The following is a 55,991-nucleotide window of genomic DNA, read 5'->3' as shown; positions in this document are numbered from 1 at the left end:
CAGCCGGCCCTCGGCGTCGGTGTTCACATTCTCCACCGTCGTGCCGCCGTACATCGTCAGGACGTCGGACGGCCGGTAGGCCGAACCGGACGGCATGTTCTCGGCGAGGGCGCCGTACGCGGTGATCTTGATCTTGAGCCCGAGGTCGGCGATCGCCTTGACCGCGGCGAACACCGCGCCGGCGCCGGACATGTCGGACTTCATGGTGTACATCCCGGCCTGGGTCTTGATGTCCAGACCGCCGGAGTCGAAGGTGATGCCCTTGCCGACCAGGCCGAGATGGAACTTCGCACCACGCGGTGCGTAGCTCAACCGGACCAGCCGCGGCGGACGTTCCGACCCGCCGCCGACGGCGAGCAGGCCGCCGTAGCCGCCCCGAGCCAGCGCCTTGTCGTCCAGCACCTCGACGGTCACCTTGCTCCGGCCGAGATGGGCCTTGGCCTCGTCGGCGAAGGATTCCGGGTAGAGCAGATTGGCCGGCTGATTGACCCAGTCCCGGTTGGCGACGACGGCCTGGGCGACGATCGCTGCGGTGTCGACGGCGGCCAGCTGGGCCTTGCCGCTGGACTTGGACAGGACGGCGATCCCGGCGATCTTCTGCTCGGCAGCATCACCGGTGCTGATCGGCCGGAACGTGTAGCTGCCCAGCAGGGCGCCCTCGGCGATCGCCCGGACCGCGGTGGGCTCGGTCCGGTCGAAGGAGACGGCCACCGAGCCGCCGGTGGAATTCTTCAGCGCCGACAACCCGGTGGCGGTGCGTACGCCGACACCGGCGGCCGCCCGGAGTTCCTCGTCGGTGATTTCTGCAACCGGCTTGTCGCCCAACCCGACCAACACGACGGTGGTCCGGCCCGCCGCCGGCAGCACGGTGCTGGACAGTGCCTTGCCGGTCGCGCCGAAGGAGGTCGCCAGCTCCGACGGCCCCGATCCGTACTTCTTCTTCACGGCAGTGCGTACCGGGTCGGGCAGACCGATGACGTCGCCGGCGGCGAAACCGGCGATCAGCACGTCGGTGGCGCGCGGAAGAGAACGGGACAGGCTGATCTGCGGGAGCGGAGATACTGGCACGGTGGTCAAGGCTATATGAGGTGTCTGCGACCGCTGGAACGGTGCGATAGCTTTCGACCATGAGTGCCGAGCTGTTGAAGTCCCCGCTGAATGATCGTCACGTCGACCTGGGCGCGAAATTCGCCGAGTTCGGTGGCTGGTCGATGCCGTTGGAATACGCCGGCGGCGGTGTGCTCGCCGAGCATGCCGCGGTCCGGTCCGGGGTCGGCATCTTCGATGTCAGTCACCTGGGCAAGGCGACGGTCAGCGGTCCGGGCGCGGCCGCGTTCGTCAATCGCTGTCTGACCAACGACCTGACCAAGATCACCAACGGCAAGGCGCAGTACACCCTGATCTGCAACGACGACGGTGGGGCGATCGACGATCTGATCGCCTACCTGAAGAGTGACGACGAGGTCTTCCTGATCCCGAACGCCGCCAACACCGCCGCGGTCGTCGACCGGTTGCAGGGCGCGGCGCCGGACGGCATCGAGATCACCAACCAGCACAGGGATTTTGCCGTGCTGGCCGTCCAGGGACCGCACTCCGACGAGACGTTGCAGTCCGCCGGTCTCCCGGTCGGTCACGAGTACATGTCGTTCGAGATCGCCGACGCCGACGGGACACCGATCACGGTCTGCCGGACCGGCTACACCGGCGAACGGGGCTATGAGCTGGTCTGCCCGAGCGAGGTCGCCGGCGCGGTCTGGGACAAGATCATGACCGCCGGCGAGCTGTACGGGATCCAGCCGGCCGGGCTCGGCGCGCGGGACACCCTGCGTACCGAGATGGGCTACCCGCTGCACGGGCAGGACATCAGCCCGGAGATCACGCCGGTGCAGGCCCGACTCGGCTGGGCGGTCGGCTGGAAGAAGGAGACCTTCTTCGGTGCCGATGCGTTGCGCGCGGAGAAGGCTGCCGGACCGGCCCGCACGCTGCGCGGTCTGAAGGCGGCCGGACGCGGTATCCCACGGGCGCACATGACGGTTCAGGACTCCGACGGCACACCGATCGGTGAGGTCACCTCCGGTACGTTCTCTCCGACCCTGAAGACGGGTATCGCACTGGCCTTGGTCGACCCCAAGCTCAAGATCGACGATGTGGTGCAGATCGACGTCCGCGGCCGAGCGTCGGAATTCGTGATCACCAAGCCGCCGTTCGTGCAGCCGGGCGTCAAGGAGAGCTGACGAACATCCCGGCCATTCGGGCCAGCTGATTCCGGACGGCGAGCCCGGGACCGGTGGCCGGCACCAGCATCGATGCGCCGATCCGTACCTGCCGTGCTGAACTGATCAACGGGGCGTGCCGTGACTGGTAGCGCCGGAAGGCCGCCCGGTGATCATTGCTGTCGGCCAGCTCTTCGGCCAGGGTGTGGGCTCCGAGGATCGCCTTGGCCGACCCGTCGCCGAGCAGGGAGATGCTGGACGCCGCGTCGCCGACCAGCGCGACCCTGCCCTCCGACCAGCGCGGCAGGTCGATCCGGCTGACGGCATCGAAGTACAGGTCGTCGGTCTCGCGGACCAGCTCCAACAGGTCCGGTACCAACCAGCCGTCGGTGGCGTAGTGATCGCAGATGATCTGCCGGTGCTGAGCGGCATCCCGATGATCGAAGGGCAGATCGGGGGAGCGACGGAAGATGAACGCCACCCGCTGCACCCCGCGGCCCGGATGGATGGCGGTCAGTCGGCCCGGCGCGTTGTAGAGCTGGACGGCCGTGTTGTCCACAGGATCGGTGTCGACGCCGACCGTCGTGGTGCCGACGAACATGCCCAGCCGACGGACGAACTGATCTTCGCTGCCGAAGATCATCCGCCGGGTGGCCGAGTGCACCCCGTCGGCGCCGATCACCAGGTCGAACCGCTGCTCACGTCCCGACCGGAACCGCACGTCGACACCATCGGGGTCCTGCGTCAGTTCGGCGATGGAGTCGTCGAACCGGATGTCCAGGTCACGACAGGCTTCGAGCAGAACCGCGGCGAGGTCGGCGCGGGCGATCTCGACCTCCGACCGGTCGCCCTTCTTCTGCCCACCGCTGTTCGGCCCACGCAGTCGGGCAATCGGCCGCCCTTCGCGGCCGATGATGACCAGCTTGGTCGCTACCGTCGCTCGGTCTCGGAGCGCGGGCAGGATGCCCATCTCCCGCGCGATCGGCAGCACCGCAACGCGGACATCCACCGGGTTGCCACTCGATCTGACCGCCTGGTCCTGCTCGACGACGGTGGGCTGAAGGCCACGTCGGTCGAGCCAGTAGGCCAGTGTCGCGCCAGCGACACCGGCACCCGAGATCAGGACTGTGCGCACCCGACCAGTCTGCGCGCCGCCGGGTCAGCGCACGAAGTCCGGGCCACCCTCCAACGGCAAAGCCTGGCTGATGACGTCCCGGTCGCGTTGCGGCAGCTCCTCGGGAAGTTGATCAAGGTCGTACCAGCCGACGGCCAGCGACTCGTCGTCGGCGACGTGAGCGTCGCCAGACACGTAGTGGGCCCGGAAGGTGCAGCTCAGGAACTGCACCTTGTCGCCGTTGGGGTATTCGGCCGGCGGCAGGGTGATCACGCTGACCAAGCGGTCGATCTCGACCGTCACCCCGGTCTCCTCGAAGACCTCCCGGGCCATCCCCGGTGCCGGCTGCTCGCCGGGCTCCAGGATGCCGCCCAGCAGTCGCCACCGGCCGTTGTCGGCGCGCTGCCCGAGCAGCACCCGGCCTGGGTCCTCCCGGCGATCGAAGACCACCGCCGTGACGCCGTTCAGGAAGAGCAGTGCATGACCGACCTGTTCGCGCAGGTCGAGGATGAATTGCGGTGTCGGCACGTCCGGGAGCCTACCCAGGCATCGTTGTCAGCCGGTCGTCTCCTGCTGCACCCGCAGCCCGGTGAACTCCTGCACCGTGGACGTGATCGCCGTCTCGGTCGGCAACCGTTCCATCGAGGACGCGCCGTAGAAGCCGTCGGTCTCGGTGCGGGCCAGCACGTAGGAGGCGTCGGACGGGGTCGCGATCGGGCCGCCGTGGCAGAGCACCAGGACGTCGTCGCGGACCGACCGGGCCGCGGCGGTCCAGTCGTTGATCAATTCCACGCACTGGTCGAGGGTCCGGGCGGTGTCGGCACCGATGCTGCCGCCGACCGTCAGACCGAGGTGGGCGACGATCACGTCGGCACCGGCCTCGGTCATCGCCCGTGCTTGGTCGGCATCGAACACGTACGGGGTGGTCAACAGGTCCTGATCATGAGCGACCTTGATCATCTCGATCTCGTGACCGAAGCCCATCCCGGTCTCTTCCAGGTTCTGCCGGAAAACACCGTCGATCAGACCCACGGTGGGGAAGTTCTGCACCCCGGAGAAGCCGAGCCGCGCCAGCTCCGGCAGCAGCACCTGCGGATCGTAGAAGGGGTCGGTGCCGTTCACCCCGGCCAGCACCGGGGTGTCGGTGACGACCGGGAGAACCTCGCGGCTCATCTCGACCACGACGTCGTTGGCGTTGCCGTAGGCGAGCAGGCCGGACAACGAGCCGCGTCCGGCCATCCGGTAGCGGCCGGAGTTGTAGATCACGATCAGGTCGATGCCGCCGGCCTCCTCACATTTGGCCGACAGGCCGGTGCCGGCGCCGCCACCGATGATCGGGAGTCCGCGGGAGCGCTTGCTGCGGAGCCGATCGAGGATCTCGGCGCGGGGAATGCGTGCCATGGTTACCTTTCTGAGTGGATGGTTGTCTGCTGATCAGTGGTGGACCGGTGCTGAGGCGGCAGGTAGCCGGACAGGATGTCGGTCATCAGTCGGGCGACCGTCGGGTCGTTGATGTCGGTGTCGACCTCGACCAGGTCGACCCGGTCACGGTCGAGTCCGGTTCGGATGCTGTCGAACAGCGCCCGGTCGGCCTCGGGATCATGGAACGGGCCGCCCTCGACCGAGACCGCGGAGATGCCGCGCAGCGGCAGCACCACGGTGGCCGGTGCGGACGTCGACGAGACCCGTTCGGCCAGCCGGCGACCCAACTCAGCGCACTCCTCGGGCGTGGTCCGCATCAGTGTGACGGTCGGGTTGTGCACCAACAGTCGGCGATCGGCGAACTGTGCCGGGACGGTGTCCATTGCTCCGAAGTTGACCATGTCCAGGGCGCCGACCGAGACCACCTGCGGAATCCGCGCCCGGGCAGCCGCGGTCAGCCGCTCCGGCCCCGCGGAGAAGACCCCGCCGACCAGTTCGTCGGCGAGCTCGGTGGTCGTCGCGTCCAGCACACCGCCGATCATGCCCTCGTCGATCAACCGTTCCATGGTCCGTCCGCCGATGCCGGTCATGTGGAAGACCAGGACCTCGTAGCCGGCGTCGTCGAGCAGCCGGCGGGCCTGGTCCAGGCACGGTGTCGTGACACCGAACATGCTGGCCGCGATCGCCTGACGGTTGCCGGTGCCAGCATTCCCGCTGCCAGCATTCCCCGGCGCGCCGGTCCCGGTTGCCGGTGCGGCCTGCATCATTCCGGTCAGGGCGTCCGCGGCGTTGGCCAGGATCAGCGACGACACCCGGTTCAACCCGGCGATGTCCACCACACTGGGGAACAGCACCAGGTCGCTGTTGCCGACGTACGGTGTGGTGTTGCCGACGGCGACCGTGCTGACGATGATCTTGGGCACTCCGATCGGGATCGGCTGCAGGGCACGGGCCGCGATCGACGTGCCGCCCGTCCCACCGAGCGCGAGAGCGCCGGCGAACCGGCCCGCGCGCAGCAGCTCCATGATCACCTCGGCTGCGCCCTCGGCCATCCGGGCAACGGCCCGGCCGCGATCATGATCGGCGACCAGCTCGGCCAGTGTCGTACCGGCCGCGATCGCGACCTGCTCCCGGGTGATGTCGACCTCGATGCCCGGCTCGCCCAGCACACCGGTGTCGATCACGACCGTGGACAAGCCGTTGGACCGCAGCCGGTCCCGGACGAAACCGTACTCGGCCGCCTTGGTGTCCATCGTGCCGAGCAGCACCACGGTGCTGTCGGAGCGTGCAGCTTCCATGATCGACTACTCGCCCTCGGTCTGCCGGTCCGCGGAGTTGTAGCAGATCACGAACTCGGCGACCTCGTCGCCGACATTGCGGGCGTTGTGCATGGTGCCGCAGGGGATCGAAACGATGTCGCCGGCCTGCATCGGAAAGGTGTCGTCGCCGAGACTGTGTTCGATCGAACCGGTGAGCACGTAGAGCACCTCGTCACAGTTGGCATGCCGATGCCGGGGATTGGCCTTGCCGGGATCGATGTAGCAGCGGCCGACGGTCATCGTCTCGGAGATGCCCAGCGATCGGTTCGCCATCCACACCAACCGGCCCCACTCATGTTGTTCGACGGGATAGGAATCCGGGCGACCCACGGTCCGTCGGATGTCGGTCGATTCGCTCATGCTGCTCCTTCGGTTGCCTGTCCTGCGGTTGCCTGTCCTGCAGTGGTCCGGTCCAACCGACCGACGACGCCGGCCGGCAGTTGTTGATAAGCCTCGTACAACGCCATGATCTGGTCCACCTGGTGCAGGGTTCCCAGCGTCAGATCCTGCTCGCCCCGGACCGCGGCGCAGAAGTGCAGGATCTCCGGCACGTAGCCGAGGTAGAAGAGGTTCTTGTTGTACAGCTGGCCGAGGGAGAATTCCGGCTCCCAGGTGAGCGGGGCGACCTCGTCCGGCACGATGTAGGACCCCGAACGGCCGTAGCCGAGCTCGGCGCCGCGCCGGTAGTAGGTCAGTCGGACGCCGTTGTCGATCACCAGATTGGCTCCGTGACCGACGATCTCGACATGCTCCAGCGGCGCGTTCGTCGCCTGACCGGCGGTCAGGTGCAGACTGCCGATCACACCGCTGGCGAAGAGTAGCGAGGAGATGCTGCCGCCACTGGTCGGCTCCCATTCGTAGCTCAGCCGGGTGACCGGACCGCCGAGATAGCTCAGGACCGCGCCCGGGTGGTAGATGTGATCAAGGAAACCGCGCATGATCACGCCGTCCCGCCGGTCGGCTTCGGCCGGCAGCGACTGCGGATAGCGCACCGAGATCGACGACACCGGCCCGAAATCGTCGGATTCCATGATCGACTTCGCCTTCTGGATCGCCGGCGTGAAGATCTTCTTGAGGCCGGTCATCACCAGTCGGCCGGTGGACGCGCTCAGCCGTTCCAGTTCGCGGACCTGATCCCGGGTGGATGCGGTCGGCTTCTCCATCCAGACATGGCTGCCGGCCCGCAGGCAGTCCGCCGCCAGCCGGGTCGCCTGGACCTGTCCGTCGTCGTCGTAGGCGGTGACGATGAAGACCACGTCGGAGTGCTCGGCGGTCAGCAGCTGATGATGATCGCTGTAGGAGCGGGCTGCCCCGAACGATCGGGCGTACTGGGCCGCCCGATCCTGATCAAGATCACAGACCGCGACCAGATCCACCGGCGCGTAGTGCAGCGCCGGGTAGATGTTGCGGAAGGAGTGGCCGCCGGCGCCGATGAAGGCGGCGGTCAGTCGATCGGTGTACTCGAACTGGTAGCTGATGTCGTGCATGCGGCCTCATTTCATCGATCCGGCGAGCAGACCTTGGGTGAACGAACGTTGCAGGACGAGGTAGACGAGAATGGACGGGATCATCGCCATCGTGATGCCGGCGAAGAGTGCGCCGTAGTCGGAGTTGTACTGATCTTGGAATTGGGTGAGCCCCAGTGGGATGGTCATCTTCTCGTTGCTGAACAGCAACAGCAAGGCCAGGATGTATTCGTTCCAGGACCCGAGGAAGGCGAACACCGCGACCGCGAGGATGGCCGGCCGGGCCAGCGGCGCCATCACCTGGGTGAACGTGCGCCAGGTCGAGGCGCCGTCGATCTCGGCTGCTTCGGCGAGTGTCCCGGGCAGATCCTTGAAGAAGTTGCGCATGATGAAGACGCCGAGTGGCAGTCCGCCGGCGACGATCACCAGGATCAGCCCGACCCGGCTGTCCAGCAGGCCGAGCGACCGCATCTGATAGAAGATCGGGATCACGATCGCCTCCGCGGGCACCGTCATCGTCAGCAGCAGCAGATAGAACAACAGGTTGACCCGCGGCCCGGCGAGCTTGGCGAAGACGTAGCCGGCCGGCAGGCAGACCGCCAGCGTCAGCAGCGTTGCCGCGACCGAGACGATCAGACTGTTCGCCGAGTACTGGGCGAAGCCGCCGGTGGTCCAGGCGGTGACGAAATTGCCGATGATCCAGTGCCTGGGCAGCCCGACCGGATCGCCGAAGATCTCGGTATCGCTCTTGAACGCGTTCAGCACGACCCAGCCGAACGGCACCAGGATGCCGCCGATCACGATCGCCAGCACGACGGTGAGGGTCAGGTCGACCCGGGTCCGGGTGCGCATCGGTCAGCGCTCCTCGGCGACGCGGTCGCGCCACCGGGTGAGCAGGGTGACGCCGATGATCGTCAGCACGGCGATGGTGAGTCCGGCGGCCGCAGCGAGCCCGATCCGTCCGGACTGGAACGCCGACCGCCAGACGTAGACCGCGGCGAGTTCGGTGGCGTTCGACGGGCCACCCTGGGTCATCGACCAGACGGTGCCGAATCCCTTCAGCGCATTGGAGAACGCCAGCACCAGCACCAGGCTCATCGTGTTGTAGAGCCCGGGCAGCGTGACGTGGCCGAAACGCTGCCACCCGGTTGCGCCGTCGATCATGGCCGCCTCGTAGAGCGTCGGGTCGATGGTCTGCATGCCGGCCAGGAAGAGCACCAGGTAGAAGCCGAAACCCTGCCAGGCGCTCGCGACGCCGACCGAGAACAATGCCAGATGATCTTCGCCGAGCCAGGCATGTCCGAGGTGACCGAGACCGATCCGTTGCAGGCCCGAATTCAGTAGGCCGATCGACGGATTGTAGATCTGTGCCCAGACCACACCGACCACCGAGAGCGCCAGCACGTTGGGCAGGAACGCCAGACTCCGGAAGACGGTACGGACCCGGCGCCAGCCGATCTCGTTGATCAAGGTCGCCAGCAGCAGCGCGCCACCGACGGCGAGCACCAGGTGCATCACCGCCCAGATCGCTGTCCGCCCCAACGACGCGACGAAGCGTGGATCCAGCCAGATCCGCACGTAGTTGGATACCCCGGCCGGTGTCATCCGGGCCGCGACTCCGTCCCAGGAGAAGAAGCTCAGCTTGACCCCCAGTCCGAGCGGGACCAGAACGAAGACCGACAGCAGCCCGAAACAGGGCAGCAACATGGCGATCATCAGCGGCATATCCCGCAGAGACCTGCTGTTCGCCCGTCGCGCCCGGCCGCCCCAGCGGGGGGCGGACGGCGGTGACGACTGCGCCGGGACCGCCGGCCCCGATCGCCCGGAGCGCCGGCTGATCGTGGAGGACATCACGGTCACTCCCCGCCGTCGGCCCTGCTGGTGTCGATCGCCTGCAGCAACGGCTTCGGATCGCGCCCCGCCAGCAGTCCCTGGACGGCGGCGTACCAGGCGTCCTTGCCATCGGCGGACAGATAGACGCTCGGGTTGAAGCCGGTCTCGGTGTTGGCGTCCTTGACTGCTTTGGCGATGGCGGGATCGAGCTGGACCGAGTCGGGGACCAGGTGGGTCGGACCGAACGTGTACCCGTTCTGCGCGGCGATGGTCAGGTACTTCTCGCTGGACACCCAACGGATCCATTCCTTGGCGGCCGGCAGCGATCTGCTGTTGGCGTTCACGATCCAGCTCACCGCCAGCCCGGAGGTCGGATGCGCGTTGGCCGGATCGTCCGACGGCATCGGGATCGCATGCAACGCCGACGTGTCGACCTTGTCCTGTTGCAGATCGGCGTCCAGCGCCTGGGTCGCGACGATCATCGCCGCCTTGCCGCGGGCGAAGGTCGCGGTTGCCTGATCACCGTCGAAGGCCAGTCCCTTCTTGCCGTCCAGGCAGCCGTTCTTGATCAACTGGCCGATCTTGGCCGCCCCGTCCAGCACCGGTTGCTGGGCGAACGACCCGTTGTCGAAGAGGACATCGCGCATCGTCGCCGTCCCGGCCGACGACTGCAGCAGGGTGCCGGTCAGCCAGCCGCCGGCGAAGTTGTCCCGGGCGCCCACCACGAGAGGTTGCACACCGGCCTCGGCCAGTGGCTTGCAGCTGGCGATCAGATCCGACCAGGTCTTCGGCGGCTGCACGCCGGCCCGGTCGAGGATCTTCTGGTTGTAGTGCAGTTCGAAGATGTCCCGACCCTCCACGACCTCGTAGATCTTCTTGTCGGTGGTGATCTGATCGAGGACATCCTTCGGATACTGCTGCCGCGCCCCACCGTCGTAGACGTCGGTCAGATCGGCGATCAGCCCGGCACGAGCCAGCGGTGCGACCCGGCCGGGACCGGAGTTCACCAGCAGCACGTCGGCGCCGTGACCGGAGCGCAGGTTGGTCTGCACACTGCCGTCCTCGAACGTCACCGCGGCATGGGTCACCTCGACCTTGATGTCAGGATGCTCCTGCTGGAACGCCTTCAGCACCGCGGCCGCGTACTGCGATTCGCCGTAGTTGAGCCGGAGCACTGTGGAGTCCTGCTTGCTGCCGTCGCCTGCTGCCGGAGCGCCACCCGGCGCGGCCCCGGAACATCCGGTGACCGCAGCCAGTGCGGTCACCAAGACGGAACTGATGATCAATTTGTGGATTCTCATCTGGCCCCCTTCCAACACCGTTGTTGAGCTACCAGGACAGAATGGTCTTGGAAGTGGCCCTGAATGTAGAGCCACTGGGGGAGAATTGGCACTAATCTCGTCGCATGAGGATCGGTGCGGAGGAGTTGGCTGTCGCCCTGTTGGGGGCCGGTGCGGCGACCGGGCCGCTGTACCTGCGACTGGCATCGGGGATCGTCGATCTGGTCGGCCGTGGCGAGTTGCTGCCGGGCTGCCGACTGCCGTCGGAACGGCTGTTGGCCGAGCAGGCGCTGGTCAGTCGGACGACGGTGGTGGCGGCCTATCGACACCTGCAGGACGCCGGTGTCGTCGAACGACGAGAGGGCAGTGGGACCCGGATCGCGGCACCGGAGGTCGGCCCGGGACGGGAGACGGTGACGGCCAGTCGGCCGGGTGCTGGACGGGCCGCGGCGTATCTGTTCGGCCCGCCGTCGACGATCGACCTGGCGACGGCGGCGCTGCCCGGGCTGCCGATGGTCGCCGAGGAGGCGGCGCGGACCGATCAGGACGAATATCGGATGTTGATCGCGGAGAACCATGCCTACGACCCGCGCGGTCTGCTGGCGCTGCGGCGGCGGCTGGCGGAGTTGTACTCCTCGCGGGGGATGCCGACCGACGAGCATCAGATCCTGATCACCGCCGGCGCCCAGCAGGCCATCGAGGTGGTCACCAGCGGCTGCGTCCAGCCGGGCGATCCGGTGATCCTCGAGCAGCCGGCGTACCGCGGTGCGCTGGAGGCGTTCGCCCGGGCCGGTTGCAAGGTCGACGCGGTGCGCTGCGACGCCGACGGGATGGTGATGGCCGATCTCGATGCGGCGCTGCGCAATCGGCCGGCGCGAATGATCTACCTGCAGTCCGAGGTGCAGAATCCGACCGGGGTCCGGCTGTCTCCGGGGCGCCGCGCCCGACTGCTGCAGTTGGCGGCACAGCACGGCTCGATCGTCGTCGACGACACGTCGCTGGCCGAGACCACGTTCGTCTCCGACGGGTTGCCCGCGCTGTCCTCGGATCGGGTTCCGCTGATCTCGATCGGATCGCTGAACAAGCTGTTCTGGAGCGGGCTGCGGATCGGATGGATCCGCGCCTCGGCCGACGTCATCTCCCAGCTCGCCCGGTTGAAGGGGCTCGCCGACTTCGGTACCTCGGTGATCAGCCAGCAGGTTGCGGTGCGGCTGTTGGACCGGATCGATCAGGCGCGCGTCGAGCGGCAGCAGGGGCTGCGGGAGTCGTTGGAGATCGCCACCGGTCTGCTCGGCCGGCTGCTGCCCGGGTGGAGTTGGTGGGAGCCGAAGGGAGGTCCGTCGCTCTGGGTGGAGATTCCGCGTGGCGACTCCTCGCAGTTCGCCTCGGCGGCGATGCGATTCGGTGTGGCGGTGCTCCCGGCCGCGGCGTTCTCCGCGCGCGGGCTGGTCAGTCGGCACCTGCGGTTGCCGTTCGCCCTCCCGGAGGGCCGGCTGATCCCCGGCATCGAACGGCTTGCCCGCGCCTGGACCGATTACGAGGAGCACGGGCCGGTCGATCTGCCGTTGCATTCGATCTCGACCTGACCAGGCCCGGCGGCATGCCGAGTGCGGCGTACCGAATCGACAAATGTGAGCACTGCTCTTGTTTTGTGCATGGCGCCGTGCCATCATCGTCCATATAGAGAGCAGTGCTCACATTTGCGACGAGGGGTAACTGAAATGGGTAAGCATGTGATCGTCGGAGCGGGTCCGGTCGGGACCGAGACCGCACGGCTGTTGGTGGCCGCCGGCGAGGAAGTGATCAGCGTGACCCGTAGCGGGCGTGGTCCGGCGGTGGCGGGCGTCAGCAGAGTCGCGGCCGATGCCTCCGACGCCGATCGGCTGATCGAGATCAGCACCGGAGCGGACGCGTTGTACAACTGCGCCAACCCGAGCCACTACGGCAACTGGGAGGAGGTCTGGCCGCCGCTGTGGGCGAGCATGTTGGCCACCGCGGAGCAGACCGGTGCGCTGTTCGTGATCACCTCCAGCCTGTACGGCTACGGTCCGGTCGCCGGTTCGATGACCGAGGCGTTGCCGGATCTGGCGACGGAGAAGAACGGTCGGATCCGGGCGAGCATGTGGGCCGAGGCGAAGGCGTTGCACGATCAGGGGCGGATCCGTGCGGTCGAGGTGCGCGCGTCGGACTACGCCGGTGCCGGGGTCGGTGCCAACGGGCATCTGAGCCGCAACCTGCCGGCGGCGCTGCGCGGTAAGGCCGGGATGGTGATCGGCAATCCGGATCTGCCGCACTCCTGGACCGATGTGCTGGACGTTGCGCGGACGCTGGTCGCGGTGGCGGATCGGCCGGACAGCTGGGGCCGGGTCTGGATCGCCCCGACAAATCCGCCGCGCAGTCTGCGGCAGGCGATGACCGATCTGCTGGAGTTGGCCGGCAAACCGATGGTGGCGCTGCGGCCGTACCCGAAATTGATCATGAAGGTCGGTGGGTGGTTCAACGCCGATCTGCGGGAGCTGGCGGCGATGAGCTACATCTTCAACCGGTCCTACGTGGTCGACTCGACCGATGCCGAGACCAAGCTCGGGCTGGCTCCGACACCGTGGGACGAGGTGTGCCGGCGGATGCTCGGCTCGGCGACCGAGGCGCCGGCCAGGGGGTAGTCCCCGGCCCGGCGACTGACCAGGACCGGGACCTCGACCGGCCCGGCCGGCAGGACGGATGCCGGTGCTTCGATCGGCTGAACGGCAGCGGTCCGTGCGCCGGACTCCCGGTCGATGGTCGCGGCCAGCAGAAACAGGTAGCCGATCATGATCACGAAGCCGGCTCGTTCGATGAATCCGAAGGCGGCGATCCCGGAGCCGGCGAAGGCCAGCGGCAGATGGATGGACAGGAACAGCGCGACCAAACCGGCCAGCCCGTACGCCGATCGGCACAACATCCGCGGCATCCGCGACACCGGCCGGTCGATCGTCCTGGCCAATGACAGCCCGATCACCGGCAGCGTAGCGAACGCCGAGCCGGCGCAGATCCGGTGGATCGTCGCTGCCAGGGTGCCGTCGGAGATCGACGCACCGGCTGTCGGCGGGTCGGTCGGGCAGACGCCGACCAACACCAGCGAGATGCTGAAGATGATCATGGCGACGGCCGGCACCGGCCCGGTCGCCACACCGGTCCGGTACATCCGCACCATCAGCAGCAGCCCCAGCAGGGCGAGCAGTGAACCACCGGCGATGATCATCAGGCCGCCGCCCGGGACGAACGCGTACCAGCTGATCGGATCGATCAGCGGATTGACCGTTGCCGCTCCGATCACGTGCGCGGTGATCATCGGCACCAGGGCCAAGGCGGAGAAGGCGGTGACAAGACGGATGTTTTCGGACACATCACAACGGTCTCGAAATCGCGCTCCGGACGACATCACGCTGACCGGCGAATGCGCGGTGGGGTCAGCCCTACCAGGGGCGTTCCGGATGCCCCCTGACCGGCGATCGGCCACCGGTGGGAATAGCCGTGCGGACGCGCTTGTTGTGCCCGGACGTGACTTCTCCTGATCATGGACCCGGTTCGTCTGCTCTCGGCCTGTCGGTGCTGGACCTGATCCCGGTCCGTACCGGTCAGACGACCGCGGAGGCGCTCCGGGCGTCGACCGCGCTGGCACGGGTCGCCGACGAGGCCGGTTATCAGCGCTTCTGGGTCGCCGAGCATCACAACATGCCGGCCGTCGCGTCGACCAACCCTCCGGTGCTGATCGCGCTACTCGCCTCGGCGACGCAACGGATCCGGGTCGGCTCCGGCGGAGTCATGTTGCCCAACCACGCGCCGCTGGTGGTGGCCGAACAGTTCAGCCTGCTGGAGTCAGCCTTCCCCGGCCGGATCGACCTCGGGATCGGCCGCGCCCCGGGCTCGGACCCGGTGACCAACTGGGCGCTGCGGTTGGGCGGTGGCGGTACCGAGGACGGCGTCGACCAGTTCGCCACCAATGTGCAGAACCTGATCAAGATGATGAGTCCGGCGGGTGTCGGGCTCCAGGTTTCCGGTCAGACCTACGAACTGCATGCCACCCCGAACGCGGTCAGCGAGCCGACGATCTGGCTGCTCGGTTCCTCCGATTACTCCGCTCGGCTGGCTGCCGAGCAGGGGCTGCCGTACGTCTTCGCCCATCACTTCTCCGGCGAGGGCACCGCCGCGGCACTGCAGCTCTACCGGGACAGCTTCCGGCCGTCGGAGACGCTGGACAGTCCGCGCACCTTCCTGACGTTGAACGCCTCGGTGGCGCCGACCGCCGCCGAAGCCGAACGGCTGGCGCTGCCGCAGCTGATCCAGATGGCCGGGATGCGCAGCGGCCGGCCGCTCACCCCGCAGCTGACCGTCGAGCAGGCCGAGGCCGACGACTTCCTGTCCAGCAAGGCACCGTTGGTCGATGCGATGCGTGCCAAGTGGGTGATCGGCGATCCCGACACCGCTGCCGAACGCGTTGCCAAGCTGGCGGCCGAGTTCGGAGTGGACGAGGTGATGATCAGCCCGGTCGGTGGCGCCTTCGACAACACCACCATGGACGCCTCACCGGCCCGAGAGCAGACCCTCCGGTTGCTCGCCGCCGCCCTGGCCTGACCCCTCAAAACCCCACCGCCGCACCGGTTCCGTACTTCCGCACCCTGTACACACGGTGCGGAAGTACGGAACCGGTGCGGCGGTGGGGTTTCGGAGGTTCCAGACAGAGTGCGCGACTGACCGGGAGCGGTGAGTTCAGTCGCCGAACAGTTCGGGTGGCAGTCGGTCGGCGCCGACCACGCCGGTGAGCAGTCGGGGGTCGATCGACTCTCCGCGCCGCAGCACGCTGATCGTTCCGGTCGGTTCGAAGATCGCCGCGGCGACCTCGTTCGGATGCCGGATGCCGGCGGTCCGCAGCCGGGACCAGAGCTCGGTGGTGGAGACGTGGCAGGACCGCAGTCGATCATCCAGGATCTGCGAGCCGGCCATCAGCAGTACGGCACGGGCGGCGATCGTCCGCTCGCCGAACGGTCGCAGCCGCAGCAGCCCGGCGACGGCCTGCAGGACGACCAGCGTGCCCAGCGCAAGCAGCCCGCCGGCCAGCCGCGGCGCCTCTCCCAGCGCCGACCGGCCGATGATCGCGCCGAACGCGATCACCGCGGCCAGGTCGAAGCTGGACAGCGAGGACAACACGCGCTGGCCGAGCAGCCGGATCGCCAGCACCATCGCCACGTACATCCCGATGGTGGCGATGACCACGGCCAGCGCTTCACCCGGGGTGACGCCGAGTAGCCGTCCGAGTCCGAGATGGTGCACGTCGATCAGCCGACCTCAGGCTCCAGCCGCATCGGGCCGTAGACCAGGCGGTCGGCCTCATACAGGCTGACCGCCTCGACGCCGGCCTGCAGTAGATCGGGATACACCTCACCGAGCCAGGACTCGGCGTCGCCCTGGGTGGGGAAACGCTGGTCGAGCCCGAGCTCGGCGGTGTCAACAGGGCCGGCACCGGATCGGAGGTGGGACTGCCAATGCCAGCTCATGATCTCGTTCCTCAGGCCAGCCGCGACTTCGGCGAGGTCTGCGCCGTACGAGCAGGGTCGGACTCGACCGCATCGCCGAGGATCTCGTCGATGGTGGACAGCGTCTCCGGCGACAGCTTCTTGCCCGCCGCGGCGGCGTTGTCGGTGACCTGTTCGGGCTTGGAGCCACCGGTGATCGCGGTCGCGACGTTGTCGTTGGTGAGCACCCAGGCGACCGCCAGCTGGGCCATCGACAGACCCTCGTCGGCGGCAACCGGAGCCAGCTTCTGGATCCGTTCCAGCAGATCGTCCTTCAGCAGCCGCTTGATGAAGTCGGAGCCACCGTTCGGATCGGTCGCCCGCGAACCCGCCGGCGGTTCCTGACCCGGCTTGTACTTGCCGGTCAGAACGCCCTGCGCGATCGGGGAGAACACCACCTGGCTGATCCCGAGTTCCTTCGACGTCGGGACGACCTCGCCCTCGATCACCCGATAGAGCATCGAATACTGCGGCTGGTTGCTGACCAGCTGGAAGCCCAGCTCGGTCGCCAGCTTGTGTCCGCGGCGGAGCTGGTCGGAGGTCCACTCGCTGACGCCGATGTAGAGCGCCTTGCCCTGCCGCACGATGTCGGCGAAGGCCTGCATCGTCTCTTCCAACGGCGTCTCGTAGTCGAACCGGTGGCACTGGTACAGATCGACGTAGTCGGTCTGCAGCCGGGACAGCGAGCCGTTGATCGACTCCATGATGTGCTTGCGCGACAGACCGGTGTCGTTGTGGCCCTTCGGGCCGGTCGGGAAGTAGACCTTGGTGAAGATCTCCAGGCTCTCCCGCCGCTGACCGGCCAGCGCGTCGCCGAGGATCTTCTCCGCAGCGGTGTTGGCGTACACGTCGGCGGTGTCGAACGTGGTGATGCCGGCATCCAGTGCGGCGTTCACGCAGACCTTGGCCGCGTCGGCCTCGACCTGGGATCCGTGGGTCACCCAGTTGCCGTAGCTGACCTCGGAGATCTTCAGGCCACTGTTGCCGAGATAACGAAACTCCATGTGCTTCCTTCGTTCGTGGATGAACACCGGGCTCGAGGCAGCAGCCTACTCAGCACCCGCCGGGCAAGTTCAGGGCGGGCGGCATCCGGTCGGGCGGCTTCCGGTCGGGTGGTTCAGTAGGCTTCGCCGCGCTTGATCCGCGGCGCCGGCATCCGGAACCGGCGGATCTGGATGCTGCGGTTGATGCCGTAGAACAGCAGCCCGCGGGTGCTCGACTTCGGCAGTCGCTGCGCCAGCACCTTCTTGAAGCCACGCCACATCAGGAACGAGTCCAGCAGCACGACCAGGATGAACACGTACATCAGCACGGTGCTGACCAGGGTGATGTTCGGCAGCAGCGTGTAGAGGAAGCTGGCGCCGAGGATGACCACCAGGCCGGGCAGCAGGAATTCGCCGATGTTGCGTCGGGCGTCGATGTAATCGCGCAGCAACGCCTTCTCCGGCGTGTTGTCCCGGGCCTGGATCGCCTTCATCCGCTCGGCCCGCTGCGCCCTGGCCGCGTCCTTCTTGCTGACCTGCTTGGTCAGCCGCTCACGACGCGCCGCCTCGGCCTGCTTGCGGGTCGGCGTCGGGGCGTCCTTCTTCCGCGGCCCCGACCCGGACTCGGTCACCAGACCGGGGTCGGATGCCTGCTCCTCCTGTGGAGCCTGGTTCTTGCGACCGAACAATGCCACGGGTGCCTTCCCCTGTCGTTCCCTGGGCTCGCGGACGCCTGGAGGTCCGCTGCGACCCCCGGATTCTGTCAGGGTCACACCCCAATTACGAAACTACCTCGTCGGTCCGATGCCTGCGTTACCCCGCCGGGCATAAGCTGGACAGCAATCGTGTCTGGCCGGCGAAGCCCGGGCCGGCCTCGCAGGTACGTAATCGGAAGGATCAGCGGAGAGCAGATGAGCGGAATATTCCAGCGGATGTCGATGATCTTCCGCGCCAAGGCGGACAAGGCGCTGGACAAGGCAGAAGACCCCCGCGAGACCCTTGACTACTCCTACCAACGCCAGCTCGAGCTGTTGCAGAAGGTACGCCGCGGCGTCGCCGACGTCGCGACCAGCCGCAAGCGGGTCGAGCTGCAGGCCAACGGGCTGAACACTCAGATCGACAAGCTCAGTCAACAGGCGAAGAAGGCGCTCGAGGTCGGCCGGGAGGACCTGGCCCGGGAGGCGCTGACCCGCAAGTCCGGTCTGCAACAGCAGCTCGGCGACCTGCAGACCCAGCACGCCCAGCTGCAGGGCGAGGAAGAGAAGCTGGTCCGCGCGTCCCAGCGGCTGCAGGCCAAGGTGGACGCGTTCCGGACCCGCAAGGAAACCATCAAGGCGACCTACTCCGCGGCCGAGGCACAGACCCGGATCAACGAGGCCTTCACCGGCATCGGCGAGGAGATGGGCGACGTCGGCATGGCGATCCAGCGGGCCGAGGACAAGACCGCCGAGATGCAGGCCCGGGCCGGTGCCGTCGACGAGTTGATCGCGACCGGTGTGCTGGAGGATGCGACCGGCCAGAACAAGGACGACATCACCCTGGAGTTGGAGCAGCTGGCGTCCGGGTCCGATGTGGAGAACGAGCTGGCCCAGATGAAGGCCCAGCTCAGCGGCGGGTCGACCTCCACGCCGGCGATCGAGGGTGACCAGGCCACGCCTGCCGCCGAACCGACTCAACAGACCCAGAGCACTGCGCCGAGCAACGCCGCCCAGACCAACGGAAGCGGTGAGGTCCGATGATCATCCGCATCCTGGGCGAGGGGCAGTACCGCGTCGACGAGTCCGCGGTCGCCGATCTGAACACCATCGACGCCAAGATCGAGCAGGCAGTCGAGGGCGGCGACCAAGAGGCCTTGACGGCGCAGCTGACCGCGTTGCACAACGAGATCATCGCCGCCGGCAAGCCGGTTGCCGATGACGAGCTGGAGGATTCCGACCTGATCCTGCCGTCGGCCGACGCCACCCTGGACGAGGTCCGGGAGCTGTTGGAGGAGTCCCAGGAGGGCCTGCTTCCCGGCTGATCGAACAGACTGATCACCCCATTGCAGCAGCCGTACCGCTCGGGGTCGTCCGCATCAGTGCGGGCCGACCGTCGCGGTGCGGCTGTTGTTGGTCGTACGGCTGTTGTGTCGTTCCACGGGACCGCCGGCAGCCTTGGACGGCGGCGTGACTCCGGCCGGAAGGAAACATGACAACACACCTGAGCCATTCCTTCAGCGGCGCGCTGCGGACCTTCTCGTTCTGGATTGCGAACGGGACGCTCGGCCAGCCGATCCTGGAGGGGATCGACTACCGGTTCGTGCTGTCGGAGGAGCCGAGCGTGCTGGAGCAGCTCTATGCCGTCTTCGCCAACGTCATCGAACTCGACGAGGACGGACGGGTGCTGAACGCCAAGTACGCCGAGCGTCGAGCAGCCGCCTGGCTGCGCAGCTATCTTGACCGCGACTACACCGTCGAGCCGGCGTTGCAGGACTGGGAACTCGCGCTGCACGAACCGCCGCCGAGGATCGATCCGATCGATCGCTGAACCGACCCGATCAGGGACGAGAATCAACCCGTGGAACCGATGCAGATGGCAGCGGCCGAACGCTCGGAGCTCGCCGACTTCCTGACGACGCTCACCGATGATCAGTGGAACGCACAGTCCTTGTGCAGCCGATGGCGGGTGCGAGACGTGGTCACCCACATGATCAGCTACGAGGAACACAGCACCCGAGACCTGCTGCGCCGGTTCCGGACGGCACGGTTCCGATTCGGTGATCTCAATGACGTGGCGCGAGCCGAATACGACCACCTGGAGCCGGCGCAGCTGATCAAATTCCTGCGCGATCATCCGACACCGCAGGGCAGCACGGCTCGGCTCAACGGACGGGTCGGCCTGGTGGACGCGATGATCCATCAGCAGGACATCCGCCGACCGCTGGGACTGCCGCGCGAGATCCCGGTCGAGCGACTTCGCTGCGCGCTGCCGTTCGCGGTCACGGCGCCGCCGTTGCGCGGCTTCTGGCATGCCCGCGGAGTGCGGCTGGTCGCCACCGATCTGGGGTGGAGCCGCGGACGCGGTCCCGAGGCCGACGGGACAGCCGAAGCGATCCTGATGATCCTTGCCGGTCGGCCGACCGTTGCCGAGGAGCTCACCGGGCCGGGGGCAGCGATCCTGCGACAGCGGCTGGGGTGAACGTTGTCGCGGTCGGTGCGGACGCCGGTCAGTCGCCGGTGCGGAGTCGCCAGGCGTCGACCAGCCCCCACGACGCCATCGACCGGACGTAGTGGTAGCCGCACTCGGCCTCGTCGAACGGGTTGCGGCGGCGGCCCGAATGCCGGTCCCGGACGTCGGTCACGGTGCGTACCGCCAATTCGTCCTCGCCGATCAGCAGCAGCCCGACCGCAGCGGAGTACTCGAAACCCGGCCAGACTTCGGCGGCGTACGGGAACGGGTAGGCCAGCTCCTGGCCACGCGGGTAGCTGGCGTTCAGCAGCCCGTGCTCGCGGCCCAGCGCGTACGAGCGGCGCGGGTTGACGTGGAAGGCGAAGTCCTCGATGTGGTTGTGCTCGGCGATGCTCAGCAGTGCCGTCCGGACATGGTCGGGATCCAGCGGGATCTGCAGTCCGCTGATCTGAGCCAGGCTGACGCCGGCCAGTTGATCACTGGTACAACCCGACCCGATCTGATAGTCGGGATCGGTCAGGTCGCGGCTGCCGCCCTCACCGATGTTCTCCAGCCGCAACCCGTGGGCGATCTGGTCCGCGCTGCCCGGCGGCCGGATCTGCTGGGCGTAGTAGTCGCCGTTGAACAGGTGTTCGTCGCACCAGTCGCAGCCTTGCCGAAGGATCCGCCGGCAGTCGGCGGCGAAGTCGGACTCGCCGACGTGCTCGGCGATCTCCGCCGCGGCAGCGAGTGCTCCGAGATACCAGGACTGCACCTCCATCGACGGCCCGTAGTACTCCACATCGGTGGTGTTGTGCTGGCAGCCCTCCATCACGCCGTCCCGGTCGGCGTCCCAGCCGCCCGGGATCCAGGCGAATTCCACCGCCTTGCGGACGTACGGCCACAGGCTCCGCATCCGATCCTCGTCGCCGGTCCGTCGCCAGGTCCGGTAGAACCGGATCACCGACCCCATCTGACCGTCGGCGGCGGCGAAATCCCAGGCCGGGCCCTCCGGATCCCGGGGCAGCCCGGTCCGGAAGCCGAGCATCCCGCGGTCGTCGCACATCGAGTCGACGAATTCGGTCTCCCGCATCGACCAGGCGAGCTCGGGAAACAGCGAGACGGTGGCGTACTCGTAGTTCCAGACGTGGGTGCAGCTGCCGTGGCAGCTGCCGTGATCGTCCATGCAGCCCTCCCAGCCGTAGAACCGGCCGTCGGCCGTCCGGAACACGGTCGGGGACTTCAGGATCGCCAGGTTGGACAGCGCCGCATCGGCCAGCACCGTCGGCAGGTCGGAGTCGATGATCGACCGGACGAACGCCGCCGACGCCGCGACGGTCCGGTCCAGCGTGCGACCGAAGGCGACCGCGGCTTCGCCGGCATCGGCGGTCAGCGTCGTGTAGTGGTTGCCGACGACATGCCGACTGGGCCGATAGCTTCCCGGCCAGTGGTTCCAGGCCAGCCGGTACGGGAAGTGCCAGCCGATCACGAAGTCGAAGGTCGCCTCCGCGCCGCTGGGTAACTCGTCAGCGAGTACCAGCGAGCAGGTGGCGTCGTTGTCGTGCGCCGGATGATCACCCAATCGACCGTCGTCGGAGAAGTCGGCCCAGAACTCCGACAGCGCATCGCCCCAGGGCCGGTCGATCCAACTGGTCCGTACCGAATCGGCGGTCCGGCCGGGGGAGTGCAGCGCGATCGTTCCGTCGGCGACGGAGCCGTCCCGGTTGGGATGTCGGCCGGTGATCACGGTGCCGTCCGGACCGTCGACCGCGGTGAAGCGGGCGCCGCGCCAGGCCGGTTCGGAAGCGGTCGCGCCGATCACGCTGGGCAGGCTGGCGGCGATGCTGACCTGCTGGCCGACCGCCGACGTGTTCCGCACCCGGACCCGGTAGAGCAGGGCCGGATGTCCGGACGCCTCCAGGTCCCCGGGCACCAGCGGATTGACCGCCTCCAGCCGGACCTGCAGCGGAACGGCGGGATCGGCCAGATCGACCGTGGCAAACGGATAGGCGGCGCCGAAGGTGCAGTCCCGGAACCGAGGAAACCCGTGCTGCGGGCTGGTGCTGCCCTCGGCCCCCTCGTACTCGTGGTCGAACAGGTCGCCTTCCAATACTCGGGTGTCGACGTGGCCGTCGGCACCGGCGCAGCGCAGGGTGAAGAACATCCGGCGCGGCGTCAGACCCTTGGCCGGGTTGTTGGCGACCTCGACGTCGACCAATCGGCCGCGGCCGTCGATACTGATGCAACCGGTGCCCAGACCGCCCAGTGGCAGCCGGATCCGTTGTCGATCGGCGCCGGTGTAATGGGTCAGGATCGGCCAGTCCCCGCTGTCCGGACGGTGTGCGGTCTCGGGCTGGTGGGATCGTGGGCGGTCAGCGGCCGTTGCTGCGGGCACGTGTCGTTTCTCCTGAGTGCTGGTGGTTGTGCGGAGTTCGCCGGGCGGTCACCGAACCCGGTCCATCCCATACGGCGGTGTGTTCCATGTCAATGCCGATGATCACTTTCCAGGGCCGAAGATCACTTTCTCGCCGATGATCACTTTCCAGGGCCGAAGATCACTTTCTCGGGCCGATGATCACCTTCCACAGGCCGTTGATCGTTTCTCGGGGCAGTGTCCGACAGCGGCGATAGATTGGCGACCATCGTTCGGCCGGCCCGATGATCATCGAGCAACGGTGCCCGATGGGTGCCGGTCAGGGAGGGGAATGATGGCTACCTTCGGTGGATCCGATGATCTCCGCGGCGCACGGTTCGTCGGTGCCGATCTGCGGGCTGCCCGGTTCGTCGAGTCCGACCTGTCCGGTGTGGTGATGCGCGGGGTCGAGATACAGCAGACCGAGATCGATGCGCCGTGGCTGCCGGCGGACGGAGGTCTGCGGGTCAACGACGTCGATGTCGGCGGGTATGTCGAGGCCGAGTTGAACCGGCGGTTCCCGGGTCGGTCCGAGCGCCGCGCGGCCGATCCCGAAGGACTGCGGTCCGCCTGGGCGACACTGCAGCAGACCTGGGCGACGACAGTGGACCGGGCCGCCTCCATGCCGGCCGGCACGGTCGACATCTCGGTCGCCGGTGAGTGGTCCTTCGCCCAGACCCTGCGGCATCTGGTGCTCGCCACCGACACCTGGTTGGGGCGCGGTGTCCTGGAGATCGAGCAGCCGTTCCACCCGATCGGACAACAGGACGCCGGCACAGCCGGTGACGGCGCGGACACCTCGGTGTTCCGCACCGACAAACCGTCCTACGACGAGGTGCTGCAGGTCCGTGCCGAGCGGGTCGCGATGGTCACCGATTTCCTGACCGGCGTCACCGTCGAGGAGTTGGCCGCCGAACGCAAGAACCCGCATGCCCCGCAATATCCGGAGACGGTCCGGTCCTGCCTGCACGTGATCTTGGAGGAGGAATGGGAGCACCTCCGCTTCGCCGTACGCGATCTGGACGCGATCGCGAAGGGTGCAACGACCGACGGCTGACGAGGTGTCAGACGGCTCGACCCCCAACGCTGACCCGTCAGTTTCTCCCCGACACGCCCGGCGTGTCGGGGAGAAACTGACGGGTCAGCGTGGAGGTTCAACCGGCGTAGGCGTACGGGGTGGTGCCGGTGAAGCCCGGCTCAGCGACGAAGACGGCGCCCGCCTCGGGCTGTTCGCCGTCGGCCAGGCCCTGCCGTGAGGTGGTGATGTAGAGGGTGCGCAGGTCCGGGCCGCCGAAGGTGCAGGCGGTGACGTTGCTGACCGGCAGGTCGATCACCGCGGTCAGCCGGCCGTCGGAGGAGTAACGGCGCACCGCAGAGCCGCCCCACAGAGCGACCCAGATGCCGTCCTCGGTGTCGATCGCCATCCCGTCCGGTGCTCCGGGCCCGTCGACGGCGACGAAGCGACGCGGATCGCCGAAGGTTCCATGATCATCGTCGAAGTCGAAGACGGTGACCTGGCCGGTCGGGGTGTCGTTGTACAGCGCCCGTCGACCGTCCGCAGTCCACTGCAGCCCGTTGGAGATCGTCACGTCGTCGAGTACCGGCGCCACGGAGCCGTCGGTGTCCAGCCGATACAGCGAACCGGCACCGGTCGTCTCGTCGTAGGCCATGCTGCCGCAGTAGAAACGCCCCTGCGGGTCGCAGCCGCCGTCGTTCATCCTGATCTTGGTGTCGGTGAACGCCGCGATCTCCGGTCCGGTCGGTCGAAGTTGATCATCGAGGGTGACGAAACCTCGTTCGGTGGCAAGGATGTAGCCGCCGCGACTCCGGTGCCGCAGGCAGGCGGCGACGTCGGCGACGTGGGTGCGATTGTGGTGCCCGGCCCGATCGACGGTGACGATGTCGCCGACGATCATGTCGACCAGCAACAGTCGGTCACCGGCCGGATCCCAGAGCGGGCCTTCCCCGTGCGCGGTGCACGGAGCGCTCAGCTGTTCGGCGGTGATCTTCGCGACCGGGTCGTTCATGATCACATCCAGCCGCCGTCGACGACCCACTTCTGTCCGGTGCAGTTGCGCGAGTCGTCGGCGGCCAGCCAGAGCACCATCCGGGCGATGTCCTCGCCGTACAACTTGTTGGGGATCTTCTGACTCTGTTCGGTCAGCCGCTCGATGTCTCCGGGCTTGGCCACCACCTCGAGCTGCTTCTCGGTCAGGATCCAGCCCGGGATGATGCAGTTCACCCGGATGTTCCACTTGCCGTATTCGCGACCCTGCGTCCGGGTCAGGCCCTCGATCCCTGCCTTGGAAGCGATGTAGCCGGTCAGATTGGGGAAGTCCAGATGTGCGGTGATCGAGCCCATGTTGATGATCGAGCCGCCGCCGGCCTCCCGCATCATCGGCGCGACCGCCTGGGCGGCGAAGAAGTGGTGCCGGATGTTGACCGCGATCTCGGAGTCCCACTGGTCGACGGTGACGTCGGCGAACGGGGTGCGCTTGTCGTTGGCAGCGTTGTTGACCAAGACCGTGATCGGGCCGTGCTGCTCGGCGGCGGTGTTGATCTTGGCCAGATAGTCCTCGACGTCGGTCACGTCGGCGCGCTGGAAGAAGGCCGTGGCGCCGCCGTCGGTCAGCTCCTGGGCGAGCTTCTCGCCGCGGTCGGTGTCGAGGTCGACGAAGCTCACCGTCGCGCCCTGACCGGCAAGGTGGCGGACGTCGGCCTCACCGATTCCGGACGCGCCGCCGCTGATGAAGGCGTGCTTGCCGGACAGGCTCGGGTAGCTGGCGTACTGCGGTGTCGACTCAGGCATGGGGCAAACGCTACTGGTGCCCGATCCGCCCCGGACGCGCGACCCGGATCTTGGTCCGCCGCGCAGCCGTTCCTCACCCTGCCGTCGTCGGGCTTGCCCTGCTTGGGAGGATGGCGGACATGCGGGTGATCATCGCCACCGATGCGATCGGTGCGCTGCGTTCGGCACGGGCGGGTGCGGTGTTGGCCGATGCGTGGTCCGGTGCCGAGACGACCGTCGTCCCGATCGGGGAGGCCGGAGCAGGTTTTGCCCGCGCGGTCGCCGACCAGGTCGAGGTCGAACCGTCCGACGGTGTGTCCGGCGGCGGACTGACCACGGTCGTCGACACCCCGGAACGGCTGCTGGTCAGCGTGGAGCCGCCGACCGGCGAGCCCCAACTCGGCATCGACCGGGACGCCTCCTCCGCCGCACTCGGGATCGCGTTGGCCGAAGCCCTCGCAGCCAGCCCGTACCACGCGCCGGAGGTGGTGCTGGACGTCTCGGCCAATCGGGCACACGACGCCGGGGCCGGGCTGCTCGGCGCCCTCGGGGCGACCGCCAATGTCGCGCTGGATGCCGGCGTCGCCGGGCTGCACGGGGTCTCCCGGGTCGATCTGCGGTCGGTCCGGCAGTTGCTCGGAGGCCGCCGGGTGACCCTCGTGGTGCCACCCGGTCAGCAGGGCCTGCCGCTGCTCGGGCTGCGCGGGATCACCTCCAGGTTCGGCCGCGACCAGGGCTGGCACCCGGAGCTGCTGCTGGCCACCGACGCCAGCCTGCAGGCCTTCACCGTCGCTGCGGCGCCGGGGGAGCGGGAGACCGAGGACTGGGGTGCGGCCGGCGGCCTCGGGTTCGTCGCCGACCTGCTCGGCGGCCGGGTGGTCACCGGCTCGGCCTACTGCGCCGAGCTCGCCGGGCTGCCGCGGGTGATTCGCGGCGCCGACCTGTTGGTGACCGGCTGCAGCGTCTTCGACTTCGCCGAGCGTGGCGGTGGCGTCGTCGCACGGATCGCCCGGCTCGGCGAGAGCAGCAACGTCCCGGTGATCCTGATCGCCGGTGAAGTGGTGATCGGATCGCGGGAGATGCGGTCGATGGGCATCGAATCGGCCTACGGCGTACGGGAGTCCCGGGTCGACCAGCCGGTCGGTGACGTTGCGCCGGTCGAGCTGGCGGCGACGGTGAATCGCGTCGCCCGCAGCTGGACCTGGTGACCGCTGCGACATAGGGCGGGTCGGTTGTCGCAGCGTCTCGCAGGGTGAGTCTGGTTGGTCCGTGGCGAGGCCGTGCTTACACTGAATTCATCAGCGTGCACGCTCCATTCGCTCAGCGGAGGAAAGATATGACCGAACAAGCCACCATCGAGGCTCCCGTTTCCGACGGCATCGTGCTCACCGGCGAGGCCGCGTCCAAGGTCAAGGCGCTGCTGGACAGCGAGGGCCGCGACGACCTGGCATTGCGGGTGGCGGTCCAACCCGGTGGTTGCTCCGGACTGCGCTACCAGCTGTTCTTCGACGAGCGCAGCCTCGACGGCGACGTGGTGCAGACCTTCGGCGGCGTCAACGTGGTCACCGATCGGATGAGCGCCCCCTACCTGATGGGTGCCACGATCGACTTCGTCGACACCATCGAGAAGCAGGGCTTCACCATCGACAACCCGAACGCGACCAGCTCCTGCGCCTGCGGCGACAGCTTCAACTGAGTCGCACCGCTCGACAGCCTCGCTGCCGGGCTCCCCATCTGCCGACCGTGGCAGGGGGAGCCCGGCAGTCTGCTTTGTCGGCCCCGTTTCGTCGGGTTTTTCGGCCCGGAATCGGCGGTCCCGGGGTCCGTGGCGGTGCCGATCGAACGGCGGTAGCACCCGGATCAGGCAGGAGGACGCCCCATCCCGGAGCAACAAGGCCAAGTTGGGCAGGACACGAAGAACGGCCGAAACCGGTGCCGACTTTCCCCCGAAGTATCGGCACGCACGAACGTCGAGACGTCCCGCGGTGCGTCGACCCCAAGTCGGTATTGCTGCCCTCGAGATGGGGCGGTAGGTCGGGCGTCGCAGGCGACGACCGGCCGACCAACATCCTTGTCGTGCTCACCGGTCGACGACAGGGCCTAAGGTCCCGAACATCGGCTCCCCGCGGCCGGCAGACCGGATCCGGGCGGGGGCGGTTGCGATCAGGACGGGTTGCGATCGGGACGGGCGCGATCAGGAAGGGGAATCGTCGTGCTGGCGCAGTTGGGCCCCGAACACCGCGATCTGGGTGCGGCGCTGCATGCCCAGCTTGCTGAGCAGCCCGGACACGTAGTTCTTGATCGTCTTCTCCGCCAGGTACATCCGGGCACCGATCTGCCGATTGGTCAGGCCCTCGGCGACCAGGTCGAGGATCTCCCGTTCCCGCTCGGTCAACTGCTCGGCGCGGTTGTCGGGGGTCGGTCTGCGGAGTCGGGAAAGCAGCTTGCCGCTGATCACCGGGTCGATCAGCGAACGCCCGGTGGCGGCCGTCCGGATCGCGTCGGTCAACGACGCTCCGCCGATCTGCTTGAGCAGGTATCCCGACGCCCCGGCCATCACCGCGGCGAACAGCGCCTCGTCATCGTCGTAGGAGGTCAGGATCAGGCAGTGCAGACCGGGCATCGCCGACCTGACGTCCCGACAGACATCGATCCCGGAGCCGTCCGGCAGCCGACCGTCCAGCAGAGCGACATCCGGCGCGACCTGCGGGATCATCCGCCGCGCTTCCTCGGCGGTCGCGGCCTCGCCGACGACGCGCAGGTCGGGCGTGGTGCCCAGCAGTGACACCAGGCCGCGGCGGACCAATTCATGATCATCGACGATGAACACGCCGATCGTCGGCGTCGTCGGGTCGGTTTTCGGCCCGGCTGGCATATCCGGTGCCGCCGTCATATCCGGTCTCCTTCGGGCAAGGCGTCCCCCAACGCTCATGGCCGCAGCGGGACGATCCAGGACAGGGTCGTACCGCCACCGGGTGGAGTACTGATGGTCAACGTACCGCCATGCTGCTCGGCGCGCCGACGAAGATTGGCAAGTCCGCTGCGACGGCCCGAATCGGCGATCCCCAAGCCGTCGTCGCCGAGGTAGATCTCGAGTTCGCCCGCGGCGATCTCGATCCGCAGCGTGACCCGCTTGGCGTCGGCGTGCCGCACGACATTGGTCAGTCCCTCCCGGACGACCGCCTCGACGTCGGAGATCAGATCGGCCTCAGCGACAGTGTCCAGCGGTCCGACGAACACGACCTCGGGTGTCCGGGGCAGCCCGGTGGTCAGGTCGGCGACGACCGACAACACGATGCCGCGCAGTCCGCTGGGGGAGTCGAGGCTCTGCTGTCGGAGAGCGAAGATCGTGGTTCGGATCTCCCGGATCGTGTCGTCCAGGTCGGCAACGGCGTCAACCAACCGTGCCCCCGGTCCGGCCGCGGTGACCGTCGCGATGCTCTGCAGTTCGAGCCCGGTCGCGAACAGCCGCTGGATCACCCGGTCGTGCAGGTCGCGGGCGATTCGGTCCCGATCCCGGAGCAGACGCAGCCGATCCTGGTCGGCACGGGCCTCGGCCAATTCCAGGGCGAGGGCGGCCTGACCGGCGAAGTTGGCAGCCACCTCCAGGTCGGATCGGCTGAACGGACGTTGACCGCCGCGGCCCACCACGACCGCGCCGCTGGTGCCGTGCTCGGCGTCCAGGGGAACCGCCATCACCGACCCCAACGAATCGGCATACCGCGGGCACAGGGTCGGTTCGACGTAGCGCTGCGCATTGTCGAACAGCACGCCGCGCCGCCGCCGCATCACCTCGCCGGCCAGTGAGCCGGCTCGGAGGTAGCGGACGCCGGTCAGGTCCTCGGCGCCGACACCGATCGCGGCCACCACCTCCACGTCGTCGGCACCATCCGGCCGGACGACCGAGACGACATCGGCGTCGGCCAGGTCGCGGACCCGTTCGGCGATCCGCTCCAAGGTCCCGGCACGCTGGCTACTGATCAGACTGCGGCTCACCTCGGCCACCGCGCGCAGCCATTCCTGGGTCCGCCCGGACTCCTCGTACCGTTGGGCGTTGCGGATCGCCGTACCCGCCGTCTCGACCAGCGCGCCGATCAGCACTTCCTGGTCCGGTGCGAGATCGGCACCGTCGGCCGGCAGCACGAACAGCCGGCCGTACTCCCGATCGCCGGTCCGGATCGGGAACGGTCGACCGGCGAGCTCCCGATCCGCAGGATCCCAGGTCCCGCCGATCCGTTCGGTGAGAGCACCGTCATCGGAGTCAGCGCTGACCGGCCATCCGCCGGCCCGGACCAGCCGGCGTTCGTTGTCGACTCCGTCGGCGAAGATCTCCAGCGTCACCTGTCGGGCATCGATCAGATCCCGGGCCGCTCGAACGACGCGCCGCACCGTGCCGCGCAGCGACAGGTCGCTGATGATCGACCGATCGGCCGCCAGCAGGCGTTCGGGCCACGGCTGCTCGGCTGCGGCCGGGAAGGGGCTTCCGCTCGCCCCCCGTGTCGGGGTGGCCATGGTTGCAGAGCGTACGACGCATCGCCGCTGCGCGCAGCCGATCGGGCTCGGTCTGCGCTACCCCCGGACCGGCCGCCGGCCCCGGCGCGGCCGCTCCCTGAGCTGGAACCGGGCGAAGCCGACCTGTCCGGGGCCCCGTCGGTGGGCGCGCTGGGTTATGGTGCTGATAGGTTTGACGCGCTGTAGTAGTACGCATCAGAAAGGGTCGACGTGGCACCTGTTTCTCGCCCGCGAGTCCCGCTCACCAAGCGGTCGGTTCCGCGCACGGTCTCCCGACTGCTGCTGGTGTCGCTGGGAGTGGGCGCGCTCAGCCTCGCGGGGTGTAGCGCGGAGCAGACGGCGCAACTCGGACGACTCGGGTTGCCGGTCGCTGCCAGTGACCGCACTCCGTACACCCATAACCTGTGGATCGGTTCCTGGATCGCCGCCTTCGGTGTCGGCGTTCTGGTCTGGGGCATGATCGTCTGGTGCGTCGTCCGGTATCGCCGGCGCAAGCCCGGCGTCCCGCGGCAGAACCGGTACAACCTGCCGATCGAGATCCTCTACACGGTGACCCCGTTCATCATGATCGGCGTGCTCTTCTACTTCACCGTGATCACCCAGGACAAGGTGCAGGCCAAGGTGGCCAAGCCCGATCATGTGGTGACCGTGGTCGGACAGAAGTGGAACTGGTCGTTCAACTACCAGGAAGCCGGTAACCCCGCCGTCGGTAAGGACGTCTGGGAGTCCGGGACGATCGAGGATCCCGCCGACCTCTATCTGCCGGTCGGGGAGAGCGTCCGCTTCGACCTCAAGTCGGTCGACGTCATCCACTCCTTCTGGGTGCCGGCGTTCTACGAGAAGCTCGATGTGCTGCCGGGCCGCAACGCCACCATCGATCTGACGCCGACCAAGGAAGGTGTCTTCGCCGGCAAGTGTGCCGAGCTGTGCGGCACCTACCACTCGGCGATGCTGTTCAACGTGCACATCGTTTCGCAGGATGAGTATGTCGCTCACCTGAAGTCCTTGGCGGCCAAGGGACAGACCGGCAAACTGAAGTCGCTGGAGCACCCGAGTGCGGTGCCGCAGCGTCCGGAAGAAGCCGGCACCGAAGAGACGAAGCAGGGAGAGGGCTGAGGTGACCACCTTCGAGGGAACCGCGGAGCGGACGGCCTCCGCGCCGGTCACGGTCCGGCGACCGATGGGCAAGGTCGCCTGGAAGTGGCTGACCACGACCGATCACAAGATGATCGGGCAGTTGTACATCATCACGTCGTTGGCCTTCTTCGCTTTCGGCGGTCTGCTGGCGTTGGCGATGCGCGCCGAGTTGGCCTTCCCGGGGCTGCAGTTCCTCAGCTACGAGACGTTCAACCAGTTCTTCACCATGCACGGCACGATCATGCTGTTGCTGTTCGCGACGCCGTTGTTCTCCGCGTTCGCCAACGCGATCATGCCGTTGCAGATCGGCGCACCGGACGTCGCCTTCCCGCGGCTGAACATGCTGTCCTACTGGTTCTTCCTGTTCGGCGGCCTGATCACGGTCTCCGGCTTCCTCAGCCCGGACGGCGCCGCGAGTTTCGGTTGGTTCGCCTACTCGCCGCTGAGCAACGAGGTGAACAGCCCCGGTGTGGGTGGTGACCTGTGGATCGTCGGCCTCTACCTGGTCGGTCTGTCCTCGATCCTGGGCTCGGTCAACTTCATCACCACCATCCTGACCATGCGGGCGCCTGGCATGACCATGTTCCGGATGCCGATCTTCACCTGGAACACGCTGATCACCTCGTTGCTGGTGCTGATCGCGTTCCCGATCCTGGCCGCGGCGCTGTTGATGTTGGAGGCCGACCGGAAGTTCGGCGCGCACGTCTTCGACGCCGCCAACGGCGGCGCGATGCTGTGGCAGCACCTGTTCTGGTTCTTCGGCCACCCCGAGGTCTACATCATCGCGCTGCCGTTCTTCGGGATCATCACCGAGATCCTGCCGGTGTTCAGCCGCAAGCCGCTCTTCGGCTACATGACGCTGGTCGCGGCGACGCTGTCGATCGCCGCCCTGTCGGTGGCGGTCTGGGCCCACCACATGTACGTCACCGGTGCGGTCAACCTGCCGTTCTTCTCGTTCATGACGTTCCTGATCGCGGTCCCGACCGGGGTCAAGTTCTTCGACTGGATCGGCACCATGTGGGGCGGCAGTCTCACCTTCGACACCCCGATGCTCTGGTGCATCGGCTTCCTCACCACCTTCCTGTTCGGTGGTCTGACCGGAGTCATCCTGGCCAGCCCGCCGCTGGACTTCCAGCTGTCGGACTCCTACTTCGTGGTGGCGCACTTCCATTACGTGGTGTTCGGCACCGTGGTGTTCGCGATGTTCGCCGGCTTCTACTTCTGGTGGCCGAAGTGGACCGGCCGGATGCTGGACGAGAAGTGGGGCAAGATCCACTTCTGGCTGCTGTTCCTCGGCTTCCACACCACCTTCCTGGTGCAGCACTGGCTGGGCGTGGAGGGTATGCCGCGGCGCTATGCCGACTACCTGCCCAACGAGGGCTTCACCGTCCTCAACCAGGTCTCCTCGGCCGGCGCCTTCCTGCTCGGTGCCTCGATGCTGCCGTTCATCTACAACGTGTGGAAGTCGCGTAAGGCGCCGCTGGTGCAGACCGACGACCCGTGGGGTTGGGGACGGTCCCTGGAGTGGGCCACCTCCTGCCCGCCGCCGCGGCACAACTTCGACTCGCTGCCGCGGATCCGTTCGGAGTCGCCGGCCTTCGACCTGCACCACCCGGAGATCGCGCTGGAGGAGTACGCCGAAGCCGACGAAGGTGAGCTGATCGACGCACCCGCCGACACCGGACGTGTCGGGACCTTGACCGATCGCGGCGGACAGTCGGGAGAGGAGCTCCGATGAAGGTCGAAGCCTGGATCTTCACGATCCTGACGGTGTTCTTCCTGATCGTCACGCCGTCCTACTGGCTGGTGACGCACGAGACCACCGGTACGGCGGCCCTGACCCTGACGTTCTTCCTGTCGCTGATGATCACCGGGTATCTCACCCTGATCTCGCGCCGGATCGACGCCCGGCCCGAGGACAAGCAGGAAGGCGAGATCGTCGAGGGGGCCGGCGAGGTCGGCTTCTTCTCCCCGCACAGCATCTGGCCGCTGCTCTGCGCCCTCACCCTGGCGTTGGTGATGGTGGGGCTCGTGCTCGGCTGGTGGATGGTGATCATCGCCGGTGCGCTCGGGATGGCCTCGCTGACCGGTCTGATCTACGAGTACTACCGCGGCGACTACGCCCACTGAGGTTCACTGAGCTCGACCTGAGACATTGAACGGCCCCGGACGCGATGTCCGGGGCCGTTCTGTCTGTCCGGCTTGTCTTCGGGTTTGCCCCGTGCGTAATATTCCACGTGGAGTATTTGGTGGAGGGGCACGGATCGGGGGTCGGGGTGACGTCAGCGGCACGGGTGAAATTGGCGGCACGAGTGACGCCCTTGGGCGCGGCGGTGCTGGCATTGCTCGCCGAGCGCCCCATGCATCCGTACCAGATGTTCTCGGTGTTGATGGAACGACGCCAGGATCGGCTGGTCAAGATCCGCGCCGGCTCGCTGTATCACACCGTCGAACGGCTGGCCCGGGACGGACTGCTCGAGGTCACCGGCACCGAGCGAGCCGGTGCCCGTCCGGAAAGAACGATGTACGCCCTCGCCGATGCGGGTACCGTCGCTCTGGAGGATTGGGTGCGGCGCACGATGTCCGAGCCCGAGCCGGAGTTTCCTCGCTTTCCGCTCGCGTTGGCCGAGGCCCACAACCTGTCGGTCGACACCGTCGTCGGGCTGCTGACCGAATACCTGCAGATCGTCGAGACCGACATCGATGCCTACCGGACGGCGATCGAGCAGCTGCAGAAGTTGCCGCTTCCGGAGGCGCACTGGCTGGAGATCGACTACCTGCTGGCGCAGCGCAGCGCCGAACGCGACTGGATCGCGACAACGCTGAAGAGACTGCAATCGAAGGACTTGCCATGGCCCAAGTGACAGAACCGGCGATGAGGCCTGCGTCCGAACCCGCCAACCCGTGGCCGGCGATGTGGGCGCTGGTGCTCGGATTCTTCATGATCCTGGTCGATTCGACCATCGTCTCGGTCGCCACTCCGGCGATCATGACCTCGCTGGACGCCGACGTGAACTCGGTGGTCTGGGTGACCAGCTCCTATCTGCTGGCCTACGCGGTCCCGCTGTTGATCACCGGCCGGCTCGGCGATCGGGTCGGTCCGAAATGGATCTACCTGATCGGACTGGTGCTGTTCACCGGCTCGTCCTTGTGGTGCGGGCTGTCCGACGGCATCGAGATGTTGATCATCGCCCGGGTCTTCCAGGGCCTCGGGGCCTCGATGATGACGCCACAGACGATGGCAGTGATCACCCGCACCTTCCCGCCGGACAAGCGGGGCCGGGCGATGGCGCTGTGGGGTGCGGTGGCCGGCGTCGCCTCCCTGGTCGGCCCGATCGTCGGCGGTCTGCTGATCGACGGCCCGGGCTGGGAGTGGATCTTCTTCGTCAACATCCCGGTCGGTGTGGTCGCGTTCGCGCTGGCCCTGCGACTGGTGCCGAGACTGCAGACCCACAGTCACCGGTTCGACATTCCCGGGGTGCTGCTCAGCGGTATCGGCATGTTCCTGATCGTGTTCGGCATCCAGGAGGGTGAGAGCTACGACTGGGCCGGCTGGATCTGGTTGCTGATCGGTGCCGGCGTGGTCGTGATGGTGGGCTTCGTGATCTGGCAGCGGGTCAACTCCGCCGAACCGCTGCTGCCGTTGGGGCTGTTCACCGATCGCAACTTCAGCCTGTCCAACATTGCCATCACCGCCGTCGGCTTCATGATCATCTCGTTGTCGCTGCCGTTGATGATCTACGCCCAGTCGGTCCGCGGGCTGACTCCGACCAGGGCAGCGCTGCTGATGGTGCCGATGGCGGTCGTCGGGATCATCCTGGCGCCGTTCGTCGGTCGGCTGGTGGACCGCTATCACCCGCGGTACCTGGCCGGGTTCGGTCTGCTGGCCGACTCGGTGTCGCTGTTCTGGCTGAGCTCGGTGCTGCGGGCCGACACCCCGATCTGGCAGCTGTTGTTGCCGATCACGCTGCTCGGCATCGGTACCGCGTTCACCTTCGGTCCGCTCGGTGTCTCGGCCAACCGCAACCTGCCGATGGCGCAGGCCGGGGCGGGCTCCGGGGTCTACAACGCCACCCGGCAGGTCGGTTCGGTGCTCGGCAGCGCAGCGATCGCAGCGCTGATGGAATCCCGGTTGGCCGCCAATCTGCCGGCGATGCCCGGCGGTGCCGCTCCGACCGAGGCCGGCGCCGGTGACCTGCCGCCGCAACTGTTGGACGGCTTCAGTACGGCGATGGGCCAGTCCCTGATGCTGCCCGCCATCGTGATCGGCGTCGGCTTCCTGGTGGTGTTGTTCCTGGAGGCGCCCAAGCATCTTGCCGCCCGCCGCCCGTAGGAGGGTGCCTGTGCCCGTCGCGAGCGGTGCGCTGTGCGTGCGCACGGCTTGCGCGCGACGGAGGGCGTACGTCAGCACCTCGAAGGAGGGCGACGTCGCCGTGTTGACGCAGCGCGTCGTCTCGCAACGACAGGTGCGTGCAGCGCAACGCGGCGTCGCGAAGGCATACCGGGCGAATGTCGAGCGATCGCCAACGCCGCGATCTGCGTGCCCGGGCGCCGCGAGACAGGAACAATCTCGGCAAGGCGCCACGAGGGACGTACTGATCTCTTCGAGCCCCGCGCTGCAGATCCGGTCGCAGGGCGAACGTGTCACGGCCAGCCGGGACCCGTCGAAACGAGTGCAACGCAGCGAGCAGGCGTGCAGCCCGGAGCAGCCGAATCCTGCTTCCCGGCGGCGCAGCGATCACGGCCCGGGTTCGGTGCCGGCTGCCGGTGCCGTGCGCCGCTCACACTGCCCGACGGCTCCCGGCAGGGGGCAGTTGCGTGGCGGCTCGTCGGACCGATCGGCTGAGACGGTGCACCGCTGTCAGTGGCGTGGGGTAGGAATGAACCTGTCCGGCCGGTGGTTGAGCCCACCGCGGAGACCGCCGGATCCGACCGACCCGCTCGCGACTCGGCCGCCGGCTGTGGGCGACGAAGCGTCAGCATCCACCCGATGACGAACATATGAAGGAGATCGATGGCCCCGCGACGTGATCCCGAGTTGCGCCCGACCCAGCTCGGTGCGACCGGACCTGCCGGCCCATTGGCGACGGCCGGGCCGCAGCCGGGGGAGCCGTCCAACCCCTGGCCGGCGATGTTCGCCTTGGTGCTCGGCTTCTTCGTGATCATGATCGACACCACCATCGTCTCGGTGGCGACCCCGGCGCTGATGGCCGACCTCGATGCCGGCGTCACCGATGTCGTCTGGGTGACCAGCGCCTATCTGCTGGCCTACGCCGTACCGTTGCTGATCACCGGCCGGTTGGGTGACCGGGTCGGTCCGAAGTGGATGTATCTGTCCGGGCTGGCCGTCTTCACGCTGTCGTCACTGTGGTGCGGGCTGTCGGCCGACATCCAGATGCTCATCGTCGCCCGGATCTTCCAGGGGCTCGGTGCGGCGATGATGGTTCCGCAGACGATGGCGATCATCACCCGGACGTTCCCGCCGGAACGCCGCGGCAAGGCCACCAGCCTGTGGGGTGCGGTCGCCGGTATCGCCGGGCTGATCGGGCCGATCCTCGGCGGCGTCCTGATCGACAGCGTCGGCTGGCAGTGGATCTTCTTCGTCAACCTGCCGATCGGTGTGGTCGGCCTGGTGTTGGCCTGGTTGCTGGTGCCGTCGCTGGAGACCCACAGCCATCGCTTCGACGTGGTCGGGGTGGTGCTCAGCGCGATCGGCATGTTCGCGCTGGTCTTCGGCATCCAGGAGGGCAGCAACCTCGACTGGGATTACCGCGCGTGGCTGTTGATCATCGGCGGGCTGGTCGTGATGGCCGCCTTCGTCGGCTGGCAGGCCAAGGGCGCAGCCGAGCCGCTGATGCCGCTGAAACTGTTCACCGATCGCAACTTCAGCCTGGCCAATATCGCGATCACCGCCGTCGGTGTGGTGATGGTCGGCTTCCAGCTGCCGTTCATGCTGTACGCCCAGACCGTTCGTGGACTGGGGCCGACCGAGGCCGCGCTGCTGACCGCGCCGATGGCGATCACCAGCATGGTGTTCGCGCCGATCGTCGGCCGACTGGTCGACACCCGGCACCCGCGGTATCTGGCCGGCTTCGGGATGCTGACCAGCGCCATCGGACTGTTCTGGATGGCGGCGGCGATGCGGCCGGATGCGCCGGTCTGGCAGATCCTGCTGCCGGTGACGGTGTACGGGCTGGGCAACTCGTTCATCTTCGCCCCGATCGGCGTGAGTGCCAATCGCAACCTGCCGATGGCGCTGGCCGGCGCCGGATCCGGGGTCTTCAACAATTCCCGCCAGGTCGGTGCGGTATTGGGTAGTGCGGGGATCGCCGCGCTGATGACCGCCCGGCTCGGCGCCGATCTGCCGCAGTTGGCCGGCCATGCCGGTGCCGACCCGATGGCGTTGGGTGGTGCCGGCCGTCTGCCGACCCAGCTGCTCGACGGCTTCAGCTCGGCGATGGCGCAATCGCTGGTGCTGCCCGCCGTGGTGATGCTGGCCGGCTTCGTCAGTGTGCTGTTCCTGACCACGCCGCGCCATCTGCGCAGTCGCTGAGTCACTCCCGTACGGCGCGGGCGACAACTAGACTCCGACGGCATGTGCCGAAACATCCGCCAGCTGCACAACTTCGATCCGCCGGCGACCTCCCAGGAAGTGCAGGACGCCGCGCTGCAGTACGTCCGCAAGATCGCGGGCACCACGAAGCCGTCCAAGGCCAACCAGGAAGCCTTCGACCGCGCCGTGCACGAGATCGCCCACGTCACCCAGCATCTGCTGGACGATCTGGTCACCTCTGCGCCGCCGAAGAACCGTGAGGAAGAGGCCGAGAAGCGCCGCGCCCGGTCCGCTGAGCGGTACGCCTCCGCCGGCTGATCCTGGTCATCGGGCACTGAGCCCGTCGAAGGGCCAGGAACCTTGCCGTTGGACCGTGAGTCTTTCGAAGCGTCCTGAGTCGTTCGAAGGGTCCTGAGTTGTCGAAGGACCGGTCCTGGCCGAACGCGGTCATCTACCTAGCCACCGCGGCCTTGAGCGCCGCACGTCCAGGTGCTTGGAGCATCACCGAGGACTCTTCGCAGCACGCGTGGGTGTCCGTCCCTGTGCGTTCCTGTCGGCGGGGGGCGATTTCGTATCAGGTGTGGGCATCTGTCCCCGGGGGTCCCGGCGCACGGGGCGATTTCGTATCAGGTGTGGGCATCTGTCCCCGGGGGTCCCGGCGCACAGGGCGATTTCGTAACAGGTGTGGACATCTGTCCCCGGGGGTCCCGGCGCACGGGGCGATTTCGTATCAGGTGTGGGCATCTGTCCCCGGGGGTCCCGGCGCACAGGGCGATTTCGTAACAGGTGTGGACATTCGTCCCCGGAGTGGTCGGTCGGAGGGTGACCCACCACCGACTCCACCGACCCACCAACCAACTCCACCGACGCCCGGCCCGACGGTGCCTCCTGAGCCAAGGGGCGACCCGGTGCCTCCCGAGCCAGGGGCGACCCGCCGGTTCCTCCCGGGCGACCCGGTTCCTCCCAGCCCGACCCGTCGAATTCTCACCGACACGCCGCAAATACGCGGGACAAACTGACGGGTCGGCGGGAAGGTTCCTCAACTTATTGGTTGACAAAGACCGGTTGCCGTGGTTGAGTTGTACTCAACCAATTAGTTGAGGAAGGTTCCAGGATGACTGAGGATCGGTTGTCGAGGATCTTCGCGGCGTTGTCCGAGCCCACTCGGCGCGACATGGTCGCCCGGTTGGCGGTCGGTGATGCGACGGTCGGTCAGCTCGCGGCTCCGTACGAAATGTCCATGCAGGCGGTGTCCAAGCACATCAAGGTGCTGCAGGATGCCGGGCTGGTCACTCGTTCGCGGGACGCGCAGCGCCGGCCGGTGCATCTGGAAGCGGAGGTGTTCGACCTGATGACGAAGTGGATCGAGCGTTACCAGCGGCAGGCTGAGGAGCGCTATCGACGTCTGGATGCAGTCCTCTCCAGCCAGAAGGAGAAGCACGATGAGCACGAACGTGAGCAACAGCCGCGAAGCAGTGATCAGCGCTGACAAGGACCTCCCCAAGGTCACCATCACCCGCGAGTTCGATGCGCCGCCGGAGCAGGTCTTCGCCGCACACATCGACCCGGAGATCTTCGCCCAGTGGATCGGGCCGGACCGCTACCAGGTCACCATCGACCGGTGGGACGGCAAGACCGGCGGCAGCTACCGCTACAGCACTGGCGACCAGTGGTTCTTCGGCTCCTTCCATGAGGTGCTGGCCGAGGACTGCACACTGGTCCAGACCTGGAGCTGGGAGGGGATGCCCGGTGCGGTCAGCCTGGAGACGATGACCTTCACCGAGCTGCCCGGCGGACGGTCGCTGTTGACCTCGGTTGCCCTGGTCGACTCGATGGAGGCCCAGGCCGGGATGTTGGCCAGCGGCATGGAGACCGGGATCAATCAGGGCTACGCCAAGCTCGACGCGATCCTGGCGGAGGGGCAGTGACGCAGACGCCGGCCGACGAGCATCGCCTGGTCGCCGGCGCGTTCACCGAGCGGGTCGACGGTGTCGATCCGGACGGCTGGGACGCGCCGGCGCCGGTCGAGGGCTGGACCGCGCGGGACGTGGTCGGTCATCTCGTCGAATGGCTGCCCGCGTTGCTCGGCTTCTCCCTCGGCGACATCGCTTCGGTCCGGTCCGATCCGGTCGCAGCCTGGCACGACCACGCCGACGCCGTGCAACGCCTCCTCGAGGATCCCGCCAGCCACCGCCGGACATTGAGCAACCCACACATCGGCGAGTTGCCGATCGATGAGGCGATCAACAACTTCTACACCTCCGATGTGTTCCTGCACACCTGGGATCTGGCCCGGGCGACCGGGCAGGACGATCGGTTGGACCCCGACCGGTGTGCCGCGATCCTCGCCGGGTCGGCAGCTGTCGAGGAAGCGATGCGCGCGTCCGGACAGTTCGGTCCGGCGGTCTCGGTGCCGGCCGACGCCCCGGTGCAGGACCGGTTGATCGGCTTCATCGGCCGCGATCCGTCCTGGCAGCGGCCCGCTCGCTGACGGCCGCGTACGACGGTCCGCCGGTCGACTTGTTCCGACGGGCGGACTGCACAACGGGCGGACTGCTCAACGGGCCGACTGCTCCGACGATCGGCGCCCGATCATGATCGCGCCGACGGATCGAACGAGCACGATCGGCGTTCTGCTAAAAAGTTCGCGGACCGGTTGTCGATTCGCCGTCGACGGTCCGACAGCAGGGTGAGAGGCAGGTCGGGAAATGCCCGCCCCCTCGCACCGAGAGGAAATGATCATGGCCCAGTACGCGATTCTGTTGTACGCCGATGCCGTCGCCGGAACCGGTGAAGAGCACGACCAGCATGCGCGAGATCTGCAACAGGCCGGCGTGATGGTCGCGGCGTTCGCGCTGCAGTCGGCCGAGACGGCGACCACGGTCAGTGGTGACACCGTGACCGACGGACCATTCGTCGATGCCAAGGAGGTCATCGCCGGGATCTGCATCGTCGAGGCCGCCGACCTGGACGCCGCCCTGGAGATCGCGCGCAACAACCCGTCGGCCCGGTACGGAGGTTCGGTCGAGGTCCGTCCGGTCGAGGGTGGCGTCGTCGTGGACCGTTCGGTCTGATGCCACCGGCAGGCGCCCCCGGCGGTCGACCTGGTCGGTCGGCCGTCGAGGACGCGATCAGTGAGGCGCATCGTCGCGACTGGGGCACCGTCCTGGCAGCGACGGTGCGCGTCGCGCGAGATCTGGACCTGGCCGAGGACTGTGTCCAGGAGGCGTTCGCTGCCGCCGTCGAACGGTGGCAGCGGGACGGGATTCCCGACCGGCCAGCCGGTTGGCTGGTCACCACCGCGCGGCGTCGAGCGGTCGATGCGATCCGCCGGGAGTCGACCCTGCGCACCAAGCTGCCGTTGCTGGTCGAGCCGGAGGAGGGCCAGGACATGGATCTACAGGCGCTGCTGGAGCCCGAGCCCGAGCAACCGTCCGCGGTGGTCGCCGACGAACGGCTCCGGCTGATCTTCCTGTGCTGTCACCCCGCCCTGGCCCAGGACGCCCAACTGGCGCTGACCCTGCGGCTGGTCTGCGGCCTGTCGACCCCGGACATCGCGCGGCTGCTGCTGGTGTCGGAATCGACGATGGCGGCCCGGATCACCCGGGCCAAGAAGAAGATCACGCTGGCTCGGATCCCGTTCCGGATGCCGCGGGCGGCGGAGTTGCCGGATCGGCTGCGGGCCGTGCTCGGGGTGATCCATCTGGTCTTCACCAGCGGCCACGTCGCACCGTCCGGGCCGGCCCTGGTCCGAGCCGACCTGACCGATCATGCGCTGCACCTGGCCAGGGTGCTCCGGCAGCTGATGCCGGACGAACCGGAGGCAGCCGGACTGCTGGCACTGCTGCTGGTCACCGATGCCCGTCGGGAGACCCGGGTGGACTCCGCTGGCCGGCTGCTGCGCCTGGAGGAGCAGGATCGGACCCGTTGGGATCGGGTGGCGATCGCCGAGGCCGACACGCTGATCGTGCAGAGTCTGCGCAGTGGCCGGGCCGGCCGGTACGCGCTGCAGGCGGCGATCGCCGCGTTGTACGCCGATGCGCCGAGCTATCAGCAGACCGACTGGACCCAGATCGTCACCCTGTACGACCGGCTGCTCGCAGTCTGGCCGTCGCCGGTGGTCGCCTTGAACCGTACGGTTCCGCTGTCGATGGCGGCCGGCCCGGCGGCAGCGCTGACCGAGGTCGAGCGGCTCGAGGCGGCCGGGGGACTGGAACGTTACGGCTACCTGCCGGCGGTGAAGGCCGACCTGCTGCGACGTCTGGGCAGATCGGGCGCCGCGGCCGAGGCCTACCGGCAGGCGATCGCGCTGACCGACAACGACACCGAACGGGACTATCTCCGAGGGCGGCTCGCCGAGGTCGCCGCCGGCTGAGTGGTCGGCCCGGCGTTACCAGCCGGCGGGCAGTGGACGCCCTTCCTCGTAGCCGGAGTTGGACTGGATGCCGACCTGGGCGAACCGGTGGAACTCCTCCAGGCTCGCGGCACCGGCGTAGGTGCAGGCACTCCGCACACCGGAGATGATCTGGTCGATCAGATCCTCGACGCTGGGCCGCTCAGGATCCAGATACATCCGGGACGAGGAGATGCCTTCCTCGAAGAGGCCGGCCCGGGCCCGTTCAAATCCGGAGGAGCTTCGGGTCCGCATCTTGACCGCCCGGGCCGACGCCATCCCGAACGACTCCTTGTACGCCCGTCCTTCGGCGTCGGTGAGCAGATTGCCGGTGCTTTCGTACGTGCCGGCGAACCAGGAGCCGATCATCACGCTGCCCGCGCCAGCCGCCAGTGCCAGGGCGACATCGCGGGGGTAGCGGACACCGCCGTCGGCCCAGATCGCCTTACCCAGTTCACGAGCCGCGGCGGCGCACTCCAGCACGGCGCTGAACTGCGGCCGGCCGACCCCGGTCATCATCCGGGTGGTGCACATCGCGCCCGGTCCGACGCCGACCTTGATCACATCGGCGCCGGCGTCGACCAATTCCCGTACGCCGTCGGCCGAGACCACGTTGCCGGCGGCCACCGAGATCCGCCGGCCGGTCTGCTCGGCGAACCGGTCGCGGGCCTCGCCGACGGCCTTCAGGCCGGAGATCATCTTGTCCTGGTGGCCGTGCGCGGTGTCGACCACGAGCACGTCGACGCCGGCGGTCAGCAGCGCCTCGGCCCGTCCGGCGACATCGCCGTTGATGCCGACGGCAGCGCCCACGATCAGCCGGCCGTCGGGATCGACGGCCGGTCGGTAGAGCGTCGAACGCAGGGCGTGCTTGCGGGTCATCACACCGAGCAGCCGGTCGCCCTCGCAGACCAGGGCCACCGTGAGGTGCTTCTCGCTGAGCCGCGAGAAGATGTCCTCCGGTGCGGTGTCGGGGGAGACGATGACCAGGTCGTCGCTCATCACCTCGTGCACCTGCGCGAAACGGTCGACGCCGGTCAGATCGGCCTCACTGACCAGTCCGAGCGGCTTGCCGTCCTGGACCACGACGACTGCTCCGTGGGCACGCTTGGCCAGCAGCGAGATCGCCTGCCCGACGGTGTCGTGCGGGGTGACCGAGATCGGGGTGTCGAAGACGGTGTGGCTGTTCTTCACCTTGGCCACCGTGCTGGCGACGACGTCGGTCGGGATGTCCTGCGGGATGATCGCGACGCCGCCGCGACGGGCCACCGTCTCGGCCATCCGGCGGCCGGACACCGCCGTCATGTTGGCCACCACCAACGGGATCGTGGTGCCGATGCCGTCGGTGCTGGTCAGGTCGACGTCGAGCCGCGAGGCGACCGACGACCGGCGGGGGACCATGAACACATCGGAGTAGGTCAGGTCGTATGCGGGCGGGGTGGCGATGAACTTCACCGCACCATTATCCCCGCCCGCGTTGCGTTATCACGAACTCGTCGTGACGCCCTGTCGTTGGGTCAGCGGCCGTCGGTCGTTGGGTCAGCGACCGTCGCCCGGGGCGGCCGGCGGCGGCCACTGTTGCTGCCCCCGCTCCGACTGCGGGGGCGCCTCGAACTGCTGGCGCTGATCGAAGGGCTGCTGCGGCGCCTGCGGACGGGCCGGTCGTTGCTGTTGCCCGCCCGACTGCTGCCCGCCCGACTGCTGCTGGACCTGCTGCTCGATCTGCTCGGCGACCCGGGCCTCGACGGCCCTGGCCTCGGCGGCCGCCCGCTCCGAAGACTGCCGTGCCGACTCACGGGCGGCCTGTTTTGCCGCCTCCTCGGCGGAGCGCCGGTCGGCCGCCCGGTTTGCGTCGTTTGCCCGGTCGGCTTCCTCGGCTCGCTCGGCTTGCTCGGTTCGGGCGGCTTCCTGGTTCCGGTCGGATTGCTCGGTCCTGCTGCCGTCGGCGGCGGAGTCGCGATCCGGGTCGGCCCCGATCGCAGGACGGCTGTTGTTGTTGCTGCCGTCGGACCCCGACCGGCTGGAGACGCCGTCGACCAGCTTGCGCAGATCGACCCCGGTCATCCGCTCGACCAGCGTGATCGTCTCGTTGAAGTTGCCGGCGATGTTCTGGGACAGTTTGCTGGCGCCGTCGGTGGAGATCACCGTCAGATCGTCGATGTTGGCGTACGGCTCGGACAGCTCGTGGGCGATCTTGGGTAGCACGTCGGCGAGTCGATCGATGATCGCCGCCTGGTTGAACTGGCTGTACGCCCGGGCCTTCGCCTCGATCGCTTCGGCCTCGGCCCGACCGGCCGCGCCGATCGCTTCGGCCTCGGCCAGACCGTCGGCCTTGCGGGCCTCGGCCTCGGCCCGACGTCGGGCCAGCTCGGACGCGGCTTCCTGCTCTGCCTTGTACTTGGCGGCGTCGGCCGGGCGGCGGACCTGGGTGTCCAGCTGCTTCTCGGTCAGCTCGGCCTGCCGGATCGCGACCTGCTCCTCGCGCTGGATGATCAACTCGCGCTGCTTGGCCTGGGCCAGCGGGCCGGCCGCGTCCGCCGCGGCCTGCCGGGCGTCGGTCTCCTCCTTGATCTCGGCCCGCCGGATCGCCAACCGCTGCTCGGCTACGGCCACCCCCTCGTCGGCGACGGCCTGCTTCTCCGAGGATTCCTGACGGGCGCTCGCCTCGGCGATCGCAGCCAGTTTCTCCACCTGTGCCGATTCCGGGCGGCCGAGATTCTTCAGGTAGCCGGTGTCGTCCTCGACGCTGGAGATCTGCAGGGTGTCGATGATCAAGCCCTGGTTGTTCAGCGAGTCCAGCGCAACCTCCTGGACCGAATGTGCCAGCGCCGCTCGCTCGTGGATGATCTGCTCCACGCTCAGGGTGCCGACGACCGCGCGCAGCGAACCGGCCAGGATGTCTTGGGTGTAGGCCTCGATCTGGTCCTGTTGTTCGAGGAATCGCTGTGAGGCAAGGCGGACGTTCTCCTCGTCGCCGCCGACCTTGACCTGCGCGACACCCTCCAAGAAGAGCTTGATGCCGTTGCGGGAGATGCCTTCGACCTTCACCTTCACCGATCGCGACGCCAGGCTGAGGGTGTACGCCCGCTCGCGGATCGGCAACACCAGGGCTCGGGTGCCGATCGCCACCCGGGCCGGCTTGCCGCTGGAGCGACCGGTGATGATCAATGCCTCGTCCGGTCGCGCGACCCGGAAGCTGCGGAGCAGCACGATCAGAATGATCAAGATGACGATGACGGCAGCGATGATGCCGATGACGGTGGACACCAGTCCGGTGATCATGAACCCCTTCTTTCCCCTCTGGACTGTTCCCCTCAGTCCCAGGGCGCCATTGTCGCAGGTCCGGGTGTCACGGCTGATCGGGTGGGCGGTGGCCGGAAGATGATCATGCTCACGCCGGCGCAGATTCAGTGTTCGGACTTCCGCAATTCCTTGATCGCCCAGTCGGCCCACTCGATCGTCGCGCGGTAGGCATGCACGCCGTACTGGGCGGCCAGGCCGGATCCGGTGGGGGAGCCGCCCGATTCGGTGCGGAGACTCTGGTACTCCCGGGTCAGATCGTCGACCTGTTCGGCGGCGAAGGCTCGGGTCTGCTTGAGGATCTTGATCGCGTCGGCGGGTTCCAGCGCCGACAGCAGGAAGAGTCGCAGGACGTACTCGTTGCGAACGCCGCCGGTGGATGACGGGCCGGCGAGCAGCCATTCCCGGAGCGCGTCTCGGCCCGGGTCGGTGATCGCGTAGGTCTTGCGGCCGCGGGCGCCCTCGTCGCTGATCTCGATCAGCCCATCGGTCAGCAACTTGCGCAGCTCGGGATAGATCTGACTGTGCTTGGCGTCCCAGGCGTAGGTCCCGATGCCGGCCGCGAAGCGTCGGCTGAGGTCGTACCCACTGGACGGTCGATCGTTGAGCAGCCCGAGCAGGGCGAAACGCAGTGCCATGAAACGAACCTTAATAGGTCAGCATTGACATGTCGAAATTGACATGTCAAGGTCAACCTATGGCGACTCGAGAAGCGCGTCCGGTCCGTTCACCGGCCGACTACGCAGACGGCGGCATCATCGCCCCGGTGCCGGACGAGATCGATGCCCGCGACCTGGAGGTGATCGGCTCGATCCCACCCGAACTCGACGGGCGCTACCTGCGCAATGGACCCAACCCGCTGCCCGGCGACAGGGCTGGGCACTGGTTCGTCGGACGCGGCATGCTGCACGGCGTCCGGATCGCCGGTGGACGCGCGCAGTGGTATCGCAACCGGTGGGTCGACACCGATCCCGCCTCGGACGATCCGACGGCAGCGCCGATGCTGGACGCGAACGGCCGTGATCTTCGCCGCAATGCAGCCAACACGCACGTGATCGAACACGGCGGATCGCTGCTCGTGCTGTGCGAGGGAGGGGTGCCGTACCGCGTGACACCCGAACTGGGGACCGTCGGTGCCTTCGACTTCTCCGGACGACTGCGGACCGCGATGACCGCGCATCCGAAGACCGATCCGTCGACCGGCGAGCTGTATTTCTACGGCTACTCCGCCACCAGTCCTTATCTCACCTTCCACGTCGCCGATGCAGCGGGGAACCTGATCGCCTCGACGCCGGTCGACGTGCCCGGCCCGACGATGATGCACGACTTCGCGATCACCGAGCACTACGTCGTGTGGCTGGACCTGCCGGTGGTCTTCCGGCCCGGTCCGCGGGCCGGAATGCCGTTTGTCTGGGACGAGTCCTATGGGGCCCGGATCGGCATCATGTCCCGCCGAGCGGGCCGAGGCGGGTCTGCCGCCGTGCGATGGGTCGACGTCGACCCCTGCTACGTCTTCCATGTCGGCAACGCCCGCGAAGATGATCACGGCCGAGTGATCCTCGATGCGGTCCGTTACGGCGCTGAGGCCTTCACCGCCGCCTGGGGAGCCATCGGAGGATCGGTCCGATCCTCCGGCGGGCACGGCAGCCTGGTCGCCGATGCCGGGCTGACCAGCGTCCTGCACCGGTGGGTGATCCACCCGACGACCGGTGCCTTCGATGAGGAGCAGCTGGACGATCGGGAGATCGAATTCCCCAGCATCAACGAGCAGCGGGTCGGTCGATCCAACAGATTCCTGTATGCCGTCTCCGGCAGCCGGAACGGCGGGCTGATCAAGTACGACACGGCCGCGGGGTCGGCCACCGTGCTCGACTTCGACACCCGGCAGCACATCGGAGAGGCGGTGTTCGTCCCGGCCGTCGCTGCCAGCAACGAGGACGACGGCTGGTTGATCAGCATCGTGACACCGATCGCCGGCTCCCGCTCGGAGTTGCACGTCATGGACGCCACCGACGTCGGCGCCGGGCCGGTCGCCCGCGTCCTGTTGCCGCGCCGGGTGCCGGCCGGCTTCCACGGCTCCTGGATCCCGGAAAGAGGTTGACCATGAACCAACGCAGAATGATTCTCACCATCGTCTGGACCCTGTTCCTGGATGCCGGGTTGGCGGTCGGCGCCTATCTGATCGCGCGCGGGTTCGGCACCAGCATGTTCGCCGCGCTTCTGATCGGCACCGTCGTCGCCGGGTTGCGCGCGGCGTACGTGATCATCCGCCGCCGCGAAGTCGACGCCTTCGCGATCTTCATGATCATCACCTTCGGGATCGGGCTGCTGCTCAGTCTGGTCACCGGAAGTGCCCGCTTCCTGCTCGCCAAGGACGCAATCTCCAGTGCGATCTCCGGATTGATCTTCCTGCTCACCTTGGCCGTCGGCAAGCCGATGATGTTCCATCTCGCGCAACGATTCGGGGCCACCGATGAGGGCGAGCGGAGCCGATGGAGCGGGCTGTGGCAGAGCCATCGAGGATTCCGCTCCCTGTTCCGCTTCCTGACCGTGATCTGGGCGGTCGGCTTCTTGGTCGAGGCAGCCGTCAAGCTGATCTTGGTTGCGTTGCTCCCGGTCGACACGATGGCGCCGATCCTGCCGTTCTTCACCCCGGTACTGCTGACCGGCCTGGTGATCTGGACCGTCCGGACCAGCGCCCTGGCGCAACAACGGCTGCGGCAGTCCGCCACGGTGTCCACCGCCGGCTGACCTGTCGCCGCCATCCGGACCCGACGTAAGGTGTCCCACATGGGCGAAGTCGACCAACAAGCGGGTCCCGGTTACGTCACCGGCGGCAAGGAATTCAACCGGGACATGAACTACATCGCGGATCGGATCACCGCCGACGGCCGGGACGGCTGGCCGGTCGAGGACGGCCGCTATCGGCTGATCGCGGCCCGCGCCTGCCCGTGGGCCAACCGGACCTTGATCGTCCGCCGGCTGCTCGGGCTGGAGGACGCGATCTCACTCGGGCTCTGCGGGCCCACCCATGATCAGCGCAGCTGGACCTTCGACCTGGACCCGGGTGGCGTCGACCCGGTGCTCGGATACGAGCGACTGCAGCAGGCCTACTTCGCCCGTTATCCCGACTACCCGAGAGGCATCACGGTCCCGGCGATCGTCGACGTTCCGTCCAAGGCGGTCGTCACCAACGACTTCCCGTCGATCACCATCGACTTCTCGTTGGAGTGGACGAAGTTCCATCGCGACGGCGCGCCCGAGCTGTATCCGGAGGCGCTGCGCGACGAGATCGACACGGTGAACAAGCGGGTCTTCACCGAGATCAACAACGGCGTCTACCGCTGCGGTTTCGCCGGCTCGCAACGGGCCTACGACGCCGCCTACGATCGGCTCTTCACCGCACTGGACTGGCTGGAGGAGCGGCTGACCGATCGGCGTTACCTGGTGGGCGATTCGATCACCGAGGCCGACGTCCGGCTGTTCACCACGTTGGCGCGCTTCGACGCCGTCTATCACGGGCACTTCAAGTGCAACCGGAACAAACTGGCCGAGTTCGACGCGCTCTGGGCCTATGCCCGCGATCTCTTCCAGACGCCGGGCTTCGGGGACACCACCGACTTCGTGCAGATCAAGCAGCACTACTACATCGTGCACACCGACGTGAACCCGACGCAGATCGTGCCGAAGGGGCCGGACCTGTCCAACTGGCTCACCCCGCACCACCGCGAACAGCTCGGCGGCCGGCCGTTCGGAGAGGGTACGCCGCCGGGCCCACCGAAACCGGCCGAGGTCGTACCGGACGGACACGGAGCTGTCGCGGCCTGACGGCTCGCCGCTCGTGTCCACCGCGAAGGTCACCGCGCAGTGCTGGGCCGGGTCGGTCGGAAAGACGGCGTCGGGGCAGCCAGCGTCGGGGCCGGCGGCGTCCGGCGGCGCTGATTGTCAGGGGTCGGTGGCAGGCTGTCGCCATGACATTGACACTGGGGGCCATCACCGTCGACACGACCGATCCGGAACCGATCGCTGCGTGGTGGGCCGAACGCTTCGGCGCCGAGATCGTGGCCACCAACGACGGCTGGTTCGTCACCCTCAAGGGCGGCGGACTACCCGGCTTCCTGTCCTTCCAGAAGGTGGCGGCACCCACGCCGGGAAAGAACAAGATCCATCTGGACGTGATGACCGACGGTGACCTCGATGCCGCCGCTCAGGAACTCGTCGCGGCCGGCGCAACGCTGATCGAGAAACGATCGGCCGGGGACTTCGGCTGGGTGACGTTGACCGACCCCCAAGGCAACGAGTTCTGCGTGGCTTCCGGGCATTGATCAGGAGCGGTTCGTCCCGCCGTCGTCGCCGGCCAACTGCTCGATCGCCGCGGCCAGCATCTTCGGCATCACGCTGGTGTGCAGGGGAGTGAGCACCGTCCAGATCGGTCGCGTCACCGCACTCCGGTAGCGGATCAGTGTCGCCATCGACACCCGGCCGTCGACGGTCCGGACGATGATATTTGCGGCCAGCAGGCCGGAGCTGGCCTCGAGCCGGATCCATTGCGGGTCGCGGCCGGTGATCCGCCAGCCGGCGACCCGCTCGGGGGAGGGCTCTCGGCTCAGGCCCAATCGCAGGATGCCGTTCCAGACCACCCGTTCGATGGTGTTCGGCACGTCGCCCACCATCGTCCGTGCCCAGATCTCCGGCGCGACGGCAAGATCGGTCGGCGTGCTGACCAGGTTGGCGTAGTCGAGGCTCGGCAGAGTAGCGATGGCGAGCAGGTCGGCGGGCATGGCATCGACGCCGACCGCAGCATCGACGGCGGTGGTTGTTTCGGAAACAGACATCGGACCGACTCCTTGATATACGGTTGCGTATAACAAGACCGTACGCCTTTTGTACGGCTCCGTATAGATAGCTCGGCAGTGAGGTGGGGCACATCGTGGCCGTCGCGCGAACACCACGACAGAAATGGGTGGATGAAGGACTCCGGGTGCTCGCCGTGGGCGGCCCCGATGCCGTCCGTGTCGAGGTGCTCGCGAAGGCGCTCGGGGTCACCAAGGGTGGCTTTTACGGCTACTTCGCCGATCGGAGCGCCCTGCTGGAGGCGATGTTGGACACCTGGGAGCGGGAGAGTGTCGACGACGTGCTGACCCAGGTCGAGAACGAGGACGGAGCTCCGGTCGAGGTGGCGCAACGGGCCCGTCGGTTGACTTTCTCCGAGGATCGGCTGTTGCCGATCGATCTCGCGATCCGGGACTGGGCGCGTCGGGATGAAGCCGTCGCGACGCGACTGGCACGGGTGGACAACCGACGGATTGCGTTGCTGCGCACGGTGATCGGCAGCTTCTGCGACGATCCGGTTGAGGTCGAGGCGCGCAGCATGCTGGCGTTCTGCGCCGCGATCGGCAGTCAGTTCATCCATGTTGATCATGGAGAGTTGGCCGTACAGGAGGTCTTCGCTCGAGCGGCAGAGCTGTTGCTGACGCCGCCTGCGCACTAGGTGTCCCGCAACCTCGCGGCTACTGCGCCGCGCCCAGTACGCACGCTGACGACGTTGTCGTCAGTCGAACGGGGGTCACCTCACTCACTCCCTCCTCCGCCGGTCAGCGCACGCACCGGACACCGCTCGCTACGCAGTGAGGTTGCGGGACGCGCCCTAGCCGTTACAGTGCGGTCGTGCGTGCGCCCGTAGATCCCGAACTGCTCCGACTCGCCGACGATGTGGACCGGGCCTGCCGGCTGCGCGGGACGTTCACGCTGCGGTCCGGTCGGCAGGCTGAGGAGTACTTCGACAAGTTCCTGTTCGAGTCCGACCCGGCACTGTTGCGTCGGGTCGTCGAGCCGATGGTGGCACTCATCCCATCCGGGACCGAGGTACTCGGCGGGATCGAGTTGGGTGGCGTCCCGATCGCCGCGGTGCTCGGTCAGATGAGCGGGCTGCCGACCGCCTACATCCGCAAGCAGGTCAAGGCCTACGGCACCTGCAAGCTGGCCGAGGGCCCGGATCTCTCGGGGCGACGGGTGCTGTTGGTCGAGGACGCGATCACCACCGGCGGGGCGGTCCGCGACGCCGCGCTGGCGATCCGCGAACTCGGTGCTGTCGTCGACACGGTCGTCTGCGCCATCGACCGGCAGGAGCCGGGTGGCAACGTGCTGGGTGCCATCGGCATCGAGGTCCGGTCGGTGCTCAACCGGGAGCTGCTGGACGCCCGCTCGGTCTGAGCTGGTGGAGGTCAGGTGCCGGACGACCGTCCGGACCGCTCGCGCTGCCGCCAGCGTTCGTTCAGGCCCTCGATCTCGGCGGCGATGAAGGCGAAGTAGTCCCGGATCTCGGCAATCCGGTCGGCTGCCGGTGACTGATCGTCCAGGGCCTGCTGCCCGCTCTCGGCCAATGTTGCCAGTCATCGCCGGATTCTCTTCCCTGCTGCCGATGTTGATCATGCTCCGGCTGCGAAGCGAGGAGGTCTCCGGTCGGGGCGAACTCCTGCTCAGTCATCCGGTGTCCCGGCTGGGGTGGGCGGCAGCGCAGATCGGGATCGCGCTGGTCGGGTCGGCCACGGTGATGATCATCGGGGGAGCGGCGGCCGGACTGGGCTTCGGTCTTGGCACGCCGACGCCGGGGAGGACCTGGCTCGCCGTGCTGACGGCGGCATTGGTGCTGATTCCGCCGATCTGGCTGACCGCCTCGGTCACGATGCTTGCGGTCGGTCTGTTGCCACGTCTGGCGACGGTCATCGTCTGGGTCGTCTTCGTGCTGGTCAACCTGTTCGGCGAATCCATCGGTCCGGCGATCGGCATCGACTACGCCGTCGCCGATCTGATCGTGCCGTTCCACCACGCGCCCAAGGTGTTGACCGGGGCATCGTTCACACCGGTGCCGACCATGATCATGATCGGCGCAGCGTTCGCCATCCTGGCCGTCGGCCTGCTCAGCCTGCGGCGCCGCGACCTCGGCTGATCCCGACAACACCGGCTCGCCCCGGCCGGGGCGAGCCGGTTGTTGATCACGCAGCAGCTTGTTCCACGGCGCCGTACTCCTCGGCGAGGAAGTCTTCCCAGCTGCGGCTTCCGACGGCCTGATCGGGGGCCAGGTTGGCACCTTCTCGGAACGCGGCCGCGGCCTTGCCGGGCGTCTGCAGGTTGACGATCAGCCGGTGCTTGCCGGTGGCGCGCAGGTAGTCGCGGGCCAGCCGCTCCATCGAGTAGATCCGCGGCCCGGCCATGTCCGCCACCAGCCCGGCGGGCTCACCGTGGGCGAGCTCGGCCAGCCGAGTGGCGACGTCGCGCCGGTCGATCGGCTGGAAGCTGACACCACGCCACAGCGCCAATACCGGAGGTTTGGCCAGCTGATCCAGCGTCGTGGTCACGAAGTCGTGGAACTGGGTCGCCCGCAGCGTCGTCCAGCCCAGGCTGGAGCCGGAGATGATCTGTTCGGCGATCCGCTTCTGCTCGAAGTAGCCGAACATCGCCCGGTCGAGGCGGCTCTGCACCGGTATCCGGTCGGCGCCGACGACGGAGATGTACACCAAGTGCCGCACGCCGGCGTTCTCGGCGGCGTCCACCACGTGCCGCGCTCGCGCGGCGTCACCCTTGGCGCTGCCGGCGCAGTGCACGACCACGTCGACGCCGGCGAACGCAGCGTCCAGGCCGGCACCGCTGGAGACGTCGCCGACGGCGTACTCGATGCTCTCGGATGAGGGATGCAGACTGCGGCTCAACACCCGGATGGTCGAGTCGTCGGTCGTCAGCAGGGGGACCAAGGCACTGCCCAGCGAGCCGGTGCCACCGGTGATCAAGATCGTCATACCTGCTTGACGTTCGTCAGCAGTGGGATGTGACAGCAGACCAAGAGTTGTACCCGCGAGTCGGCCGTTTCCGAGACGAGGAGTCTGTCGCGTAGGTCGCCCCGCTTCCGGGCGTGGCAGCCCGAACTTGACCGAGAAGGATGCTGTCGAACGGGGCGGATCACAGCACTTCTCTCGGTCAACTTGATGGCTGGGTCGGTTTGCCGTGCAGTCAGACAACCGGTGGGACACGAGGCGTTCCTGCGCGAACGTGTCCGCGCCGTCGCGCCGACTGCCCGCTGCGCGATCGTCCGCGAGTTGCCCGGTGACGGGGATCCTGCCGCGTGATCACCGGCGCCAAGACCCGGTGCGCAGCCCTGCCCGGCCCGATCCGTCCGTCACGCGCTGCCGGCGGATCGCGGGAGAGCATTCATGGCGGCGAGCAGACCCGCAGTCTGGCAGGTCCGGCACAACGGTGAGTCGTGTTGGCGCGACGGGCTTCGCTGGATTTCAGTGACGTCTGGTCGGACCTCGACCCCGCAGTAACTGGTGGTTGTTCCGGCAGTCGTTGCCGCACCGTGCGTGAGGCCGTCCGCGGCGAACCAGAATCGCCTCGATCCGGACGAAAACTCCATGACTTCACGTTATCGGGCCGTTCGTTGCCTGCCCGGTGAAGGATTCCTGGGGCAACTCGGCCGGTCATCCGAATCAACTGGCTGGCCGGCCTGAGAACGGGCTCGGCGCTTGGATCAGCTTCTGCTCGGCCAGCGTCACGACGGCTTCGGCCAGTTCCGCGATCGCATCGGCACGGTCGGGATCGGACGGAGCGGACCAGTAGTCGTCCTCGAGTCGACGCAGCGTGGTGTTCATGTTCAGTCGGTCGAACCACTGTGGCAGGTACTTGGGGAACGGCGGGTAGTGGCCCTCGGCCAGGAACCAGGCTAGGTAAATCGTCCTGTGGAGCTGGCTTGCCAGGCTCGTGTAGAGCCATCGATGGCGTTGCGCTGCGGCCTCGCGCAGCTCGCGGACATATCCCGGGAGGGAGGATCGAAGCTGGTCTGTGACTGCCTCAACGAGTGCCGACGAGGGGCGTTGGACCTGCAGTTGGTGGGCCGCACCGTCACCTCTGTCGTCGAGGAGCATCACTGCTTCCGCGCGGCCGGCGGCAACATGAATGGGTTGCGGCCAGGCGTGTCCGGTCCAGCCGTCACCACGGCGGACCTGCTCGAGCCAGTTTTCGAACTCCGGTCGCGGGACGTGCATCAGATCCACGTCGCAAGCATCAATCGTGGCCTTCTCCAGGGACATGTTGCCGTGCGGGATCCAGCGACTCGTCAACTGGTGGGGCAGCGTGGCGGTGGTTGGCATCTGCTCCCAGACCAAGATCAAATCGAGATCGGAGTCGTCCCGTAGTCCGGAGAACACCGATCCCTGGCCATACATCCAGCCCAGTTCCGGTCGGCGGCGGTAGTGGTCAGCCAGCTGTGTAACGACGGGTACTGCTCGGTCCGGAACAGAGAGTTCGTTGCGCTGCGCCATTGGGCGATTCTGCCTCGCCACAGACAACGGGTCTGAGCGGACCTGCCGGGGCGGTCGCGTTGCTCCTCGGAGCTATCTCGAAGACGTCGCGCGAGAGCATGAGGCGCAGCGCGAGCATGTGAGCCAACCGCCTGGTCGGCGATCCCTCGCGGACACGCCGGCCGCCGGGCGACCGGAATGACGACCGGCTCGATTTGGGGCATCGATTTCAGGTCCCGTGGAGCGAGCCGCGCGCAAAAGTCGTCGTGCGCCCGACGAACATCGGGCTGCGGCGCACTCCACGAAGACGTCGTCATCACCAGGTCTGGCCATGAACCTGGAGTGCGGTCAGCTGATGGTGCTGGTGAGTTCGGCCCAGGCGGTGAGTAGTCGGCTTGCCGCGCCGCTGTCGACGGCGTCGGCGGCACGGGCCAACTGGCCGCGCAGGGTGTCGACCAGGTCGGCTGCGGCGCCCGGACCGTCGAAGGCCGCCAACGCCGCGGCGGCGTTCAACAGCACGATGTCGCGGACCGGGCCGGTGCTGCCGGACAGCACCTCGCGGGCGATCTGTGCATTCAGGGCCGGATCGCCGCCGACCAGGTCGGGGAGCACGGACCGCTCGATGCCGAGATCGCGCGGGTCGAGCTCGGTCTGCTCGACGCTGCCGTGGTCGAACAGCCAGACCGCCGACGTTGTCGTCGTCGTGAGCTCGTCCAGTCCGTCGGTGCCGTGGAACACCACGCCGCGATCACCGCGGTCGGCCAACACGCCGGCCGTCAGCGCGGCCATCTCCTCGACGGCGACCCCGACCGCGTGGGCGACCGGCCGTCCCGGATTGGTCAACGGCCCGAGGAAGTTGAACGGGGTCAGCACACCGAGCTGGCTGCGGGCACTGGCGGCATTGCGCAAGGACGGATGGTAGTGCGGAGCGAACAGGAACCCGATCCCGAGCTCGTCGATCACCCGCCGTTGCAGACCGGGGGAGAGATCAAGCCGGACGCCGAGCGCTTCCAGCACATCGGCGGCACCGCAGGCCGACGACGCCGACCGGCTGCCGTGTTTCACCACTCGCGCGCCGGCCGCGGCGGCGACGATGGCCGCCATCGTGGAGATGTTGACCGTGTTGGACCGATCGCCGCCGGAACCGACGATGTCGACCGCCGGAGACGGAGCCTGGATCGGGGTGGCGAAAGCGAGCATCGCATCGGCCAGCCCGCTGATCTCCTCGACCGTTTCGCCCTTGCTGCGCAGTGCGACCGCGAAGCCCGCGATCTGG

58 protein-coding genes (2 of these 58 cut by a window edge) are annotated in these 55,991 nt (G+C 67.7%); 30 read left to right on the top strand and 28 right to left on the bottom strand.

Going from position 1 to position 55,991, the window contains the following annotated elements; genetic code table 11:
- Positions 1-1,077 carry the 5' portion of a leucyl aminopeptidase gene (locus BLU38_RS05090; RefSeq protein ID WP_407939649.1) on the bottom strand. The gene continues 444 nt to the left of window position 1, outside the view, so 1,077 of the gene's 1,521 nt are visible here — the first part of the coding sequence; its start codon is at positions 1,075-1,077; its stop codon lies off the left edge, out of view.
- Between the two features lie 50 nt (positions 1,078-1,127).
- On the opposite strand from BLU38_RS05090, the gene gcvT reads away from it, so the two are divergent.
- A complete protein-coding gene (gcvT, locus tag BLU38_RS05085; protein WP_091520856.1) occupies positions 1,128-2,234 on the top strand; it encodes a glycine cleavage system aminomethyltransferase GcvT in 1,107 nt (368 codons plus the stop codon).
- On the opposite strand, the gene BLU38_RS05080 is transcribed toward gcvT, so the two are convergent.
- From BLU38_RS05080 to BLU38_RS05040, 9 genes are all read right to left on the bottom strand, one after another.
- Positions 2,221-3,348, bottom strand: a complete 1,128-nt coding sequence (locus tag BLU38_RS05080) for an FAD-dependent monooxygenase (RefSeq protein WP_091520852.1) — start codon at positions 3,346-3,348, stop codon at positions 2,221-2,223. The genes gcvT and BLU38_RS05080 overlap by 14 nt on opposite strands.
- A gap of 24 nt (positions 3,349-3,372) precedes the next feature.
- Entirely contained in the window at positions 3,373-3,855 is a 483-nt protein-coding gene (locus tag BLU38_RS05075; protein WP_091520849.1) for an NUDIX hydrolase, read from the bottom strand.
- Between the two features lie 27 nt (positions 3,856-3,882).
- Entirely contained in the window at positions 3,883-4,728 is an 846-nt protein-coding gene (locus BLU38_RS05070) for a phosphoenolpyruvate hydrolase family protein (RefSeq protein ID WP_091520845.1), read from the bottom strand.
- Between the two features lie 2 nt (positions 4,729-4,730).
- The gene (locus tag BLU38_RS05065) at positions 4,731-6,047 is read right to left on the bottom strand and encodes a Tm-1-like ATP-binding domain-containing protein (RefSeq protein ID WP_091520841.1); all 1,317 of its coding nucleotides are present in this window, start codon (positions 6,045-6,047) and stop codon (positions 4,731-4,733) included.
- A gap of 6 nt (positions 6,048-6,053) precedes the next feature.
- A complete protein-coding gene (locus BLU38_RS05060; RefSeq protein WP_091520837.1) occupies positions 6,054-6,428 on the bottom strand; it encodes a cupin domain-containing protein in 375 nt (124 codons plus the stop codon).
- Positions 6,425-7,555, bottom strand: coding sequence for a Gfo/Idh/MocA family protein (locus BLU38_RS05055; protein ID WP_091520834.1), 1,131 nt, complete (start codon positions 7,553-7,555; stop codon positions 6,425-6,427). The genes BLU38_RS05060 and BLU38_RS05055 overlap by 4 nt, the downstream gene beginning before the upstream one ends.
- A gap of 6 nt (positions 7,556-7,561) precedes the next feature.
- A complete protein-coding gene (locus tag BLU38_RS05050; protein ID WP_091520829.1) occupies positions 7,562-8,386 on the bottom strand; it encodes a carbohydrate ABC transporter permease in 825 nt (274 codons plus the stop codon).
- Between the two features lie 3 nt (positions 8,387-8,389).
- A complete protein-coding gene (locus BLU38_RS05045; RefSeq protein WP_157683220.1) occupies positions 8,390-9,250 on the bottom strand; it encodes a carbohydrate ABC transporter permease in 861 nt (286 codons plus the stop codon).
- A gap of 140 nt (positions 9,251-9,390) precedes the next feature.
- Positions 9,391-10,668, bottom strand: a complete 1,278-nt coding sequence (locus BLU38_RS05040) for an ABC transporter substrate-binding protein (protein ID WP_157683219.1) — start codon at positions 10,666-10,668, stop codon at positions 9,391-9,393.
- Positions 10,669-10,772: 104 nt separating this feature from the next.
- On the opposite strand from BLU38_RS05040, the gene BLU38_RS05035 reads away from it, so the two are divergent.
- Positions 10,773-12,233: an aminotransferase-like domain-containing protein gene (locus tag BLU38_RS05035; RefSeq protein WP_091520822.1), complete on the top strand. Its 1,461-nt coding sequence runs from the start codon at positions 10,773-10,775 to the stop codon at positions 12,231-12,233.
- A gap of 135 nt (positions 12,234-12,368) precedes the next feature.
- Positions 12,369-13,310, top strand: coding sequence for an NAD-dependent epimerase/dehydratase family protein (locus BLU38_RS05030; RefSeq protein ID WP_091520819.1), 942 nt, complete (start codon positions 12,369-12,371; stop codon positions 13,308-13,310).
- On the opposite strand, the gene BLU38_RS05025 is transcribed toward BLU38_RS05030, so the two are convergent.
- Positions 13,196-14,032 carry a DUF998 domain-containing protein gene (locus tag BLU38_RS05025; protein WP_157683218.1) on the bottom strand — a complete coding sequence of 279 codons (837 nt, stop codon included), beginning with the start codon at positions 14,030-14,032 and terminating at the stop codon, positions 13,196-13,198. The two genes, BLU38_RS05030 and BLU38_RS05025, sit on opposite strands and share 115 nt — an antisense overlap.
- Positions 14,033-14,187: 155 nt before the next feature.
- On the opposite strand from BLU38_RS05025, the gene BLU38_RS05020 reads away from it, so the two are divergent.
- Positions 14,188-15,261, top strand: coding sequence for an LLM class flavin-dependent oxidoreductase (locus BLU38_RS05020; protein ID WP_091531956.1), 1,074 nt, complete (start codon positions 14,188-14,190; stop codon positions 15,259-15,261).
- A gap of 135 nt (positions 15,262-15,396) precedes the next feature.
- Here BLU38_RS05020 and BLU38_RS05015 read toward each other — a convergent pair whose 3' ends face one another.
- The 4 genes from BLU38_RS05015 to BLU38_RS05000 all read right to left on the bottom strand — a co-directional run bounded on the left by BLU38_RS05015 (position 15,397) and on the right by BLU38_RS05000 (position 17,877).
- On the bottom strand, positions 15,397-15,957 hold the full coding sequence (locus tag BLU38_RS05015; RefSeq protein ID WP_197679997.1) for a DUF421 domain-containing protein: 561 nt from the start codon (positions 15,955-15,957) through the stop codon (positions 15,397-15,399).
- Positions 15,958-15,962: 5 nt separating this feature from the next.
- A complete protein-coding gene (locus tag BLU38_RS05010; RefSeq protein ID WP_091520814.1) occupies positions 15,963-16,181 on the bottom strand; it encodes a hypothetical protein in 219 nt (72 codons plus the stop codon).
- An 11-nt stretch (positions 16,182-16,192) separates the two neighbouring features.
- A complete protein-coding gene (locus tag BLU38_RS05005; protein WP_091520810.1) occupies positions 16,193-17,203 on the bottom strand; it encodes an aldo/keto reductase family protein in 1,011 nt (336 codons plus the stop codon).
- A gap of 113 nt (positions 17,204-17,316) precedes the next feature.
- Complete coding sequence (locus tag BLU38_RS05000) at positions 17,317-17,877, bottom strand: DUF3043 domain-containing protein (protein ID WP_157683217.1); 561 nt, start codon at positions 17,875-17,877, stop codon at positions 17,317-17,319.
- A 216-nt stretch (positions 17,878-18,093) separates the two neighbouring features.
- Here BLU38_RS05000 and BLU38_RS04995 point away from each other — a divergent pair, with 216 nt between their 5' ends.
- The 4 genes from BLU38_RS04995 (at position 18,094) to BLU38_RS04980 (ending at position 20,359) form a co-directional block, all read left to right on the top strand.
- On the top strand, positions 18,094-18,921 hold the full coding sequence (locus BLU38_RS04995) for a PspA/IM30 family protein (protein WP_091520803.1): 828 nt from the start codon (positions 18,094-18,096) through the stop codon (positions 18,919-18,921).
- Positions 18,918-19,202 (top strand): PspA-associated protein PspAA, encoded by a 285-nt coding sequence (pspAA, locus tag BLU38_RS04990; RefSeq protein ID WP_091520800.1) that lies wholly within the window; start codon positions 18,918-18,920, stop codon positions 19,200-19,202. Before BLU38_RS04995 ends, pspAA begins: the two co-directional genes overlap by 4 nt.
- Before the next feature lie 167 nt (positions 19,203-19,369).
- A complete protein-coding gene (locus BLU38_RS04985; RefSeq protein ID WP_091520796.1) occupies positions 19,370-19,708 on the top strand; it encodes a DUF7677 family protein in 339 nt (112 codons plus the stop codon).
- A 39-nt stretch (positions 19,709-19,747) separates the two neighbouring features.
- A complete protein-coding gene (locus BLU38_RS04980; protein ID WP_172836266.1) occupies positions 19,748-20,359 on the top strand; it encodes a maleylpyruvate isomerase family mycothiol-dependent enzyme in 612 nt (203 codons plus the stop codon).
- A gap of 28 nt (positions 20,360-20,387) precedes the next feature.
- On the opposite strand, the gene BLU38_RS04975 is transcribed toward BLU38_RS04980, so the two are convergent.
- A complete protein-coding gene (locus BLU38_RS04975; RefSeq protein ID WP_091520788.1) occupies positions 20,388-22,724 on the bottom strand; it encodes a GH116 family glycosyl-hydrolase in 2,337 nt (778 codons plus the stop codon).
- 310 nt (positions 22,725-23,034) lie between these two features.
- Between BLU38_RS04975 and BLU38_RS04970 the strand changes: the two genes are divergently transcribed.
- On the top strand, positions 23,035-23,799 hold the full coding sequence (locus tag BLU38_RS04970) for a DinB family protein (RefSeq protein ID WP_231920181.1): 765 nt from the start codon (positions 23,035-23,037) through the stop codon (positions 23,797-23,799).
- Between the two features lie 97 nt (positions 23,800-23,896).
- Here the strand turns inward: BLU38_RS04970 and BLU38_RS04965 are convergent, their stop codons facing one another.
- Complete coding sequence (locus BLU38_RS04965) at positions 23,897-24,769, bottom strand: SMP-30/gluconolactonase/LRE family protein (protein WP_091520784.1); 873 nt, start codon at positions 24,767-24,769, stop codon at positions 23,897-23,899.
- A 2-nt stretch (positions 24,770-24,771) separates the two neighbouring features.
- Complete coding sequence (locus tag BLU38_RS04960; protein ID WP_091520780.1) at positions 24,772-25,551, bottom strand: SDR family NAD(P)-dependent oxidoreductase; 780 nt, start codon at positions 25,549-25,551, stop codon at positions 24,772-24,774.
- Between the two features lie 119 nt (positions 25,552-25,670).
- Here BLU38_RS04960 and BLU38_RS04955 point away from each other — a divergent pair, with 119 nt between their 5' ends.
- Both BLU38_RS04955 and BLU38_RS04950 read left to right on the top strand, forming a co-directional pair.
- Positions 25,671-26,738 carry a glycerate kinase gene (locus BLU38_RS04955; RefSeq protein ID WP_157683216.1) on the top strand — a complete coding sequence of 356 codons (1,068 nt, stop codon included), beginning with the start codon at positions 25,671-25,673 and terminating at the stop codon, positions 26,736-26,738.
- Positions 26,739-26,866: 128 nt separating this feature from the next.
- The gene (locus BLU38_RS04950; protein ID WP_091520772.1) at positions 26,867-27,226 is read left to right on the top strand and encodes a HesB/IscA family protein; all 360 of its coding nucleotides are present in this window, start codon (positions 26,867-26,869) and stop codon (positions 27,224-27,226) included.
- A gap of 498 nt (positions 27,227-27,724) precedes the next feature.
- Here the strand turns inward: BLU38_RS04950 and BLU38_RS04945 are convergent, their stop codons facing one another.
- On the bottom strand, positions 27,725-28,423 hold the full coding sequence (locus BLU38_RS04945) for a response regulator (RefSeq protein WP_231920180.1): 699 nt from the start codon (positions 28,421-28,423) through the stop codon (positions 27,725-27,727).
- Between the two features lie 35 nt (positions 28,424-28,458).
- Positions 28,459-30,042, bottom strand: coding sequence for a GAF domain-containing sensor histidine kinase (locus tag BLU38_RS04940; RefSeq protein WP_091520765.1), 1,584 nt, complete (start codon positions 30,040-30,042; stop codon positions 28,459-28,461).
- A 210-nt stretch (positions 30,043-30,252) separates the two neighbouring features.
- On the opposite strand from BLU38_RS04940, the gene ctaC reads away from it, so the two are divergent.
- The 12 genes from ctaC to BLU38_RS04880 all read left to right on the top strand — a co-directional run bounded on the left by ctaC (position 30,253) and on the right by BLU38_RS04880 (position 42,107).
- The gene (gene ctaC, locus BLU38_RS04935; RefSeq protein ID WP_456238077.1) at positions 30,253-31,158 is read left to right on the top strand and encodes an aa3-type cytochrome oxidase subunit II; all 906 of its coding nucleotides are present in this window, start codon (positions 30,253-30,255) and stop codon (positions 31,156-31,158) included.
- 64 nt (positions 31,159-31,222) lie between these two features.
- Positions 31,223-32,917 (top strand): aa3-type cytochrome oxidase subunit I, encoded by a 1,695-nt coding sequence (ctaD, locus tag BLU38_RS04930; protein ID WP_091531949.1) that lies wholly within the window; start codon positions 31,223-31,225, stop codon positions 32,915-32,917.
- Positions 32,914-33,309 (top strand): cytochrome c oxidase subunit 4, encoded by a 396-nt coding sequence (locus tag BLU38_RS04925; RefSeq protein ID WP_091520761.1) that lies wholly within the window; start codon positions 32,914-32,916, stop codon positions 33,307-33,309. The genes ctaD and BLU38_RS04925 overlap by 4 nt, the downstream gene beginning before the upstream one ends.
- A 107-nt stretch (positions 33,310-33,416) precedes the next feature.
- Entirely contained in the window at positions 33,417-34,043 is a 627-nt protein-coding gene (locus BLU38_RS04920; RefSeq protein ID WP_157683215.1) for a PadR family transcriptional regulator, read from the top strand.
- Positions 34,031-35,512 carry a DHA2 family efflux MFS transporter permease subunit gene (locus tag BLU38_RS04915; protein ID WP_091520756.1) on the top strand — a complete coding sequence of 494 codons (1,482 nt, stop codon included), beginning with the start codon at positions 34,031-34,033 and terminating at the stop codon, positions 35,510-35,512. Before BLU38_RS04920 ends, BLU38_RS04915 begins: the two co-directional genes overlap by 13 nt.
- Before the next feature lie 681 nt (positions 35,513-36,193).
- A complete protein-coding gene (locus BLU38_RS04910) occupies positions 36,194-37,732 on the top strand; it encodes a DHA2 family efflux MFS transporter permease subunit (RefSeq protein WP_091520753.1) in 1,539 nt (512 codons plus the stop codon).
- 42 nt (positions 37,733-37,774) lie between these two features.
- A complete protein-coding gene (locus BLU38_RS04905) occupies positions 37,775-38,050 on the top strand; it encodes a DUF2277 domain-containing protein (RefSeq protein ID WP_091520750.1) in 276 nt (91 codons plus the stop codon).
- 796 nt (positions 38,051-38,846) lie between these two features.
- On the top strand, positions 38,847-39,221 hold the full coding sequence (locus BLU38_RS04900; protein WP_091520747.1) for an ArsR/SmtB family transcription factor: 375 nt from the start codon (positions 38,847-38,849) through the stop codon (positions 39,219-39,221).
- Positions 39,175-39,660, top strand: coding sequence for an SRPBCC domain-containing protein (locus BLU38_RS04895; RefSeq protein ID WP_091520743.1), 486 nt, complete (start codon positions 39,175-39,177; stop codon positions 39,658-39,660). The genes BLU38_RS04900 and BLU38_RS04895 overlap by 47 nt, the downstream gene beginning before the upstream one ends.
- Complete coding sequence (locus BLU38_RS04890) at positions 39,657-40,223, top strand: TIGR03086 family metal-binding protein (protein WP_091520739.1); 567 nt, start codon at positions 39,657-39,659, stop codon at positions 40,221-40,223. Before BLU38_RS04895 ends, BLU38_RS04890 begins: the two co-directional genes overlap by 4 nt.
- Before the next feature lie 250 nt (positions 40,224-40,473).
- Complete coding sequence (locus tag BLU38_RS04885; RefSeq protein ID WP_091531948.1) at positions 40,474-40,806, top strand: YciI family protein; 333 nt, start codon at positions 40,474-40,476, stop codon at positions 40,804-40,806.
- Positions 40,806-42,107 (top strand): RNA polymerase sigma factor, encoded by a 1,302-nt coding sequence (locus BLU38_RS04880; protein ID WP_091520736.1) that lies wholly within the window; start codon positions 40,806-40,808, stop codon positions 42,105-42,107. Before BLU38_RS04885 ends, BLU38_RS04880 begins: the two co-directional genes overlap by 1 nt.
- A gap of 15 nt (positions 42,108-42,122) precedes the next feature.
- On the opposite strand, the gene BLU38_RS04875 is transcribed toward BLU38_RS04880, so the two are convergent.
- The 3 genes from BLU38_RS04875 to BLU38_RS04865 form a co-directional block, all read right to left on the bottom strand.
- Positions 42,123-43,577, bottom strand: coding sequence for a GuaB1 family IMP dehydrogenase-related protein (locus BLU38_RS04875; protein WP_091520733.1), 1,455 nt, complete (start codon positions 43,575-43,577; stop codon positions 42,123-42,125).
- An 84-nt stretch (positions 43,578-43,661) separates the two neighbouring features.
- Complete coding sequence (locus tag BLU38_RS04870; protein ID WP_091520731.1) at positions 43,662-45,404, bottom strand: flotillin family protein; 1,743 nt, start codon at positions 45,402-45,404, stop codon at positions 43,662-43,664.
- Between the two features lie 125 nt (positions 45,405-45,529).
- Positions 45,530-46,060 carry a PadR family transcriptional regulator gene (locus tag BLU38_RS04865; RefSeq protein ID WP_091520728.1) on the bottom strand — a complete coding sequence of 177 codons (531 nt, stop codon included), beginning with the start codon at positions 46,058-46,060 and terminating at the stop codon, positions 45,530-45,532.
- A 59-nt stretch (positions 46,061-46,119) separates the two neighbouring features.
- Between BLU38_RS04865 and BLU38_RS04860 the strand changes: the two genes are divergently transcribed.
- The 4 genes from BLU38_RS04860 to BLU38_RS04845 all read left to right on the top strand — a co-directional run bounded on the left by BLU38_RS04860 (position 46,120) and on the right by BLU38_RS04845 (position 49,747).
- The gene (locus BLU38_RS04860) at positions 46,120-47,523 is read left to right on the top strand and encodes a carotenoid oxygenase family protein (RefSeq protein ID WP_091520727.1); all 1,404 of its coding nucleotides are present in this window, start codon (positions 46,120-46,122) and stop codon (positions 47,521-47,523) included.
- 2 nt (positions 47,524-47,525) lie between these two features.
- Positions 47,526-48,173, top strand: a complete 648-nt coding sequence (locus BLU38_RS04855) for a VC0807 family protein (RefSeq protein ID WP_157683214.1) — start codon at positions 47,526-47,528, stop codon at positions 48,171-48,173.
- 39 nt (positions 48,174-48,212) lie between these two features.
- Complete coding sequence (locus BLU38_RS04850) at positions 48,213-49,250, top strand: glutathione S-transferase family protein (RefSeq protein WP_091520722.1); 1,038 nt, start codon at positions 48,213-48,215, stop codon at positions 49,248-49,250.
- A gap of 143 nt (positions 49,251-49,393) precedes the next feature.
- A complete protein-coding gene (locus BLU38_RS04845) occupies positions 49,394-49,747 on the top strand; it encodes a VOC family protein (RefSeq protein WP_091520719.1) in 354 nt (117 codons plus the stop codon).
- Here BLU38_RS04845 and BLU38_RS04840 read toward each other — a convergent pair whose 3' ends face one another.
- Positions 49,748-50,257: a hypothetical protein gene (locus tag BLU38_RS04840; protein ID WP_197679996.1), complete on the bottom strand. Its 510-nt coding sequence runs from the start codon at positions 50,255-50,257 to the stop codon at positions 49,748-49,750.
- A 95-nt stretch (positions 50,258-50,352) separates the two neighbouring features.
- Here BLU38_RS04840 and BLU38_RS04835 point away from each other — a divergent pair, with 95 nt between their 5' ends.
- Together BLU38_RS04835 and pyrE are read left to right on the top strand one after the other, a co-directional pair.
- Entirely contained in the window at positions 50,353-50,913 is a 561-nt protein-coding gene (locus BLU38_RS04835; RefSeq protein ID WP_172836078.1) for a TetR/AcrR family transcriptional regulator, read from the top strand.
- Between the two features lie 176 nt (positions 50,914-51,089).
- The gene (gene pyrE, locus BLU38_RS04830) at positions 51,090-51,635 is read left to right on the top strand and encodes an orotate phosphoribosyltransferase (protein ID WP_231920179.1); all 546 of its coding nucleotides are present in this window, start codon (positions 51,090-51,092) and stop codon (positions 51,633-51,635) included.
- A gap of 11 nt (positions 51,636-51,646) precedes the next feature.
- On the opposite strand, the gene BLU38_RS30755 is transcribed toward pyrE, so the two are convergent.
- Positions 51,647-51,805, bottom strand: coding sequence for a hypothetical protein (locus tag BLU38_RS30755; RefSeq protein ID WP_157683213.1), 159 nt, complete (start codon positions 51,803-51,805; stop codon positions 51,647-51,649).
- Here BLU38_RS30755 and BLU38_RS04825 point away from each other — a divergent pair.
- A complete protein-coding gene (locus BLU38_RS04825) occupies positions 51,805-52,371 on the top strand; it encodes a hypothetical protein (protein ID WP_091520713.1) in 567 nt (188 codons plus the stop codon). The genes BLU38_RS30755 and BLU38_RS04825 overlap by 1 nt on opposite strands.
- A 46-nt stretch (positions 52,372-52,417) precedes the next feature.
- Here the strand turns inward: BLU38_RS04825 and BLU38_RS04820 are convergent, their stop codons facing one another.
- The 3 genes from BLU38_RS04820 to trpD all read right to left on the bottom strand — a co-directional run.
- Positions 52,418-53,218 (bottom strand): SDR family oxidoreductase, encoded by an 801-nt coding sequence (locus BLU38_RS04820; RefSeq protein WP_091520710.1) that lies wholly within the window; start codon positions 53,216-53,218, stop codon positions 52,418-52,420.
- A gap of 687 nt (positions 53,219-53,905) precedes the next feature.
- Positions 53,906-54,736, bottom strand: a complete 831-nt coding sequence (locus BLU38_RS04815) for a hypothetical protein (protein WP_157683212.1) — start codon at positions 54,734-54,736, stop codon at positions 53,906-53,908.
- 327 nt (positions 54,737-55,063) lie between these two features.
- Positions 55,064-55,991, bottom strand: the 3' portion of a protein-coding gene (gene trpD, locus BLU38_RS04810; RefSeq protein WP_091520705.1) for an anthranilate phosphoribosyltransferase. Its footprint extends 191 nt past the window's final position; the window shows 928 of its 1,119 coding nt (coding positions 192-1,119); the start codon falls outside the window, past its right edge — the gene reads right to left on this strand; the stop codon is at positions 55,064-55,066.

Source organism: Microlunatus soli (assembly GCF_900105385.1).
Classification (GTDB): domain Bacteria; phylum Actinomycetota; class Actinomycetes; order Propionibacteriales; family Propionibacteriaceae; genus Microlunatus; species Microlunatus soli.
The sequence above is the reverse complement of the archived record's forward strand: the minus strand, read 5'-3'. Positions and strand labels throughout refer to the sequence as shown.

Bases quoted from the DNA above. Each gene is read 5' to 3' on its own strand.
- BLU38_RS04910 (WP_091520753.1), top strand. From the start codon at position 36,194: ATGGCCCCGCGACGTGATCCCGAGTTGCGCCCGACCCAGCTCGGTGCG.
- BLU38_RS05070 (WP_091520845.1), bottom strand. From the start codon at position 4,728: ATGGCACGCATTCCCCGCGCCGAGATCCTCGATCGGCTCCGCAGCAAG.
- BLU38_RS04955 (WP_157683216.1), top strand. From the start codon at position 25,671: ATGCGGGTGATCATCGCCACCGATGCGATCGGTGCGCTGCGTTCGGCA.
- BLU38_RS04825 (WP_091520713.1), top strand. From the start codon at position 51,805: ATGTTGCCAGTCATCGCCGGATTCTCTTCCCTGCTGCCGATGTTGATC.
- BLU38_RS04945 (WP_231920180.1), bottom strand. From the start codon at position 28,423: ATGACGGCGGCACCGGATATGCCAGCCGGGCCGAAAACCGACCCGACG.
- BLU38_RS04850 (WP_091520722.1), top strand. From the start codon at position 48,213: ATGGGCGAAGTCGACCAACAAGCGGGTCCCGGTTACGTCACCGGCGGC.
- BLU38_RS05035 (WP_091520822.1), top strand. From the start codon at position 10,773: ATGAGGATCGGTGCGGAGGAGTTGGCTGTCGCCCTGTTGGGGGCCGGT.
- BLU38_RS04855 (WP_157683214.1), top strand. From the start codon at position 47,526: ATGAACCAACGCAGAATGATTCTCACCATCGTCTGGACCCTGTTCCTG.
- BLU38_RS05040 (WP_157683219.1), bottom strand. From the start codon at position 10,668: ATGAGAATCCACAAATTGATCATCAGTTCCGTCTTGGTGACCGCACTG.
- BLU38_RS05060 (WP_091520837.1), bottom strand. From the start codon at position 6,428: ATGAGCGAATCGACCGACATCCGACGGACCGTGGGTCGCCCGGATTCC.
- BLU38_RS05065 (WP_091520841.1), bottom strand. From the start codon at position 6,047: ATGGAAGCTGCACGCTCCGACAGCACCGTGGTGCTGCTCGGCACGATG.
- BLU38_RS04895 (WP_091520743.1), top strand. From the start codon at position 39,175: ATGAGCACGAACGTGAGCAACAGCCGCGAAGCAGTGATCAGCGCTGAC.
- BLU38_RS05030 (WP_091520819.1), top strand. From the start codon at position 12,369: ATGGGTAAGCATGTGATCGTCGGAGCGGGTCCGGTCGGGACCGAGACC.
- BLU38_RS04995 (WP_091520803.1), top strand. From the start codon at position 18,094: ATGAGCGGAATATTCCAGCGGATGTCGATGATCTTCCGCGCCAAGGCG.
- BLU38_RS05045 (WP_157683220.1), bottom strand. From the start codon at position 9,250: ATGATCGCCATGTTGCTGCCCTGTTTCGGGCTGCTGTCGGTCTTCGTT.
- BLU38_RS04840 (WP_197679996.1), bottom strand. From the start codon at position 50,257: ATGTCTGTTTCCGAAACAACCACCGCCGTCGATGCTGCGGTCGGCGTC.
- BLU38_RS05010 (WP_091520814.1), bottom strand. From the start codon at position 16,181: ATGAGCTGGCATTGGCAGTCCCACCTCCGATCCGGTGCCGGCCCTGTT.
- BLU38_RS04815 (WP_157683212.1), bottom strand. From the start codon at position 54,736: ATGGCGCAGCGCAACGAACTCTCTGTTCCGGACCGAGCAGTACCCGTC.
- BLU38_RS04905 (WP_091520750.1), top strand. From the start codon at position 37,775: ATGTGCCGAAACATCCGCCAGCTGCACAACTTCGATCCGCCGGCGACC.
- BLU38_RS04985 (WP_091520796.1), top strand. From the start codon at position 19,370: ATGACAACACACCTGAGCCATTCCTTCAGCGGCGCGCTGCGGACCTTC.
- ctaD (WP_091531949.1), top strand. From the start codon at position 31,223: ATGGGCAAGGTCGCCTGGAAGTGGCTGACCACGACCGATCACAAGATG.
- BLU38_RS04885 (WP_091531948.1), top strand. From the start codon at position 40,474: ATGGCCCAGTACGCGATTCTGTTGTACGCCGATGCCGTCGCCGGAACC.
- BLU38_RS04980 (WP_172836266.1), top strand. From the start codon at position 19,748: ATGCAGATGGCAGCGGCCGAACGCTCGGAGCTCGCCGACTTCCTGACG.
- gcvT (WP_091520856.1), top strand. From the start codon at position 1,128: ATGAGTGCCGAGCTGTTGAAGTCCCCGCTGAATGATCGTCACGTCGAC.
- BLU38_RS04880 (WP_091520736.1), top strand. From the start codon at position 40,806: ATGCCACCGGCAGGCGCCCCCGGCGGTCGACCTGGTCGGTCGGCCGTC.
- BLU38_RS04870 (WP_091520731.1), bottom strand. From the start codon at position 45,404: ATGATCACCGGACTGGTGTCCACCGTCATCGGCATCATCGCTGCCGTC.
- BLU38_RS04915 (WP_091520756.1), top strand. From the start codon at position 34,031: ATGGCCCAAGTGACAGAACCGGCGATGAGGCCTGCGTCCGAACCCGCC.
- BLU38_RS04960 (WP_091520780.1), bottom strand. From the start codon at position 25,551: ATGCCTGAGTCGACACCGCAGTACGCCAGCTACCCGAGCCTGTCCGGC.
- BLU38_RS04925 (WP_091520761.1), top strand. From the start codon at position 32,914: ATGAAGGTCGAAGCCTGGATCTTCACGATCCTGACGGTGTTCTTCCTG.
- pspAA (WP_091520800.1), top strand. From the start codon at position 18,918: ATGATCATCCGCATCCTGGGCGAGGGGCAGTACCGCGTCGACGAGTCC.
- BLU38_RS05050 (WP_091520829.1), bottom strand. From the start codon at position 8,386: ATGCGCACCCGGACCCGGGTCGACCTGACCCTCACCGTCGTGCTGGCG.
- BLU38_RS04940 (WP_091520765.1), bottom strand. From the start codon at position 30,042: ATGGCCACCCCGACACGGGGGGCGAGCGGAAGCCCCTTCCCGGCCGCA.
- BLU38_RS04950 (WP_091520772.1), top strand. From the start codon at position 26,867: ATGACCGAACAAGCCACCATCGAGGCTCCCGTTTCCGACGGCATCGTG.
- BLU38_RS04845 (WP_091520719.1), top strand. From the start codon at position 49,394: ATGACATTGACACTGGGGGCCATCACCGTCGACACGACCGATCCGGAA.
- BLU38_RS05055 (WP_091520834.1), bottom strand. From the start codon at position 7,555: ATGCACGACATCAGCTACCAGTTCGAGTACACCGATCGACTGACCGCC.
- BLU38_RS04900 (WP_091520747.1), top strand. From the start codon at position 38,847: ATGACTGAGGATCGGTTGTCGAGGATCTTCGCGGCGTTGTCCGAGCCC.
- BLU38_RS05005 (WP_091520810.1), bottom strand. From the start codon at position 17,203: ATGGAGTTTCGTTATCTCGGCAACAGTGGCCTGAAGATCTCCGAGGTC.
- BLU38_RS04865 (WP_091520728.1), bottom strand. From the start codon at position 46,060: ATGGCACTGCGTTTCGCCCTGCTCGGGCTGCTCAACGATCGACCGTCC.
- BLU38_RS04820 (WP_091520710.1), bottom strand. From the start codon at position 53,218: ATGACGATCTTGATCACCGGTGGCACCGGCTCGCTGGGCAGTGCCTTG.
- BLU38_RS04860 (WP_091520727.1), top strand. From the start codon at position 46,120: ATGGCGACTCGAGAAGCGCGTCCGGTCCGTTCACCGGCCGACTACGCA.
- BLU38_RS04965 (WP_091520784.1), bottom strand. From the start codon at position 24,769: ATGAACGACCCGGTCGCGAAGATCACCGCCGAACAGCTGAGCGCTCCG.
- BLU38_RS04970 (WP_231920181.1), top strand. From the start codon at position 23,035: ATGATGGCTACCTTCGGTGGATCCGATGATCTCCGCGGCGCACGGTTC.